The sequence below is a fragment of the Enterobacter cloacae complex sp. SHL021 genome (assembly GCF_049237765.1).
Taxonomy (GTDB): domain Bacteria; phylum Pseudomonadota; class Gammaproteobacteria; order Enterobacterales; family Enterobacteriaceae; genus Enterobacter; species Enterobacter cloacae.
Window position 1 is genome coordinate 1 of record NZ_JBMKJG010000004.1, and the last position, 56,584, is coordinate 56,584.

The 56,584-nt window shown below is 56.6% G+C and carries 53 protein-coding genes and 2 tRNA genes (1 of these 55 cut by a window edge); 31 read left to right on the forward strand and 24 right to left on the reverse strand.

Annotated features, from left to right (window positions below; translation table 11 throughout):
- Nucleotides 1-157 precede the first annotated feature (157 nt).
- From mnmH to ppiB, 7 genes are all read right to left on the reverse strand, one after another.
- Nucleotides 158-1,228, reverse strand: a complete 1,071-nt coding sequence (gene mnmH / locus ACOTZF_RS04785; protein ID WP_421636049.1) for a tRNA 2-selenouridine(34) synthase MnmH — start codon at nt 1,226-1,228, stop codon at nt 158-160.
- Between the two features lie 95 nt (nt 1,229-1,323).
- Nucleotides 1,324-2,391, reverse strand: coding sequence for a 5-(carboxyamino)imidazole ribonucleotide synthase (gene purK / locus ACOTZF_RS04790; protein WP_129253526.1), 1,068 nt, complete (start codon nt 2,389-2,391; stop codon nt 1,324-1,326).
- Nucleotides 2,388-2,897, reverse strand: coding sequence for a 5-(carboxyamino)imidazole ribonucleotide mutase (gene purE / locus ACOTZF_RS04795; RefSeq protein ID WP_013095919.1), 510 nt, complete (start codon nt 2,895-2,897; stop codon nt 2,388-2,390). Before purE ends, purK begins: the two co-directional genes overlap by 4 nt.
- A gap of 160 nt (nt 2,898-3,057) precedes the next feature.
- Nucleotides 3,058-3,243, reverse strand: coding sequence for a hypothetical protein (locus tag ACOTZF_RS04800; RefSeq protein ID WP_129317848.1), 186 nt, complete (start codon nt 3,241-3,243; stop codon nt 3,058-3,060).
- A 65-nt stretch (nt 3,244-3,308) separates the two neighbouring features.
- Nucleotides 3,309-3,518 (reverse strand): YdgH/BhsA/McbA-like domain containing protein, encoded by a 210-nt coding sequence (locus tag ACOTZF_RS04805; RefSeq protein WP_013095921.1) that lies wholly within the window; start codon nt 3,516-3,518, stop codon nt 3,309-3,311.
- A 140-nt stretch (nt 3,519-3,658) separates the two neighbouring features.
- Nucleotides 3,659-4,381: a UDP-2,3-diacylglucosamine diphosphatase gene (gene lpxH, locus ACOTZF_RS04810; RefSeq protein WP_129253528.1), complete on the reverse strand. Its 723-nt coding sequence runs from the start codon at nt 4,379-4,381 to the stop codon at nt 3,659-3,661.
- A 3-nt stretch (nt 4,382-4,384) separates the two neighbouring features.
- Nucleotides 4,385-4,879, reverse strand: a complete 495-nt coding sequence (gene ppiB / locus ACOTZF_RS04815) for a peptidylprolyl isomerase B (RefSeq protein ID WP_020685026.1) — start codon at nt 4,877-4,879, stop codon at nt 4,385-4,387.
- A 174-nt stretch (nt 4,880-5,053) separates the two neighbouring features.
- Here ppiB and cysS point away from each other — a divergent pair, with 174 nt between their 5' ends.
- The gene (cysS, locus tag ACOTZF_RS04820; protein WP_129253530.1) at nt 5,054-6,439 is read left to right on the forward strand and encodes a cysteine--tRNA ligase; all 1,386 of its coding nucleotides are present in this window, start codon (nt 5,054-5,056) and stop codon (nt 6,437-6,439) included.
- Between the two features lie 89 nt (nt 6,440-6,528).
- On the opposite strand, the gene ACOTZF_RS04825 is transcribed toward cysS, so the two are convergent.
- The 5 genes from ACOTZF_RS04825 to folD form a co-directional block, all read right to left on the reverse strand.
- Nucleotides 6,529-7,056 carry a metal-dependent hydrolase gene (locus tag ACOTZF_RS04825; protein WP_045902391.1) on the reverse strand — a complete coding sequence of 176 codons (528 nt, stop codon included), beginning with the start codon at nt 7,054-7,056 and terminating at the stop codon, nt 6,529-6,531.
- Between the two features lie 74 nt (nt 7,057-7,130).
- Nucleotides 7,131-8,147: a Mal regulon transcriptional regulator MalI gene (gene malI, locus ACOTZF_RS04830; protein ID WP_129317849.1), complete on the reverse strand. Its 1,017-nt coding sequence runs from the start codon at nt 8,145-8,147 to the stop codon at nt 7,131-7,133.
- Between the two features lie 83 nt (nt 8,148-8,230).
- Nucleotides 8,231-9,730 carry a PTS transporter subunit EIIC gene (locus tag ACOTZF_RS04835; RefSeq protein WP_014830936.1) on the reverse strand — a complete coding sequence of 500 codons (1,500 nt, stop codon included), beginning with the start codon at nt 9,728-9,730 and terminating at the stop codon, nt 8,231-8,233.
- 248 nt (nt 9,731-9,978) lie between these two features.
- Nucleotides 9,979-10,191: a ribosome-associated protein YbcJ gene (ybcJ, locus tag ACOTZF_RS04840; RefSeq protein ID WP_023621558.1), complete on the reverse strand. Its 213-nt coding sequence runs from the start codon at nt 10,189-10,191 to the stop codon at nt 9,979-9,981.
- Between the two features lies 1 nt (nt 10,192).
- Nucleotides 10,193-11,059: a bifunctional methylenetetrahydrofolate dehydrogenase/methenyltetrahydrofolate cyclohydrolase FolD gene (folD, locus tag ACOTZF_RS04845; protein WP_013095929.1), complete on the reverse strand. Its 867-nt coding sequence runs from the start codon at nt 11,057-11,059 to the stop codon at nt 10,193-10,195.
- A gap of 310 nt (nt 11,060-11,369) precedes the next feature.
- Here folD and fimA point away from each other — a divergent pair, with 310 nt between their 5' ends.
- The 6 genes from fimA to sfmF all read left to right on the forward strand — a co-directional run bounded on the left by fimA (nt 11,370) and on the right by sfmF (nt 17,405).
- Entirely contained in the window at nt 11,370-11,933 is a 564-nt protein-coding gene (gene fimA / locus ACOTZF_RS04850; protein WP_013095930.1) for a type 1 fimbrial major subunit FimA, read from the forward strand.
- A gap of 68 nt (nt 11,934-12,001) precedes the next feature.
- Entirely contained in the window at nt 12,002-12,547 is a 546-nt protein-coding gene (gene fimI / locus ACOTZF_RS04855; RefSeq protein ID WP_013095931.1) for a type 1 fimbrial protein subunit FimI, read from the forward strand.
- A gap of 34 nt (nt 12,548-12,581) precedes the next feature.
- On the forward strand, nt 12,582-13,274 hold the full coding sequence (gene fimC / locus ACOTZF_RS04860) for a type 1 fimbria chaperone FimC (RefSeq protein WP_013095932.1): 693 nt from the start codon (nt 12,582-12,584) through the stop codon (nt 13,272-13,274).
- A gap of 14 nt (nt 13,275-13,288) precedes the next feature.
- Nucleotides 13,289-15,853: a fimbrial biogenesis usher protein gene (locus tag ACOTZF_RS04865; protein WP_129317850.1), complete on the forward strand. Its 2,565-nt coding sequence runs from the start codon at nt 13,289-13,291 to the stop codon at nt 15,851-15,853.
- Nucleotides 15,854-15,866: 13 nt separating this feature from the next.
- Complete coding sequence (gene fimH / locus ACOTZF_RS04870; RefSeq protein ID WP_020685033.1) at nt 15,867-16,871, forward strand: type 1 fimbria D-mannose specific adhesin FimH; 1,005 nt, start codon at nt 15,867-15,869, stop codon at nt 16,869-16,871.
- A gap of 9 nt (nt 16,872-16,880) precedes the next feature.
- On the forward strand, nt 16,881-17,405 hold the full coding sequence (gene sfmF / locus ACOTZF_RS04875) for a fimbria assembly protein (protein WP_013095935.1): 525 nt from the start codon (nt 16,881-16,883) through the stop codon (nt 17,403-17,405).
- 51 nt (nt 17,406-17,456) lie between these two features.
- On the opposite strand, the gene fimZ is transcribed toward sfmF, so the two are convergent.
- The 3 genes from fimZ to ACOTZF_RS04890 all read right to left on the reverse strand — a co-directional run bounded on the left by fimZ (nt 17,457) and on the right by ACOTZF_RS04890 (nt 20,340).
- Entirely contained in the window at nt 17,457-18,089 is a 633-nt protein-coding gene (gene fimZ / locus ACOTZF_RS04880) for a fimbria biosynthesis transcriptional regulator FimZ (RefSeq protein ID WP_013095936.1), read from the reverse strand.
- 805 nt (nt 18,090-18,894) lie between these two features.
- Nucleotides 18,895-19,617 (reverse strand): helix-turn-helix transcriptional regulator, encoded by a 723-nt coding sequence (locus ACOTZF_RS04885; protein ID WP_129253491.1) that lies wholly within the window; start codon nt 19,615-19,617, stop codon nt 18,895-18,897.
- Nucleotides 19,618-19,641: 24 nt separating this feature from the next.
- On the reverse strand, nt 19,642-20,340 hold the full coding sequence (locus tag ACOTZF_RS04890; protein ID WP_029882622.1) for an EAL domain-containing protein: 699 nt from the start codon (nt 20,338-20,340) through the stop codon (nt 19,642-19,644).
- Nucleotides 20,341-20,618: 278 nt separating this feature from the next.
- Between ACOTZF_RS04890 and ACOTZF_RS04895 the strand changes: the two genes are divergently transcribed.
- From ACOTZF_RS04895 to pheP, 10 genes are all read left to right on the forward strand, one after another.
- A tRNA-Arg gene (locus tag ACOTZF_RS04895) sits at nt 20,619-20,695 on the forward strand.
- A gap of 283 nt (nt 20,696-20,978) precedes the next feature.
- Nucleotides 20,979-21,051 (forward strand) — tRNA-Thr (locus ACOTZF_RS04900).
- Between the two features lie 81 nt (nt 21,052-21,132).
- On the forward strand, nt 21,133-21,963 hold the full coding sequence (locus tag ACOTZF_RS04905) for a CPBP family intramembrane glutamic endopeptidase (RefSeq protein ID WP_038418833.1): 831 nt from the start codon (nt 21,133-21,135) through the stop codon (nt 21,961-21,963).
- A gap of 358 nt (nt 21,964-22,321) precedes the next feature.
- The gene (locus ACOTZF_RS04910) at nt 22,322-23,338 is read left to right on the forward strand and encodes an iron ABC transporter substrate-binding protein (RefSeq protein WP_038982837.1); all 1,017 of its coding nucleotides are present in this window, start codon (nt 22,322-22,324) and stop codon (nt 23,336-23,338) included.
- A 24-nt stretch (nt 23,339-23,362) separates the two neighbouring features.
- Nucleotides 23,363-24,937, forward strand: coding sequence for an ABC transporter permease (locus ACOTZF_RS04915; protein WP_013097699.1), 1,575 nt, complete (start codon nt 23,363-23,365; stop codon nt 24,935-24,937).
- A gap of 1 nt (nt 24,938) precedes the next feature.
- Nucleotides 24,939-25,970 (forward strand): ABC transporter ATP-binding protein, encoded by a 1,032-nt coding sequence (locus ACOTZF_RS04920; protein WP_129317851.1) that lies wholly within the window; start codon nt 24,939-24,941, stop codon nt 25,968-25,970.
- Between the two features lie 150 nt (nt 25,971-26,120).
- On the forward strand, nt 26,121-26,396 hold the full coding sequence (yahO, locus tag ACOTZF_RS04925; protein ID WP_013097697.1) for a DUF1471 family periplasmic protein YahO: 276 nt from the start codon (nt 26,121-26,123) through the stop codon (nt 26,394-26,396).
- 221 nt (nt 26,397-26,617) lie between these two features.
- Nucleotides 26,618-28,801 carry a TonB-dependent receptor gene (locus ACOTZF_RS04930; RefSeq protein ID WP_029882617.1) on the forward strand — a complete coding sequence of 728 codons (2,184 nt, stop codon included), beginning with the start codon at nt 26,618-26,620 and terminating at the stop codon, nt 28,799-28,801.
- A 125-nt stretch (nt 28,802-28,926) separates the two neighbouring features.
- Complete coding sequence (locus ACOTZF_RS04935; protein ID WP_045902386.1) at nt 28,927-30,900, forward strand: PhoX family protein; 1,974 nt, start codon at nt 28,927-28,929, stop codon at nt 30,898-30,900.
- 102 nt (nt 30,901-31,002) lie between these two features.
- Nucleotides 31,003-32,391: a phenylalanine transporter gene (pheP, locus tag ACOTZF_RS04940; protein ID WP_129253495.1), complete on the forward strand. Its 1,389-nt coding sequence runs from the start codon at nt 31,003-31,005 to the stop codon at nt 32,389-32,391.
- Nucleotides 32,392-32,521: 130 nt separating this feature from the next.
- Here pheP and ACOTZF_RS04945 read toward each other — a convergent pair whose 3' ends face one another.
- Nucleotides 32,522-32,821 (reverse strand): helix-turn-helix domain-containing protein, encoded by a 300-nt coding sequence (locus tag ACOTZF_RS04945; RefSeq protein WP_013097693.1) that lies wholly within the window; start codon nt 32,819-32,821, stop codon nt 32,522-32,524.
- The gene (locus ACOTZF_RS04950) at nt 32,809-33,171 is read right to left on the reverse strand and encodes a type II toxin-antitoxin system RelE/ParE family toxin (protein ID WP_013097692.1); all 363 of its coding nucleotides are present in this window, start codon (nt 33,169-33,171) and stop codon (nt 32,809-32,811) included. The genes ACOTZF_RS04945 and ACOTZF_RS04950 overlap by 13 nt, the downstream gene beginning before the upstream one ends.
- Before the next feature lie 205 nt (nt 33,172-33,376).
- Here ACOTZF_RS04950 and ACOTZF_RS04955 point away from each other — a divergent pair, with 205 nt between their 5' ends.
- The 4 genes from ACOTZF_RS04955 (at nt 33,377) to ACOTZF_RS04970 (ending at nt 37,838) form a co-directional block, all read left to right on the forward strand.
- Nucleotides 33,377-34,615 carry an MFS transporter gene (locus tag ACOTZF_RS04955; RefSeq protein WP_029882613.1) on the forward strand — a complete coding sequence of 413 codons (1,239 nt, stop codon included), beginning with the start codon at nt 33,377-33,379 and terminating at the stop codon, nt 34,613-34,615.
- Nucleotides 34,616-34,630: 15 nt separating this feature from the next.
- Nucleotides 34,631-35,656, forward strand: a complete 1,026-nt coding sequence (locus ACOTZF_RS04960; protein WP_038418842.1) for a sugar phosphate isomerase/epimerase family protein — start codon at nt 34,631-34,633, stop codon at nt 35,654-35,656.
- Nucleotides 35,649-36,791, forward strand: a complete 1,143-nt coding sequence (locus ACOTZF_RS04965; RefSeq protein WP_058651679.1) for a Gfo/Idh/MocA family protein — start codon at nt 35,649-35,651, stop codon at nt 36,789-36,791. The genes ACOTZF_RS04960 and ACOTZF_RS04965 overlap by 8 nt, the downstream gene beginning before the upstream one ends.
- A gap of 75 nt (nt 36,792-36,866) precedes the next feature.
- Nucleotides 36,867-37,838, forward strand: a complete 972-nt coding sequence (locus ACOTZF_RS04970) for a LacI family DNA-binding transcriptional regulator (protein ID WP_029882610.1) — start codon at nt 36,867-36,869, stop codon at nt 37,836-37,838.
- On the opposite strand, the gene ACOTZF_RS04975 is transcribed toward ACOTZF_RS04970, so the two are convergent.
- The gene (locus ACOTZF_RS04975) at nt 37,839-39,083 is read right to left on the reverse strand and encodes a mechanosensitive ion channel family protein (protein WP_020689363.1); all 1,245 of its coding nucleotides are present in this window, start codon (nt 39,081-39,083) and stop codon (nt 37,839-37,841) included.
- Nucleotides 39,084-39,147: 64 nt separating this feature from the next.
- The gene (locus ACOTZF_RS04980) at nt 39,148-40,584 is read right to left on the reverse strand and encodes an MFS transporter (protein ID WP_129253500.1); all 1,437 of its coding nucleotides are present in this window, start codon (nt 40,582-40,584) and stop codon (nt 39,148-39,150) included.
- A gap of 107 nt (nt 40,585-40,691) precedes the next feature.
- On the opposite strand from ACOTZF_RS04980, the gene ACOTZF_RS04985 reads away from it, so the two are divergent.
- The 4 genes from ACOTZF_RS04985 (at nt 40,692) to ACOTZF_RS05000 (ending at nt 43,329) form a co-directional block, all read left to right on the forward strand.
- Nucleotides 40,692-41,561, forward strand: a complete 870-nt coding sequence (locus tag ACOTZF_RS04985) for a helix-turn-helix transcriptional regulator (RefSeq protein ID WP_013097685.1) — start codon at nt 40,692-40,694, stop codon at nt 41,559-41,561.
- Nucleotides 41,558-42,592 (forward strand): hypothetical protein, encoded by a 1,035-nt coding sequence (locus ACOTZF_RS04990; RefSeq protein WP_044158814.1) that lies wholly within the window; start codon nt 41,558-41,560, stop codon nt 42,590-42,592. Before ACOTZF_RS04985 ends, ACOTZF_RS04990 begins: the two co-directional genes overlap by 4 nt.
- A gap of 139 nt (nt 42,593-42,731) precedes the next feature.
- Entirely contained in the window at nt 42,732-43,061 is a 330-nt protein-coding gene (locus ACOTZF_RS04995; RefSeq protein ID WP_044158813.1) for a type II toxin-antitoxin system RelE/ParE family toxin, read from the forward strand.
- Nucleotides 43,042-43,329 carry a helix-turn-helix domain-containing protein gene (locus ACOTZF_RS05000; protein ID WP_013097683.1) on the forward strand — a complete coding sequence of 96 codons (288 nt, stop codon included), beginning with the start codon at nt 43,042-43,044 and terminating at the stop codon, nt 43,327-43,329. The genes ACOTZF_RS04995 and ACOTZF_RS05000 overlap by 20 nt, the downstream gene beginning before the upstream one ends.
- Before the next feature lie 36 nt (nt 43,330-43,365).
- On the opposite strand, the gene nfsB is transcribed toward ACOTZF_RS05000, so the two are convergent.
- The 3 genes from nfsB to ACOTZF_RS05015 form a co-directional block, all read right to left on the reverse strand.
- Nucleotides 43,366-44,019, reverse strand: coding sequence for an oxygen-insensitive NAD(P)H nitroreductase (gene nfsB, locus ACOTZF_RS05005; protein WP_129253502.1), 654 nt, complete (start codon nt 44,017-44,019; stop codon nt 43,366-43,368).
- A gap of 120 nt (nt 44,020-44,139) precedes the next feature.
- Nucleotides 44,140-44,508: an MmcQ/YjbR family DNA-binding protein gene (locus ACOTZF_RS05010; protein WP_013097681.1), complete on the reverse strand. Its 369-nt coding sequence runs from the start codon at nt 44,506-44,508 to the stop codon at nt 44,140-44,142.
- A complete protein-coding gene (locus tag ACOTZF_RS05015) occupies nt 44,498-45,088 on the reverse strand; it encodes a TetR/AcrR family transcriptional regulator (RefSeq protein WP_013097680.1) in 591 nt (196 codons plus the stop codon). Before ACOTZF_RS05015 ends, ACOTZF_RS05010 begins: the two co-directional genes overlap by 11 nt.
- A gap of 190 nt (nt 45,089-45,278) precedes the next feature.
- On the opposite strand from ACOTZF_RS05015, the gene ACOTZF_RS05020 reads away from it, so the two are divergent.
- Nucleotides 45,279-46,382, forward strand: a complete 1,104-nt coding sequence (locus ACOTZF_RS05020) for an MBL fold metallo-hydrolase (RefSeq protein ID WP_129317852.1) — start codon at nt 45,279-45,281, stop codon at nt 46,380-46,382.
- Between the two features lie 32 nt (nt 46,383-46,414).
- A complete protein-coding gene (locus tag ACOTZF_RS05025) occupies nt 46,415-46,756 on the forward strand; it encodes a RamA family antibiotic efflux transcriptional regulator (protein WP_014830972.1) in 342 nt (113 codons plus the stop codon).
- Nucleotides 46,757-46,803: 47 nt separating this feature from the next.
- Here ACOTZF_RS05025 and ACOTZF_RS05030 read toward each other — a convergent pair whose 3' ends face one another.
- Entirely contained in the window at nt 46,804-47,052 is a 249-nt protein-coding gene (locus tag ACOTZF_RS05030) for a DUF1158 domain-containing protein (RefSeq protein ID WP_013097677.1), read from the reverse strand.
- A gap of 489 nt (nt 47,053-47,541) precedes the next feature.
- Here ACOTZF_RS05030 and ACOTZF_RS05035 point away from each other — a divergent pair, with 489 nt between their 5' ends.
- The 3 genes from ACOTZF_RS05035 (at nt 47,542) to ACOTZF_RS05045 (ending at nt 54,564) form a co-directional block, all read left to right on the forward strand.
- On the forward strand, nt 47,542-50,250 hold the full coding sequence (locus tag ACOTZF_RS05035) for a cation-transporting P-type ATPase (protein WP_129253508.1): 2,709 nt from the start codon (nt 47,542-47,544) through the stop codon (nt 50,248-50,250).
- Nucleotides 50,251-50,355: 105 nt separating this feature from the next.
- Nucleotides 50,356-51,420 (forward strand): efflux RND transporter periplasmic adaptor subunit, encoded by a 1,065-nt coding sequence (locus tag ACOTZF_RS05040; protein WP_129253510.1) that lies wholly within the window; start codon nt 50,356-50,358, stop codon nt 51,418-51,420.
- Between the two features lie 9 nt (nt 51,421-51,429).
- Nucleotides 51,430-54,564 carry an efflux RND transporter permease subunit gene (locus ACOTZF_RS05045; protein WP_129317853.1) on the forward strand — a complete coding sequence of 1,045 codons (3,135 nt, stop codon included), beginning with the start codon at nt 51,430-51,432 and terminating at the stop codon, nt 54,562-54,564.
- Here the strand turns inward: ACOTZF_RS05045 and ACOTZF_RS05050 are convergent.
- Nucleotides 54,515-55,636 (reverse strand): YbdK family carboxylate-amine ligase, encoded by a 1,122-nt coding sequence (locus ACOTZF_RS05050; RefSeq protein WP_013097673.1) that lies wholly within the window; start codon nt 55,634-55,636, stop codon nt 54,515-54,517. The two genes, ACOTZF_RS05045 and ACOTZF_RS05050, sit on opposite strands and share 50 nt — an antisense overlap.
- Before the next feature lie 105 nt (nt 55,637-55,741).
- Between ACOTZF_RS05050 and ACOTZF_RS05055 the strand changes: the two genes are divergently transcribed.
- A protein-coding gene (locus tag ACOTZF_RS05055) for an oxidoreductase (protein ID WP_129317854.1) crosses the window boundary here: on the forward strand, nt 55,742-56,584 show its 5' portion. It continues 48 nt past the right edge of the window; the window shows 843 of its 891 coding nt (coding positions 1-843); it begins with the start codon at nt 55,742-55,744; the stop codon falls past the right edge of the window.

Here is a 56,584-nt window from a genome sequence, read left to right on the forward strand (position 1 = left end):
TTAACGAGATGAAAAAGCTGGGAAAAGAGTACAGTAATATGGTCATGGTGGCATGACCATATTACTGGGGATCCCTCAGCCCACAGGGAGAGGGTACAAACATTAAAAACGGCAACCAGGTTGCCGTTTTGCTTTTACCTCGCCACCCGGCTTTCTTTTAGCGATCAAGCCACTCAGCAACTTCTTCGTACGTCCCGCGATACACAATCTTCTCCGCTTTCTTCTCCAGCTGATAGCCGTACATCGGGTCGTAATAATCTCTGAGCAGCGGCGCAAGCCAGTTAAAGTGTGCGTCAGTACTGCCAGAGCGTTGTTGTTCCAGCAGTGCGGAATCTAACAGCGCGGTGAATTCCGCATAACGCTGCAGCCCCAGACGGCGGCGAATGGCGAACAGGCCGTGGTGCAGATACTCGCTATACTCCTTCCAGCCCGCCTCTTCGCCGTAGGCGGCAGAAAAATCGGCCCACATATGGTCGAAATACTCTTCACGCAGGCGCTCAAGACGAATGTCAAACGGATCCTCTACCACCACGATAGGGGCTTCGGCCATCCGGTCGCGCAGGCATTCCGGCAGATGGTTAGAGCCAATCATCCTGCCCTCATCCTCCAGCACCCAACGTGCAGCATCTTTTTTCAACAGCTCGACGGCCAGATGATTTTCAAAGCTTGCCTGGGAAAGCTGTGGCGTCAGCGTGCGGCCAAACGATGAGCCGCGATGGTGGGCCAGCCCTTCCAGATCGATCCCCTGCGCGTGCTGCTTCACCAGCAACGTTTTACCGTTTCCGGTACAGCCGCCGATAAGCACCATCGGTTTTTGTGACTGCTTAATAGTGACCTGAATCGCCGTCTGACGCAGGGCTTTATAGCCGCCGCGGATCAGCGGGTAATCCACGCCAGCCTCTTTCAGCCAGGCCTGCGTGATATGCGAGCGCTGTCCGCCGCGCGCACAGCAGATAAAGCCCTCAGGTCGGGCAAGACAGGCTTCGCGCCAGGCGTTGATCCGGGCCTCCCGCGTGTCGCCGTTCACCAGACTATGGCCGAGCGCCAGCGCAGCGTCGGGCCCCTGGCGTTTGTAGCAGGTCCCCACGGCGGCGCGTTCGTCGTCGTTCATTAAAGGCAGGTTGATTGCCGCAGGCATCGCACCCTGCGCAAATTCGATCGGCGCGCGAACGTCAATCAAAGGGGGATCGGACGCGAGTATCGCGCGATAATCCGTTCCATCGTTCATGGTTATTCCAGAAATCAAAACAGCAATGGAGGGGGATTTTACGCGCGTGAGGAGAGGCCGGGGAAGGGGAAGATCAACTCCCCGGCAATTATCGCTTATTTGAGCTTTGATTGCGCCCAGACAATCCCGCTTGCGTATTCCGGCGGCAGGAGAGGGATCATCGCTTCCAGGGTAGCGCTCAGGCGGCCTGCGTCGCTGTCGTTCAGGTTCAGGTGACCCACTTTACGCCCCGGACGAACCTCTTTGTCGTACCAGTGCAGGTGCACCAGCGGCAGCTTCAGCCAGTCGTAGTTCAGATCGGTACCGATCAGGTTGATCATCACTGAAGGGCTGTTAACCACCGGCTGCGGCAGCGCCAGGTCAGTAATGGCGCGCAGGTGCAGCTCAAACTGGCTGATTGATGCGCCGTTTTGCGTCCAGTGACCGCTGTTGTGAACGCGCGGTGCCAGTTCGTTGATCAGCAGACCAGACGGCGTTACAAAACACTCCATCGCCATCACGCCCACATAACCCAGTTCATGCATAATGGCCGAGAGCATCTCTTCCGCCTGGGCCTGCTGTTCAGCATTGGCCTGCGGGAAGGCGACGCTGGTGCGTAAGATCCCGTCCTGATGCAGGTTATGGGTCAGAGGATAAAATACGGTACGCCCGTCGTGGCCGCGAGCGCCAACCAGCGACACTTCACCGCTGAAATTGATGCCCTGCTCAACGATGCACTCTCCGTAGCACTCTTCCGGCAGTTCGGCGATTTCGTGCGCGCGCAAACGCCACTGTCCGCGGCCGTCATAACCGCCGACGCGACGCTTTACAATCGCAAGTTCGCCCAGCATTGCGAAGACATCGTTCCACTCGCTTTTATCAGACAGCAACTGCCACGGCGCGGTGGCCAGTCCGAGCTTGTCGAACAGCTGTTTTTGCGTCAGACGGTCAGCAATGATTGGGAACACGTCGCGGTTTACAAAAGCGTTATGGCGCGCCAGTTCGCGGGTCAGCGCGGTTTCCGGCCAGCGTTCAATCTCAGCGGTAATGACGCTCTGGTGGAACGGCACGGCTTCGGGTTCGGCATCCAGACCGACCGGCCAGACGGCAATGCCCAGCGGTTCACCGGCCTGGCGCAGCATGCGGCCTAACTGACCGTTACCGAGGACGCAAACCTGCTTCATGCCGCACCCCGCGGGTCCGGGTTGTCCAGCACTTCGTCGGTCTGGGCTTTACGCCAGTCCGCCAGACGCTGATGTAAGGCTTTATCGTGCGTCGCCAGGATCTGCGCCGCCAGCAGAGCCGCGTTTGCTGCGCCTGCTTTGCCGATGGCCAGCGTACCCACAGGAATGCCACGCGGCATCTGCACGATGGAGTAAAGGCTGTCGACACCGCTCAGTGCGGCGCTCTGCACCGGAACACCCAGTACCGGCACCAGCGTTTTGGCGGCAATCATGCCCGGCAGATGTGCTGCGCCACCCGCACCAGCAATGATCACCTCGTAACCGTTCTCTTGCGCGCTTTCGGCAAAGCTGAACAGTTTATCCGGCGTGCGGTGTGCGGAAACCACTTCAACGTGGTGAGGAACATTCAGGATTTCAAAGATTTCGGCGGCGAACTGCATGGTAGCCCAGTCGCTTTTGGACCCCATCACGATGGCGACACGCGCCGGATTATTGCGGGAAGACATGCGTCTTAAAACTCCTGTGGTGCGAAACACACTGCTTTCGAGGGCACAGAGAATAGCATGTAATACGGGCAAGGAAAACGGTTGCGCGGTTAAAAACCGAGCCGTTGTGGTGCGCGGGAATAACAAAACAGACCGCATTCAGGCGGTCTGTTTTGAGAGGTTACTGAAGATCCCCTGCGGTCAGGTTCTCTTTGTCGAATGTGTGGCTGACATCGATATGATTCACCATGCTGGTGTCGATATTCGAGCCGGCTTCCGGTACACAGAAGCCATTCTCTGCTGCCATCGCGCCAGTGGACAGTCCAGCGGCCAGCAGCAGGGCACTTACGATGCTGATTTTTTTCATTCTCTTTCCTTCCTCATCGTCTTGTCGCTGTCGCGGATCTACTGGCGGCACGGCAAACGGCGATCTTATTTAGTCAGTTCTGCAGTCATGTGCACGCGGTTATTGAACTGTGCGCTGGTGATTTTGTAAGACGCGCCCTGTTCAGCAGCCTGAGCGGCAATTTTCGCTTCTGCACGATCCAGGGTTGAGGCTGTCGCGCTAACGCTTTGTGCGAAAGAACCGAAAGAGATCAGAGACAGAGCGGCAACTGCAACGAAAGTTTTGATAGATTTCATGGTCGTAATCCTTAAGTGTTTTGTTTGGGATAGGGCGTGTTGCCCTGATGTGATAAATGATAGGCCGACCACGGGCTGATTAAAATCGAAACAATTTGCCGATATCGTTCAAAAAAATAGAATGAGTTTTGCGGGGGAGATTAAAACGGGAAAGCGATCAGTTCCACACCTTCAGGCGTGACTTTCACCATCGATCCTTCGCTATGCCACGCGCCCAGTACCACACGGTGAGCCGGTTCGCCGTTGGCGACCAACGTATGCACGTCGGGACGGTGGGTATGACCGTGGATCAACCACTGGACGTGGTGTTTCTCCATCATGTTGACCACTGCCTGCGGGTTGACGTCCATGATGGTCATTGACTTGCTGCTGTTGGCGGCTTTACTGCCCGCGCGCATTCTGGCGGCGATACGGTTACGGACAAACAGCGGCAGGGCAAGGAACACCTTTTGGATCCACGGGGTGTGGACTTTCGCGCGAAACGCCTGATAGCCGGTATCGTCCGTACAGAGCGTGTCACCGTGCATGATCAGGACTTTTCGACCATAGAGGTCAAGCACCTGTTCTTCTGGCAGCAGCGTCATGCCGCTTTCGCGGGCGTAGCGAGGGCCGACCAGAAAATCGCGGTTGCCGTGAATGAAGTAGCAGGGAACGCCGGAGGTGACCAGCGCGTGAATGGCGGCAGCCATTTCACGGTGCAGCGGGTTAGGGTCGTCGTCGCCGATCCAGGCTTCAAACAGGTCGCCAAGGATGTAAAGCGCGTCGGCGTGTCTGGCTTCACCCGCTAAAAAACGCAGAAAACCGGCGGTGATCGCCGGTTCTTCTGTTTGCAGGTGCAAATCTGCAATAAAGAGTGTCGCCACGAATTACTCGCTGACGGTCACGCTGGTAATCACAACGTCTTCTTTTGGAACGTCCTGGTGCATGCCGCTGCGGCCGGTGGAAACGGCTTTGATCTTGTCGACCACGTCCATGCCTTCAACCACTTCTGCGAATACGCAGTAGCCCCAACCCTGCAGGCTTTCGCCGGAGAAGTTCAGGAAGTCGTTGTCAGCCACGTTGATGAAGAACTGCGCGGTGGCAGAGTGAGGTGCCTGAGTACGCGCCATCGCCAGCGTGCCGCGGGTGTTTTTCAGGCCGTTATTGGCTTCGTTTTTGATCGCTTCTTTTGTTTCTTTCTGCTTCATACCCGGTTCAAAACCGCCGCCCTGGATCATAAAGCCGTTGATCACACGGTGGAAAATGGTGTTGTTGTAGAAACCTTCGCGGCAGTAGTCCAGGAAGTTTTTAACTGTTTCAGGCGCTTTGTCATCAAAGGTTTTGATTACGATATCGCCATGATTAGTGTGGAAAGTAACCATTTTTGCATCCTGTTCCGTTATTGTGGTACGTCGACCCGCGTTCGGGCCAGATATAGGGGCCTGTTATAGCATAACCACAGGATGCGATCACCTTGCATTGTGTGCTGCTTCGGGTTTGAATTACGGGTAGAATACCCGGTTTTCGTCCACACACGTGTTTACATGGAATCTTCGATGTTAAAAATCTTTAATACAATGACGCGCCAGAAAGAGGAATTTAAACCTATCCATGCCGGGGAAGTCGGCATGTACGTGTGTGGTATTACGGTTTACGATCTCTGTCATATCGGCCATGGTCGTACCTTTGTCGCATTCGATGTCGTGTCGCGTTACCTGCGTTTCCTCGGGTATAACCTGAAGTACGTGCGTAACATCACCGATATTGACGACAAAATCATCAAGCGCGCTAATGAAAATGGCGAAAGCTTTGTCGCGCTGGTGGATCGTATGATCGTTGAGATGCACAAAGATTTCGACGCGTTAAACATTTTGCGCCCGGACAGCGAGCCGCGTGCGACCCACCATATTCATGAAATTATCGAGATCACGGAAAAGCTGATTGAACGCGGCCACGCATACGTTGCGGACAATGGCGACGTGATGTTCTCAGTGCCAACCGATCCTACCTACGGCTCGCTTTCCCGTCAGGATCTTGACCAACTGCAGGCTGGCGCCCGCGTTGACGTGGTTGACGTGAAGCGTAACCCAATGGACTTCGTGCTGTGGAAGATGTCCAAAGAGGGCGAACCAAGCTGGCCATCTCCATGGGGAGAAGGGCGTCCGGGCTGGCACATTGAGTGCTCGGCGATGAACTGCAAACAGCTGGGCAAACATTTTGACATTCACGGCGGCGGTTCAGACCTCATGTTCCCGCACCACGAAAACGAAATCGCGCAGTCCACCTGTGCGCACGGCGGCGAGTATGTGAACTACTGGATGCACTCCGGGATGGTGATGGTTGACCGCGAGAAGATGTCTAAATCGCTGGGCAACTTCTTCACCGTGCGTGACGTGCTGAAGTATTACGATGCGGAAACCGTACGTTACTTCCTGATGTCGGGCCACTACCGCAGCCAGCTGAACTACAGTGAAGAGAACCTGAAACAGGCACGCTCTGCGCTGGAGCGTCTGTACACTGCGTTGCGCGGTACCGACAAGTCCGTGGAGGCCGCGGGCGGCGAGGCGTTTGAGGCCCGCTTTGTTGAGGTGATGAACGATGATTTCAACACCCCGGAAGCCTACTCGGTGCTGTTCGATATGGCGCGTGAAGTCAACCGCCTGAAGACAGAAGATATGGCGGCGGCGAATGCGCTGGCTTCTCACCTGCGTAAACTCTCTTCCGTGCTTGGCCTGCTGGAACAGGAGCCGGATACCTTCCTGCAGAGCGGTGCGCAGGCGGATGACGGTGAAGTGGCAGAGATTGAAGCGCTGATTAACGCGCGTCTCGAAGCCCGTCAGGCGAAAGACTGGGCGGCAGCGGATGCGGCGCGCAATCGCCTGACCGAGATGGGGATCATCCTGGAAGATGGCCCACAGGGGACCACCTGGCGCCGTAAGTAATTTTCCCCTCACCCTAACCCTCTCCCACAGGGAGAGGGGATTGTTAGGTGTTCTCCCTGTCCCTATGGGAGAGGGCCGGGGTGAGGGCATCAGCGTGCACGCTTTCGCCACCACAACAACCCCATCAGCACCACTCCCGGCAGCCACACCCACAGCAGTTCAGAGATAATCACCTGATGCCCGTACGGCGTGGTATAGCGCGACAGGGCAAACGGGGCGACCTTAATCACCTGCCACGGCGCAAAGAAGCGTTCATCTGACCACGGCCACAGCCAGCCGACGCCCTTGCCGCCGGTGGTGACGGAATCGAGCAGGCTGTGCGACAGCAGCGACACGGTTAAAAACAGCCAGCAGCGCGTCAAACTTGCCCTGAACCATCGTCGCCCGACCAGTACGCAGAGTATCGGCACCACGAAGGCAAACAGCAGTGAATGGGTAAAGCCGCGATGGCCGAAAACATTGCCGTAAGCAACGCCGAACTTAAACGCCAGCACGTCGGCATCGGGCAGCATCGCGAGCACGACACCGGCGAAAAGCAGGCGGGGAGGAATAACCCGGGTTCCCAGGCCTAAGCCCAGGCAAAGCGGAACAGCAGCGTGAGTGATAACGGTAGGCATCGTAATTTTCCATGACAAATCATGGGAATATAGCAGCGATTTCGCTGAAACTGACCTGTGCTAAATTCCGATTTTTACGCCGATTCCCGCGCGATAAGCTGGCCGGAGAGGGTAATGCGCTGCGTCTGCAGCTCTGGCTCTTTCAGCTTACGGATGATAAGACCCGCCGCCTGGCGGCCTGTCTCGTCACTTGCGGAGGAGACATAGGTAAACGACGGCGAGGTCAGGTTGACGTGCAGCATATCTTCAAAGCCCACCAGCGCGACCTGCTGCGTCAGAAACACGTCTTTTCCCACGGTACGGCCCACCTGATGAATGCCGCTAATGCAGCCGATCATCGCATCCGGTGAATGGCAGAGCAGGGCGGTAATGGTGTTGTTTTTCTCAAGCAGCTGGCGGGTCGCCATTGCGGCGGCTTGCGTGTCATCGCTGCAGGCCGGGGAGCTTTCATCGCGCCACACCAGCCCGTTCTGGGTCATTGCGCTGCGAAATCCAAGCAGGCGCTGCTCGCGAATAAGGCAGCCTTCCCGTCCGCCAATGTAGGCGATGTTGCGGTGCCCGCGCTCGATAAGATAGCGCGCGGCCAGGTTTGCCGCCTGGCGGTTATCGCGCATCACCAGGTTGCATTTTTCATCCAGCAGAGACTGCGAGACCACCACCAGCGGCAGCGGGCACTGGCGGATCTGCTCCGGCAGGGTTGAGGAGCGCGTATCCGACGCGAGATAGAGCACGCCCGCCACGCCCTGTTGCTTAAAGGAGAGCAGGGTGCGCTCTAAATGCTCCCGATCGTTCAGCGGCTGGCCGAGAAAAACCATATAGCCCTGCTTCTCCAGCTCCTGGACGATACTCGCCATGACTTTGATGGAAAAACTGTCGCTGAAATCACGCAGGATCAGGCCGATCAGGTTGGAGGTGTTGGCGCGAAGGTTAGCAGCGGCAACGTTATGAACATAGCCCAGCGTCGTGATGGCGGCATTGACCTTCTCGATCGTTGCTTCGGAGATTTTCCCTTTCTGGCGCAGCACCAGCGATACGGTAGAGACCGACACACCCGCGTGCTTTGCGACATCAATGATGCTGACTTTCTTCAAAACCGCTCCCTGAAATTTACCGATTATCAGCCAGATACGACACGTCTCTCAGCCTACAGGAGACGTGTCGTTCCGGCATCTTATTATTTGCCAATCATGGTGGACATGGTCTGGGCGATAAACTGTGCTCTGGCACCGAAAATCACCTGAATTCCGTTATCACCCACGAAGACCACGCCGCGTGCGCCGAGTCCGTTCAGGCCATCTTTATCCACCGCATCACTTTTTGCCACTTCCAGGCGCAGACGGGTAATACAGGAGCCAACGGAGTCGATGTTGTGCGCACCGCCCAGCAGGGTAATGATTTCGGTGGCGAGTTCAGAATCGGATTTATCATCCGCGCTGGCGGTCACTTCGGTACGGCCCGGCGTTTTCACGTCAAAGCGACGGATCACGAAACGGAAGGTGAAGTAATAAATCAGGCCCATCGGAATACCAATGATAATGGCATTGAGGAAGTTGGTCTGATAGCCGTTGAATGAGGGCAGGATCCCGAACGACAGATAATCGATAAAGCCTGCCGAGAACGACTTGGCGATATGGGCGTGTAGCAGATACATGGTCATGTACGCCAGGCCCGCCATAATGGCGTTAAAGACGTAGAGGATCGGCGCGACGAAGATGAAAGTGAACTCCACCGGCTCGGTGATCCCCGTCAGGAAGCAGGTGAGTGCCGCAGAGAACAGAATACCGGCCGCGATTTTTTTATTTTTGGTATGCGCTTCATGATACATCGCCAGACACGCCGCAGGCAGGGCAAACAGCATCAGCGGGAATTCACCCTGCATGAACTTACCGGCGTTCTGGTAGGTGTCGCTGCTGAAGGATTTCACCCCTTCTTCCAGCATCTTGAACCAGATGGTCTGGTCGCCGTGGATCACCTGGCCCGCCTGAGTGGTGTAATCACCAAATGAATACCAGAAAGAGGGATACCAGATATGGTGCAGACCGAGCGGGATGAGGGCGCGTTCGACCAGACCGAAGATAAAGGTTGAGGCGGCCTGATTATCGCCGTTCACCACCACGGAGAGCGCGTCGATGCCTGCCTGAATGTGTTGCCAGACGTAGGGTAGCAGCAGGCCGAGCAGGAACGAGAGAAACGCCGTGGCAATCGCCACAAAGCGTTTGCCGGAGAAGAAGCCAAGGAACTCCGGCAGCTGCATGGTGTGGAAACGGTTATAGCACCACGCCGCCAGAATACCGCAGATAAGCCCGCCAAAGACGCCCATCTGCAGCGTCGGGATGCCGACCACCATAGCGTATTTGCCGCCCTGAGAGGCCATTTCCGGCGTAATGCTCAGCACGGTACTGATGGTGATATTGGTAACAAACACCGAGACGGCGGCAGACAGTGCGGCAATGCCGGATTCCGATGCCAGACCCACGGCGGAGCCAATGGCAAACAGCATGGGCAGGTTATCAAAGATAACCCCACCCGCGTTCATCATCAGCGGCAGGTGAAACTTATCGCCAAAGGCCAGCAGCAGGCCCGCAGCGGGAAGCAATGAAATTGGCAGCATTAAGGCGCGACCAATCATCGATAACTTAGACAGCGATTTAACAAACCCTGATATCAGACTCATGCTGATTTCCCCCGAGAAGCGCTTTTTTTGGCGCTGTTATTGTAAGTAGAACGTTTTAGTAGAACGTTTTAGTAGAACGTTCTACTTATCGTGGGCAAAGCGTGAAAAACGCGCAACACAATTTTCACTTTTCAACAGATGAAATAGTGATTATTTGAAGTTGATCGATAATTAACCGTGATAGGTGTGCGGGGATTGTTATCCCCTCTCCCGGCCGGGAGAGGGTTAGGGTGAGGGCATCAGACGGCTCAGGCCGTAACGGTCACGCTCTGGCCGTCAAAGCTGACGGTCTGACCGGCAACAATCTTGCAGCGCTTACGCGTTTCTACCACGCCGTCGACGAAAACCAGCCCGTCGGCAATGGCAATCTTGGCCTGCGCACCGCTCTCGCTCCAGCCTTCCAGCTTCAGCAGATCGCACAGCTCAACGTGTGGATGTTTACCTAATGAAAATGTCGCCATGTTACGCGTCCTCTACGTCGTGATACTCCTCGCATGCCTGCAAGGTATTCTGAATCAGGGTTGCTACGGTCATCGGGCCTACGCCGCCCGGTACCGGGGTGATGTAAGAGGCACGCGCTGCGGCATCTTCATAAACCACGTCGCCAACCACTTTGCCGTTTTCCAGACGGTTAATCCCGACGTCCACGACAATCGCCCCTTCCTTAATCCATTCCCCGGGAATGAAGCCCGGCTTACCGACCGCGACGATCAGCAGATCGGCATTCTCGACGTGATGACGCAGGTTTTTGGTGAAGCGGTGGGTCACGGTGGTGGTGCAACCGGCCAGCAGCAGCTCCATGCTCATCGGACGGCCCACGATGTTGGAGGCGCCAATCACTACGGCGTTCAGACCGTAGGTGTCGATGTTATAACGCTCCAGCAGCGTCACGATGCCGCGCGGGGTGCAGGGACGCAGGCGAGGCGCGCGCTGGCACAGACGGCCAACGTTATACGGGTGGAAACCGTCCACGTCTTTATCCGGCGCGATACGCTCCAGTACCTTCACGTTGTCGATGCCTGCCGGCAGCGGCAGCTGGACCAGAATACCGTCGATCTCTTTATCGGCATTCAGGGTGTCAATAAGTTCCAGCAGTTCTGCTTCGGTGGTGGTTTCTGGCAAATCGTAAGAGCGGGAGACGAACCCCACCTCTTCACACGCTTTGCGTTTGCTGCCGACATAAATCTGCGATGCCGGGTTGCTACCAACCAGCACAACGGCAAGCCCTGGTGCGCGAAAACCAGCCGCTTTACGCGCCTTCACTTTTTCCGCGACCTCAGAGCGCACCTGCTGCGCAATCGTTTTACCGTCAATAATCTTTGCTGCCATCAGAGAGAAGATTCCGTCTGTAACGTTTGAAAGGGGGGATGGCCTGTATTTTGTCAGAAGCGAGCGCCGCTGTCAGTCACCCTTTGCGAGTTTTCCTCCGGCGGGCGTAAAGACCCTTCTCGGGTGATGGTCAATTTCTTAGGCGGGATTAGGATGTGACCTGGTAAAATGGCAGCGTTTTGACATATTTAAAAATAGTTTCCTGAGCTACTTTGTCTCCTCCGAAATAAGCTTTCAATTTTTCAATTGAACATATTTCTTATTCCCGATAATTCGCGGGAAGGGTTATTTACATTTTAAAGGAATAGACATGAAACTCAGCAACATTGCTTCTACTGTTATTGCTTCACTGGCCCTGGTCGCGGGTGCCGCTCACGCTGCCGATCCGGTTACGCCAGTTTCCGTAAATGGCGGTACCGTGCATTTTAAAGGTGAACTGGTTAATGCTGCATGTTCAGTAAATACCGATTCTTCCGAGCAGACTGTTAATCTCGGTCAGTACCGTACCGCGAAATTCACCAAAGTGGGTGATACCACCACCAATATTCCATTCACCATCGAACTGAACGATTGCGATCCGCTGGTGGCGAAAACGGCTGCTGTGGCGTTCACCGGTCAGATCGACGCAACTGACAAAACCCTGCTGGCAGTGACTTCCGGTAGCAACGACAACACCGCGAAAGGTGTTGGTATCGAGATCCTCGACAGCAAATCCAGCGTTCTGACGCCAGACGGTGCCACCTTCTCTGCTGCGCAGAACCTGATCCAGGGCACCAACACCCTGAACTTCAGCGCGCGTTATAAAGCCACTGCTGCGACCACTGAACCAGGTCAGGCAAACGCTGACGCCACATTCGTTATGAAATACGAATAATTCCTCCGTACAGGGATGTTTTGGCCTCAGGGATGAGGCCCGTCATACGCTCAGGCCAGGAACGAAGGATGACAAGGACAGGAACACTACTGCTGTTAACCCTTGCGATGGCTTCCCAGGCATTCGCCCATACGGTGGTGATTGACGGCGGCAAAGTACACCTCCGGGGTGAACTGGTGAACGGTGGCTGCGCCGTGGCGCCAGACAGCCAGAATATGCGCATCGATATGGGACAATACCGGACCAACTCGTTTTCCGGGGTGGGCAGTTTTTCCACCGTAAATGTGCCTTTTACCGTGCGGCTGCTGGATTGCAGCGTGGATGTCTCACGCACCGTCGGGATCCAGTTCCAGGGCATCACGCCCGCGGAAGACCCGCAGGTTTTTCTGGCAACATCGCGCCCCGGTGAAACACCCATCAGCAGCGGGGTGGGGCTGGCTCTCTTTGACGAACAGCAGCGTCAGATAATCCCCAACGCTACCGCGGTCAGCTGGCTGCCCATTGATACCCGCGAGCTTGCGTTTCATTTTAGCGCCCGATATCGGGCTATTTCCGAACACCTTGTGCCAGGCAATATTCAGTCGGATGTCTGGTTTACGTTGATTTATCCATAACACCTGCGAACACATTATTAAAGGTACGGTTTTGATGAATACCCTAATTAAACCAGGACTGATTTTATCGTTTATTTTAATGATGGTTTCTGCAAGCGCGAATGCGTCCGGCGGTATTGCACTTGGTGCCACGCGCGTTATTTATCCGGCAGATGCTAAACAAACTTCACTGGCGATCACCAACAGTAACAAGCAAGAACGCTATTTAATTAACGCGTGGATCGAAAACGCAAACGGGCAAAAAGAAAAAACCTTTGCCGTCACGCCACCGCTGTTTGTCAGCGAGCCGGACAGCGAAAACACGCTGCGCATTATTTACGCCGGGCCTGCGTTGCCTGCCGATCGTGAATCGCTGTTTTACATGAACGTGAAAGCGATCCCGTCAGTGAACAAAGCCAAAACCGAAAACAACAACGTGCTGCAACTGGCCATCCTGTCGCGTATCAAGCTGTTTGTGCGCCCGAATAATCTGGCAATGCAGCCGGAAGAGGCGCTCTCTCAGCTGCGCTTTGAGCGCGTTGGCTCGCATCTGAAGATCAGCAACGCCTCACCGTATTACATCACGCTGGTCAATCTGAAGCTGGGCGGACAGACGCTGGATAACATCATGATTGCGCCAAAAAATTCGGCACAGCAGGCGCTGCCGGCTGGTGCGGGCGGTACGCTCTCCTGGCAGAGCGTCAATGACTACGGTGCCATTACTCCGGCGCGTAGCGTTAACCTGTGAGCAGAGTCAGGGCGATGAATAATCATCAATGGCGTTACTGCCCGGTTGCACTGGCGCTGATGGCAACGCTCTGGCCGCAGTCGGGCTGGAGCGAAAGCTACTTTAACCCGGCCTTTTTGTCCGACGATACCGCCAGCGTGGCGGATTTATCGCGTTTTGAACAAGGTCACCAGCAGGCACCCGGCGTGTATCGCGTGGATATCTGGCGTAACGATGAGTTTATCGCGACCCAGGACGTGCGCTTTGAGCAGGCCGACGATACGCCACCGGTGGCGGGCGGACTGGCGCCGTGCATCACACGTAAAATGCTGGAACGGTTTGGTGTTAACCTCGCCGTGTTTCCCGAGCTGGTAAAGGTGCAGGACGACACCTGTGTCCCGCTGGCGACAGCGATCCCCGGCAGTCTGGTCGCATTTAACTTCGCCTCGCAGCGTCTGAATATCAGCCTGCCGCAGGTGGCGATGCAGAACAGCGCCCGTGGCTATATCCCGCCTGAACAGTGGGATGAAGGGATCCCCGCCGCGCTGTTGAACTACAGCTTTACCGGCAACCGGGGAAGCGAGGATGACAGCTACTATCTGAACCTGCAGAGCGGGCTGAACTATGGCGCCTGGCGTTTACGCAATAACGGCGCCTGGCGTTATACGCAAAACAACGGTCAGCGGCACAGTAACTGGCAGAACATTGGCACCTGGGCGCAGCGCACCGTCATTCCGCTCAAAAGCGAGCTGGTGCTGGGCGACAGCAATACCGGCAATGATGTCTTTGACAGCGTCGGTTTCCGCGGCGGGCGGCTTTTCTCGTCCGACAGCATGTACCCGGACAGCCTGCAGGGCTATGCGCCAACCGTGCGCGGTATCGCCCGTACCCCGGCCAAAGTGGTTGTTCGCCAGAACGGCTATGTTATCTACCAGAGCTATGTCCAGCCTGGCGCGTTTGCCATTACCGATCTGAACCCTACCTCCTCAAGCGGCGATCTGGAAGTGACCGTAGAAGAGAAAGACGGCAGTCAGCAACGCTATACCGTGCCGTACTCCACCGTGCCGCTGTTGCAGCGTGAAGGTCGCTGGAAGTATGACCTCGTGGCCGGGGATTATCGCAGCGGTAACAGCGATCAGGACACGCCGTTCTTCACCCAGGGCACGCTGATTACCGGTCTGGCCAATGGTTACACGCTCTACGGCGGTACGCAGCTGGCGTCGCGCTATACCGCGGTGGCCATTGGCGCCGGGAAAAACCTCGGTGACTGGGGGGCGGTGTCGGTCGATATCACCCATGCCCGCAGCCAGCTGGCGGACGACAGCCGCCATGAAGGCCAGTCCCTGCGTTTCCTGTATGCAAAATCACTCAACGGATTCGGCACCAACTTCCAGCTGCTGGGCTATCGCTACTCCACGAAAGGGTTTTACACCCTGGATGATGTGGCCTGGCGTTCGATGGAAGGCTATCAGTATGCCGACAGCAAGGATGATGACGGCGTGCCGGACGTGCAGAGCTATCACAACCTGACGTGGAACAAAAAAGGGCGCTTCCAGCTCAATATCTCTCAGTCGCTGGGTGATTACGGCTCAGTCTATGTCTCCGGCAGCGAGCAGACCTACTGGGGCACCAGCCAGTCGAACCTCTGGTATCAGCTCGGCTATGCCGGAGGTGTAAAAGGGATCAACTACTCCCTGTCATGGTCGTGGAACAAGTCCGTCGGGATAGAGGGCACGGACCGGATCGCGTCCTTTAACGTCTCGGTGCCGTTCAGCCTCTTTACCCGTCAGGGATATCGCCGGGACAGCGCCATCGACCGCGCTTACGCCACGGCCTCAGCCAGCCGCAACAGCGACGGTGATACCAGCTGGCAAACCGGGGTCAGCGGCACCCTGCTGGAAGATCGCAACCTGAACTACAGCGTTACGCAGGGGCACACCAGCACCAACGGCTCAAGCGGTAGCGCCAGCGCAAACTGGCAGGCGACCTACGGCACGCTGGGGGTGGGCTACAACTACGCGCGCGATCAGCACGATCTCAACTGGCAGCTCTCCGGTGGGGTGGTGGGCCATGCCGACGGCGTCACCTTCAGCCAGCCGCTGGGCGACACTAACGTCCTGATCAAAGCGCCGGGAGCCTCGGGCGTCAGCGTGGAAAACCAGACCGGGGTGAAAACCGACTGGCGAGGCTACGCGGTCATGCCGTATGCCACCGTCTACCGCTATAACCGCGTGGCGCTGGATACCAACTCCATGAGTAACAACACCGACATCGAAAATAACGTCAGCAGCGTAGTACCGACCAAAGGTGCGCTGGTGCGCGCCAGCTTCGATACCCGTATCGGCGTGCGTGCCCTGCTGACCGTGACCCGCGGCAACCAGCCTGTGCCGTTTGGTGCCGTGGTCCGTGAAACCCAGAGCGGGGTCACCAGTATGGTGGGCGATGACGGGCAGATTTACCTGAGCGGGCTGCCGCTGGAAGGGGAGCTGCTTATTCAGTGGGGCAATGGGATGCAGTCCCAGTGTCGTGCGCACTATCGTTTATCGCCTGAAAGCCAAAACCAGGCCATTACCATGGCGGGGGCAAGCTGTGACCGTTAACAGGAACCCAAAGATGCGCAGTTTACGCAATGTGTTTAGCTTAGCGCTGCTCTGCAGCACGATGCCCGCGTGGGCGACGGTTTGCCAGAACGCCACGGGTGTGCCGAAGGATATCTCATACGATCTTTCAAACGTCTTTAACAGCTCCAATAACAAACCGGGGCAGATTGTGACCCTTGCGCAAAAATCCGGGCTGGTGGGCGTGAACGCCATTTGCCCTAAAGGAACAACCGGAAAGTCCACGATGCGTAGTTATGTCACCAGCCTGCCGATAACGACGGTAATTGATGGCTATAAGTATGTGAAGCTGAATGACTACCTTGATGGCGCAATGCAGATCCACGATGACTACGCGGGCACCTTCTATCCACCGTCAGACTACATTCAGATGGGGCAGCACCCTAACGTTCCGAACAACAAAGCGTTTCCTGTCACCGATTCGAAGCTGGTCTTTCGTCTGCGGGTCACACGGCGGTTTATCAACATGGTGGTGATCCCCCAGCAGACCATGTTCACCGTCTATGTCACCACCACGTCATCCGATCCGCTGAATACGCCGGTCTATACCATCAGCTACAGCGGCACCATTCAGGTACCACAAAGCTGTGCGATTAACGCCGGGCAGGTGGTGGAGTTTGATTTTGGTGATATTGGCGCGTCGTTGTTCAGCCAGGCGGGGGCCGGCAATCGTCCTCAGAACGTCTCACCACAAAGCAAAACCATTGCCATTAAGTGCACCAATGTGGAGGCCAATGCGTATCTGACGATGCGCATCGAGGCGGAAAAAATCTCGGGCAATGCGCTGGTTTCCGATAACCCGGATTTAGGGTTTGTCGTGGCGAACGATAGCGGTACGCCTCTGACGCCTAACAACCTGAACAGCAAAATTCCGTTCCGTCTGGATGACAGCGCGCAGGCGCAGGTGGGGATCCGGGTCTGGCCGGTGAGCATTACGGGGAATAAGCCAGCAGAAGGCCGGTTCACCTCTCGCGGCTATCTGCGCGTGGATTACGATTAAGGGGAAGAGATGGGGAACTGGAAATGGCCTTTCGCTGCGCTGGCCCTGACGATGTGTCAGGCAAACGCGTGGTCAGCCACAGCGCTGGGCGAGATCAATATTCAGATGTACGGCAATATCGTTGATTTTACCTGCGTGGCAGAGGGCAGCGACAGTGACAAGACCGTCACTCTGGGCACCTGGCCGACGAAGCAGCTCAGCACCACGGGGAGCCGCACGCAGCCCATGCCCTTCACGCTGAAGCTGACAGGCTGTCCGCCAGGCTCGGCATCAATTACGTTTTCCGGGAAAACTGACGGGAGTGACAGCGGATTGCTGGCGTTGAATGACGCCAGTACGGCGAATAACGTCGCGGTGGAGATCAGGGATGCGGATAAAACACGTCTTGCGTTACAGCAGGCCAGCCAGCCGGTGGCGGTAGATGCGCAGGGTAATGCCGTGTTGTCATTTTATGCTAATTATATTGCCACAGCGGATAACCCCCGGCCCGGACGCGCCGATGCGGATGCCACATTTATGATTAATTATAATTAGCGCTGACCGCACTCCCTGCAACTCAGATAAACTGCAGGGAGTGAATTCAGGTTATAGCAGCTCGTGTGCCTTGGCGTAATCAATTAATTCCACAATGCTTTGCACACCGAGCTTGGAATAAATATTGGATTTGTGCGCGCTAATGGTTTTGTTGCTTAATAGCAGCTGTTCGGCAATTTCCTTATTCGATAAGCCATTCGCCAGATACCGCAGTACGGTGACCTCACGGTTCGATAATGGCATATCGGATGCCATCCCTTTCCCTGAGCCCAGATGATTAATAAAGTTCAACGTTTCCGACGGGAAAAAAGAATAGCCCATCAGAATCATTTCCACGGCGTTGTAGATCTCACCTAAATCTTTTCGTTTACTGACAAACCCATTTGCCCCGGCGCGGATGGCGCGGCCCGCGTAAAAGGACTCCGATTTGGAAGAGAGGAACAGGACCTTTATGTCTTTGTTTAAGTTTCTGATTCTTTTCAATAAAGCGAAGCCATCGGTGCCCGTAAGTTCAATGTCCAGGATCACCAGATCGATGGCGTGATTGCGGATACAGTCGAGAACTTCATGGCTGTCGCCAGACTTCAGTTTGACTGTGATATTTTTATTTTTCTGTAGCAGGACTTCTATCGACATTCTGACGATAGGATGTTCGTCCATAATGATAACGGATGCCGGTTTCATTTTTTATGCCTCAGATTGTTAAAAGCGTTATGCTGAGTTTGGTTCAAACTCTCGAAATGCCGGAAGGATAAATTTGCAGATCCTTATAGGGTGGTATTTCCCTGGAAAGAGCGAAAGCATCCTTGTTAACGTAGTGGTAATGTCATTGCCTCAGCGCGGTCATCTCATTTGGCTGGTGGCGGCAAAAAGGTTTTTCTTATTCATAATTGGTACGCGTCTTATTATACCGTGTAAGTTTTCTCCGAAAAGCCTGCAGATTAATTCATGATTATTGATTTGTATTATCTTCTGGATCTGAATGGCTATTTTTTTAAATTTAGCGGAAATGTCCTGTTATTCCATTTACCGCATCTTTTCATCTTTATGTAATAACAAAAAATAACAGATACCACTATATGTTGCAAAGTTGTTAATGAAATGACGGGGCAGTAAAACATCTCACCTGCTGCTGAAGTGGCGTGAATTTGCACAGATAGCGCGTCTCATCCTCATCCTGATAGCTCTCCCCGATATCAGAAAAATACTATGCCGGAAGAGCAAAATCTTCTGCGGCCTTCGCTTTAAGCGCCAGGGGCGTGCAACCAAATTGCTTGTTTTTACATCATTATCATCCTGTTAACGGAACCATCAATCCCTTAACGCATGGATGAAAGTGCTGCACTTTACTTATTCTTTAATATTTCACGTGGTTCAGAGTCAGAAATTAGGAATAGTTGTAATTTCGAGATTTATGTTAACGGTTAACATAAAATTAACATTTTCAGTAAGTAACTTCCTAAAGATCTTTAGGAAATAAGGGGTTAGGTTAAGAGTAAAACGGGCAGTCGGAGAGATTATTGAGAAGATGCAGCAGTTCCTGGCGATGGCTAAGCCCGAGCTTCACCAGAATGCAGCTCAGGCGATAGATAATGCGGCTGTAGGGGCGATTCTGCAGCAGGGCGATCTGGCGTAGTGATTTCCCCCGCGAAAGCTCCTGTAAAATGGGCCACTCGCCGTGAGAGAACCACTCTTTACTGGAGCCCTGTGGAGGGCTAATGTCCATCAGGCTGTGCTGGAGTGCCGCCGCCGTTGACTGGCGTTCAAGGACATGAAACGGCCCCGCCGCTTTACAGAACAGACGGGTGTCGTAATTATCCGCCCTGACCAACAGATACGGCGTGAGAAAGGGCGGATACAGGCTGTGTCTTCTCAGCTGATCCAGCTTTTCTATAAGCGCCGTGGTACGGCTTTCAATATCTACCACCAGACGGGCTGCAGGCCACTGGTTGAGCGCCTGAAAGGCTTCGTCCAGCGTCGGGTAGTCGCTACAGCTGCTCAGGGGAAACTGGCCGTTCAGAAAACCGGTGCGCAGGAAATGATCTTCCGTGACCAGAATAATAAAGGGCGCGTCTGTTCTGCGATGTTGGTGGATGGACTGGCTCAAAAATTCGAGCCGGTCGAAAAAGGGGGGAGCAAAAGGCGAGTGCGTAAATCCCAGTGCATCACTTCCTGTACGCCGCCGCCGGTAACGGCGCACTGTCATTCGCATGGCTTCCCTCCTGGAAATGGCTTTTTATTCCTCCGGCCATGTCCAGGACGGCCAGTAGTACCCCTGGCCGAGTCCTGCTCCTGCCTGTCGTGCCCGGCTATGATCCTTTTCAGTCTCAATACCTTCAATAAGCACGTTGTCGGCAAGCTGAAAGCAACGTGTCACCAGTTGCCCGAGCGCAGGGGTGGCGCGTAAACGCCAGAATGCTTCCTTGTCGATTTTTATGCCGGTTAACGGCAGCCGGCAGGACAAAAACGGTTGGACGATCGCTTCATCAATATCATCCAGCCAGATACCGTGGCCTTGTCTTCTGAGCTGCAGCAGGCGCTGGTGAACGTCCTGCCGTTTTGTGTCAGACAGCGCCAGAAAGCGTGCCGGGTCGACAATTTCTATATTCAGCGGTGCGGCAGGCAGCCGGAGAAGCCGCTGAAAGGCGTCCGGCTGCGTTAATACGGTTATCGGCAGATTGACGTAAAGATTATGACAGTGCGGGGTATTTTTTAGCGCGACAAGTTGCGCTTCAAGCAGCGTAAGTGACCACTCCGCAGACCGATCGTTGAAAAATGCTTCGCTTTGCTCTCTTGCTGACAGAACGCTCAGCACTTCCACCCCAACCTGGCGCTGCGAGGAGAGGGCGATGATAGGCTCAAGTTTGATGCCCGCGATATCGTGAGAGAGGTGCTGTAAGCTGGGGGACGTATCGATCAGGTTTTGCGCTGTCACTCCATTGTCCTGTTGTCTGTCAGCCTCCAGGCGGCCGGGATACCTCACACTAGTGTGACGAGCTGACGCTCAGGAAAACAGCAGGCGTTACTTAAATGCAGCTAAGCCTTTTCGCAGCGCTAAATTCTACGAAAGAAAGGCCGGGAATGTTGAAAAAACAGCCATATTTACAATCAGCTAGCCCTAATCGGAGGTGAAAACGGAAAAGGCATTGACTCACCTGCCATTGACCGTATAATTCTTCGCGTTTCACCACCGCGAAGTTCACTCTTCTCAGTGCGCCCTTAGCTCAGTTGGATAGAGCAACGGCCTTCTAAGCCGTAGGTCGTAGGTTCGAATCCTACAGGGCGTGCCATTTAGTCTCAGCGCTTAATCCAGCCCACTCTTCCCCAGACCGACCAACCGCTACCGATCCTACACTCTGTGCCTGCTTTTAACCGTCTGATTTGCGTGGTTAATTCCAGATGTGTATCATTCTGAACCCGGCTCTGTAGCCTGTCGGTCAGAACGTTTGTTCCGCCATCGACCGGTCATTGGCGTAGTTCCAGTCAGGGCCACCATACCGCCACTAGCTCATCGGGAAGAGCGACAACCAGGATGTTGTAGTACGGAGTTCGAGGCTCCGGTGGCGGACCAACGCCGACTTAGCTCAGTAGGTAGAGCAACTGACGTGTAATCCGTAGGTCACCCGTTCGATTCCGGTAGTCGGCACCCTATTTATGGCTTCCCCGCGGGATGCCTCCGGCACGACATTCGTTTCATTGTTGTACATGCCAATCATGAAGGACATTTATGTGGTATCTACTCGCAACTTCGCTTGCCGCACTTTCCCTGAATAAAAGCCTGGCTTACCTGATGCTGGGGTTAACGGCATTTCTCGGCTGGAAACAGAGCATTCTTGACGCCCCGGCGCTGCTGGTGATTGCATTAATCGTTATTGGCTGGTCTGTTGTTGAATGGCTACGTAATAAAAATAATAAATATACTTATCTGGTCGAAGGCCTGTGCGTAGTCATCGCCGTTGCCCTGGTTTTGCATGCGATCCCTGGCTTCCATAATCCCAAAGTACTGGACGCTGTCGTTGTTGGTCCGCAAAGCATGCCGTTCAGTATGTACTTTAATATGGACAAGGCAGTGGTGCCGTTCTTTTTAATTACGTGCATGCCAACGTTATTCGTAGCAAAACCCCTTTATAAAGCTGGCAAGGTCGGCTGGGGAATATTGGTATTGGCGATACCCGCACTGTTACTTCTGGCTGTTGCGTTGGGCGGGCTGAGAATTGAGCCGCATGCGCCAGAATGGTTTGCTCAATTTGCCCTTGCGAATATTTTCTTCGTCTCTTTGGCCGAGGAAGCCTTGTTCAGAGGCTATCTGCAGCAGCGCTTGTCCCGGGTTGTGCATCCTGTTGTAGCGCTATTGATTGCCTCACTCATTTTTGGGCTAATGCATTATAGCGGCGGTTTACTGCTGATTATTTTTGCCAGCCTCTCCGGTATTATTTACGGCCTGGCGTGGATGTGGAGCGGCAGGCTCTGGGTTGCAACGTTCTTCCATTTTGGGCTGAACTGCGTGCATTTATTGTTCTTCACCTATCCGATGTATGCCCCTCACGCGTCTGTGTGATGCTTTTTAAAATAGTGGCCTTATAAATTTGGCTGCCTCCGGATAAGCATAAAAAGCCCCGAAGCATCGGGGCTTTTTTTATATATGCCGGGGGCATGAATAACACATTTACCTTCGCGTCAGAATAAATAGAAGGCTAATGAATTTCATTGTTGGCAGGCTTAAGGTTTTCTTAATCTAAAAATTATCTCGCATTAAAATTTGGGTTTTTATCATTCTAAAATCTGCTAAAAACGAATTTTACACTTTTACGCCTAAACTCGATTGATAGTAATTATCATTAGCGTTGTTGTATGCTTTAATCCTGTCCCACACAGCCCTTTGTTGTTTATCACGTTGGTCTATTAAGGATATGTTCATGAATTCTCGCCTGCTGTCATGCTTCTCGCTTGCCCTGTTGTCTTCATCACTTTTCCTTTCAACTCAATCGGTTGCCGCTGATAACAACGAAGGTATCGTTGTTTATAACGCGCAGCATGAAAATCTGGTGAAGTCGTGGGTAGACGGTTTTACCAAAGAAACGGGTATTAAGGTCACTCTGCGTAATGGCGATGACAGCGAGCTGGGCAACCAGCTGGTGCAGGAAGGCAGCGCATCGCCTGCGGATGTATTTTTAACTGAAAACTCGCCGTCAATGGTGCTGGTTGATAACGCCAAACTGTTTGCGCCATTAGATGCAGAGACATTAAAGCAGGTACCGGTGGAGTATCGTCCGGCACACGGTCGCTGGATCGGGATTGCCGCTCGCAGCACGGTGTTTGTCTATAACCCGGAAAAACTGAGCGAGCAGCAGCTGCCAAAATCGCTGATGGATCTGGCTAAACCCGAGTGGAAAGGCCGCTGGGCTGCCTCTCCATCAGGAGCCGATTTCCAGGCGATCGTCAGCGCAATGCTGGCTCTGAAAGGCGAGCAGGCCACCCTTGAGTGGCTCAAAGCGATGAAAGCCAATTTCGTTGCCTATAAAGGCAACAGCACGGTGATGAAAGCCGTTAACGCCGGTCAGATTGATGGCGGGGTGATTTATCACTACTACCGTTTTGTCGATCAGTCCAAAACGGGTGAAAACAGCAAAAACACTAAGCTCTACTACTTCAAACACCAGGATCCGGGCGCCTTTGTTAGCCTCTCCGGCGGCGGCGTGCTGGCGTCCAGCAAACACAAAGCGCAGGCACAGGCCTTCATTAAATACATCACCGGCAAAGAAGGGCAGGATAGCCTGCGCACCAATAACGCCTTTGAATATGCGGTGGGCGTGAATGCGGCCTCTAACCCGAAACTGGTGCCGCTGAACGAGCTGGATGCACCGAAAGTGGAACCTTCCACGCTTAACAGTAAAAAAGTCATCGCGCTGATGACGCAAGCTGGCCTGCTGTGATCCTGAGAGTAAAGTGAACGTCCTATGTCTGGTCTGAGTCTCGACATCGGCAAAAACAGAGTGCGGGAGCCTGCCCGCAGGCGTCCTGCGCTGCCGATGGTTGCGTTAGCTGTCCTGTTTTCATTAATGGCGCTTCTGCCTTTGGGCTTTATCATTGCCATAGGCATTGAGACGGGCTGGGAAACCATTAAGGCGTTGGTGTTTCGCCCGCGTGTTGCTGAGCTGCTCAGCAACACGCTGTGGCTGACGGCCTTAGCGGTGCCACTCTGTATCGTCACCGGCGTGGCGATAGCCTGGCTGACGGAACGTACTCAGCTCGCCGGGCGGGGGATCTGGTCTGCGCTGGCGGTGGCCCCGTTGGCCATCCCTGCGTTCGTGCAAAGCTACGCCTGGGTGAGCGTGGTGCCTTCCATGCATGGGCTTTCTGCGGGCGTGTTTCTCTCCGTGCTAGCCTACTACCCGTTTATCTATATGCCCGTGGCGGCGGTGCTGCGTCGTCTGGATCCAACGCTTGAAGATGTTGCCGCTTCGCTCGGCACGCCGCCGTGGCGGGTCTTTTTTCGCGTGGTGTTACCGCAGCTTAAGCTCGCGATTTGCGGCGGCGCGCTGCTGGTGGCGCTGCATCTGCTGGCGGAATATGGCCTGTACGTGATGATCCGCTTTGATACCTTCACCACCGCCATTTACGACCAGTTCCAGTCGACATTCAGTGGCCCGGCGGCAAACATGCTGGCGGGGGTGCTGGCGCTATGCTGTCTGGCCATCTTGCTGCTGGAAGGGGTCACCCGCGGGAAAGCCCGTTATGCGCGCATCGGCGCTGGGGCGGCACGTGAACAGACGCGCTGGCCGCTAAAGCCTGTTGCTGCGGCGTTGGGCCAGCTGTTTTTCCTCATGCTGATTGTGCTGGCGCTGGGCGTACCGCTCATTGTGCTGTGTCGCTGGATATGGCTTGGCGGCGTACAGAACTGGATGAGCGCCGATCTCTGGCACTCGCTGCGCCAGACGCTGATGCTCGGTGTGGGCGGCGCGCTGCTGACCACCGCCTGTGTCATTCCCATCGCCTGGCTCGGTATCCGTTATCCGCACCGCATCTTCCGGATGCTGGAAGGGTGCATTTACATCACCAGCTCTCTGCCGGGGATCGTCACCGCCCTCGCGCTGGTCACGGTCACCATTCACTATGCACGCCCGATTTATCAGACCGAAATTACGCTGTTCCTGGCTTATCTGCTGATGTTTATGCCCCGTGCGCTCATTAACCTGCGGGCCGGGATTGCCCAGGCGCCGGTGGAGCTCGAAAACGTGGCGCGCAGTCTGGGCAGCACGCCCGCGAAGGCATTGTGGAGCGTCACCATGCGATTGGCCGCGCCCGGTGCGGCGGCAGGGGCGGCGCTGGTCTTCCTTGGCGTCAGTAACGAACTGACGGCGACGCTGCTGCTCTCCCCGCTGGGAACGCGCACGCTGTCCACCGGTTTCTGGGCGCTGACCAGCGAGATCGATTATGTTGCCGCTGCGCCTTACGCCATGCTGATGATTTTGATTTCACTTCCGCTGACCGCCATTCTTTATATGCAGTCCAAAAAAATTGCAGGGCTATGAGATGCTTGAATTAACGTCCATTTCTAAATCGTTTTCCGATGCGCAGGTGCTCGACAGCTTAAACCTGAGCGTCGCGCCGGGAAGCCGGACGGCGATTGTCGGGCCGTCAGGGTCGGGTAAAACCACGCTGCTGCGTATCCTTGCCGGGTTCGAAACGCCGGATAGCGGACGGATCGTGATGCAGGGCCGAACCCTGTTCGATCAGAACAACTTTATTCCCGCGCATCTGCGTAAAATTGGCTTTGTTCCTCAGGAGGGGGCGCTCTTCCCGCATCTTAATGTGGCAGACAACATTGCCTGGGGATTAGACGGTACCCGCCACGAGAAGCGCCAGCGCGTGGAAGCACTGATGGAGATGGTCTCGCTTGACAGACAACTCGCCACGCACTGGCCGCATGAGATTTCCGGCGGCCAGCAGCAGCGCGTGGCGCTTGCCCGCGCGCTGGCGCAGCGTCCTTCCCTGATGCTGCTGGATGAACCCTTCTCGGCGCTGGATACCGGCCTGCGCGCCATGACGCGTAAGGCCACGGCTGACCTGCTGGCGGAAGCGGGCGTGGCCTCGATCCTGGTTACTCACGATCAAAACGAAGCGTTGTCCTTTGCCACGCAGGTGGCGGTCATGCGATCCGGGCGTTTCACTCAGGTCGGTACCCCTTATCAGGTCTATAGCCAGCCCGTGGATGAAGAGACGGCGCTTTTCCTGGGGGATGCGGTGATCCTGCCTGCTCAGCTCACCAGCGGCTATGCGCTCTGCGCGCTGGGTGAGGTGCCCACGGATAACGCCCAGGCGACGGGGCAGGGCAGAGTGATGTTGCGCCCTGAGCAACTGCGCGTGACGGCATGCGCGGCGCACGAAAGCCCGGTGTCGATTGTTGATGTGGATTTCACCGGCCAGCTCTCCACGCTGACGCTGGCGTTAGCCGGACAAACGGAGCCGATTACCCTGAAAACCGTCAGTCAGCCTGGATGGCACCCGGGGGCGGCGGTGCGTATTGATATTGCTGGTACGGCGCGCGTTTTTGAATATTCTTAATGTTCGTTAGTAATTTAATCCAACGGGTTGTTATAAAAGAATTTTCCTTAACGTGTGGCATTTCCTGAGATTCTCTACCATGCTCATAAAACCTCACCATCATGTGTGAGGTTTTTCGTAGTTGCTGATTAATCTCAAGGAAAAAAGGTTATGAAAAAGACGACTGCTATTTTGCTGGGAACGGCGTTTCTGTTTACCACCAATACCTTTGCGGCTGAACTGCTGACGAAAAATGAATTCGAGAAAGTCGAATCGCAGTATGAAAAAATCGGTACGGTAAGCACTTCAAATGAAGTCTCTATTGATGATGCAAAGAAAGAATTGATTGAAAAAGCAGATAAAGAAGGTGCCGACGTACTGGTGCTCACGTCAGGTAATACCAACAACAAAATTCACGGCACGGCCGATATTTACAAGAAAAAATAATGTTCTGCAGCCATCCCGGATCCGGGGTGGCTGTGCGTCACGCTTTCCCTCTGTAACATCTCTCTTCCCCGGCTTCATTTAACCCCCTGTCCTCAGGCCGAAACGCGCGGTTACACTTGCTAATGCAGATATAATGCGTATAGTTCTCATTTGCATTACACATAAGCTTTTCTAAGGCCCGACAACGGGCCATTTTTGCGCGCACATTTAATGAGTCCATTATGAACAACACCAGAATGCATAAAACACTGCTGGCGCTCGCCGTTGGCGCAGTGACCCACGCTGCCCTGGCGGCAGAGGCAAAGCCAGAAGACACCATGGTCGTCCAGTCTGCCACCGGGCCTGATTTCACTCCCGGCGGCGACCAGCTGGTGCCCGCCTTCCTGGATGGACAGGTGGCAAACGGCGGCCGTCTGGGGATGCTCGGCCAGCAGAATGCCATGGACGTGCCGTTTAATATCATCAGCTACACCTCGAAGCTGGTGGAAGATCAGCAGGCGAAAACCATTGCTGATGTGGTTGCCAACGATGCGGGCGTGCAGTTTGTTCAGGGTTACGGTAACAGCGCCGAAACCTTCCGTATTCGTGGCCTGAAGTTTGACGGCGATGACATGACCTTTGGCGGCCTGTCCGGCGTGCTGCCGCGTCAGGTTGTGGATGCCCAGATGGTCGATCGCATTGAAATTTTCAAAGGGGCAAACTCGCTGATGAACGGCGCGGCAAGCTCCGGCGTGGGCGGGATGATTAACCTTGAGCCAAAACATGCGGGCGACGTCCCGCAGGCGAAAGTGGGCGTGGACTACACCTCCGACTCACAGATTGGCACCACGCTCGATGCTGGCCGACGCTTTGGCGACAACGATCAGTTCGGCGCGCGCGTGAACCTGGTTCACCGGGAAGGGGAAACCGGTGTGCCGAACGACCGCCGCCGCACCACGCTGCTCTCCACCGGTCTGGATTACAAAGGCGACAATTTCCGTACCTCGCTGGATCTGGGCTATCAGAAGAAAACCTTCCACGGCAGCCCGACCAGCGTCAACATTTCCGCCGTGGACTTTGTGCCAGAGCCGCCGAAAAACGATCGTAACTTCTCGCAGAAATGGGCCTACAGTGACATTGAAAACGAGTTCGGGATGTGGCGCAGCGAGTACGACATCACTGACAACTGGACGGCCTATACCGGCCTCGGCGCGCAGCACGCGCACGAAGAGGGGATCTACAGCGCGCCGAAGCTGGTGGACAAGAGCGGTAAGGCCACGGTCAGCCGTCTTGATACCAACCGTATCAGCGATTCCGTCAGCGGTATGGCGGGGATACGCGGTCACTTCACTACCGGCTTTGTCTCGCACAAGGTCAACGTGGGGTATTCCGCGATGACCAAAAACGAAAAAATCGCCTGGAAAATGTCGGCGACGGCGGATAACCCAACCACCAACATTTACCACAACACCGGCGTCGCGATGCCGGACAGCTCCAATTTCAACGGCTCTGGCGGCAAATACAGCGATCCGCTGACCAGCGGGCGCACCCGCACTCAGGGCTGGCTGCTGAGCGATACCCTGGGCGTGCTGGACGACAAGCTGCTGTTTACCGCTGGTGCACGTCATCAGAAAGTGGTCATTCGCGGGTACAACAAAATTACCGGCGCGGAAAACGACGCGGACGGTTTTGACGGCAGCCGCTGGATGCCAACCTACGGTGTGGTTTATAAACCGTGGGAGGAAATTTCGCTCTACGCTAACCACACCGAAGCGCTGCAGCCGGGTAAAACCGCGCCCAACACGGCCACCAACTACGGCCAGAGCACCGGTATCGTTCACTCTAAGCAGAATGAAGTGGGCGTGAAGGCGGACTTTGGCCGCGTGGGCGGCTCCCTGGCGCTGTTTGAGATCAAAATGCCGTCGGCGATCCTCGACGACAGCGGTCACTACGGCCTGGACGCTGAGCAGCGTAACCGTGGCGTAGAGCTGAACGTCTTCGGCGAGCCAATGCTCGGGATGCGTCTGAACGCCAGCGCCACCTGGCTGCAGGCCGAGCTGACCAAAACCAAAAACGGCGTGAATCAGGGTAACGATGCCATTGGTGTCCCGAACTTCTACGCCGTGCTGGGCGCAGAGTACGACATCAAACCGATTGAGGGCCTGACGGCTACCGCCCGCGTCAACCACTCCGGCACGCAGTACGCCGACCTCGCGAACAGCAAAAAGCTCGACAGCTATACCACGCTGGATCTGGGCATGCGCTATCGCTTCGCGGTGAACCACAATGAAAACCAGATGACGGTGCGCGCGGGCATCGACAACGTGACCAACGAAAACTACTGGTCCAGCGTTGACGATTCCGGCACCTACATCACGCAGGGCGAACCGCGTACCTTTAAGGTCTCGGTTGGCTACGAGTTCTAAGCGTTCCACCTCGTTATCCGGGGCAGGGATGCCCCATCCTTCCGTATCGTGTTATAAAATTGTAATAAAAGCTTCTTACACTGGCCTCCAGACCTTTACCTCTTGGCCAATGACAGGAAGCCGCTATGGGCAGACCCCTCAAATCCGTATTTAAAAAAGAACATCGCGACGATATCACTAACCGCAGCGCTAACCCGGTATTCTCCGAGGTTGCGGAGGTATTCCTCTCCCGCCGCCGTTTTTTACAGATGGGCGCCGTGGCGGGTGCTGCCGCTTCATTCCCTTTTCTGATCAAACCTGAAAGCGCCATTGCCGCAGTATCAAAGCCTTCTGCACTGGCAAAAGCGGTTTCCCTGGGCTTTACCAGCATCGACGTATCCACGGAAGATACGGTCAGGGTGCCGGAAGGCTATATCGCCCGTCCGTTTTATCGCTGGGGTGACCCGACGGGGATCAAGAACAACATGCCGGCGTTTAAACAGGATGCCAGCAACACCACCGACGAACAGGCCGTGCAGGCGGGCATGCACCACGACGGGATGGCGTGGTTTAGCCTGCCGCAAGGGAAACAAAACCCGGAACATGGCCTGCTGGCGCTGAATCATGAGTACATCGATAACGGGATGCTGTTTACCGACGGCACGGCCAACTGGAATCTCGACAAGGCCCGCAAGGGGCAGAACGCGATGGGCGTGTCGGTGGTGGAAGTGAAAAAATCGGGCAGCGACTGGCAGGTGGTTCGCCCGTCTTCGTATGCCCGCCGCATTACCGTCAATACGCCGATGCAGCTTACCGGCCCGGCGCGGCATCAGGACTTAATGAAAACCGCCGCTGACCCGCAGGGGGAACGCGTGCTGGGCACCATGCAAAACTGCGCCAACGGCCATACGCCGTGGGGCACCTATCTCACCTGCGAGGAGAACTGGTCGGATATTTTTGTCAAAAAAGCCGATCTTAATCCGCTGGAAAAACGCTACGGCATCAGCGACAGCGATGAATCCTACCGCTGGAACGAGGTGGATGACCGCTTCAGCGTCGATAAAACCCCTAACGAACCCAACCGTTTCGGCTGGGTGGTGGAGATTGATCCCTACGATCCCACCTCCACGCCGCGCAAGCACACCGCTCTGGGCCGCTTCAAGCATGAAGGCGCCGCCGTCACGCTCGCCGCCGATAACCGCGTGGTGGTCTATATGGGGGACGACCAGAAGTTTGAGTACATCTATAAATTCGTCTCGGACAAAAAATACGATCCTGCCAACCGTGAAGCCAATATGCAGTTGCTGACGTCCGGCACGCTGTACGTTGCCCGGTTCAACGAGGAGGGGAGCGGCGACTGGCTGCCGCTGATCTTCGGGCAGAATGGCCTGGATAAAAGCAACGGTTTCGAAAGCCAGGGCGATCTGCTGATCAAAACCCGTCTGGCGGCCGACGTGGTGGGGGCGACGAAAATGGATCGTCCAGAGTGGATTGCGGTCGATCCGCACGCCAGCGGCAGCGTCTACTGTACGCTCACCAACAACAGCGATCGCGGGAAGGAGGGCAAGGCGCCGGTCGATGCCGCCAACCCGCGTGCCAACAACGTGTTTGGTCATATTATGCACTGGCACGAAGAGGGAGCCGATCCGGCCGCCGCTCGCTTTAAGTGGGATATTCTGGTGATGGCCGGGCGTACCGACAGCGACGATCCGAAGGCCAAAGGCTCCATGCAGGGTGCAGCATTCGGCAGCCCGGATGGCCTGTCGTTCGATCACCAGGGCGTGCTGTGGATCCAGACCGATGTCTCTTCCAGCACCATTAATAAGAAAGCGTACGAAGGGATGGGCAATAACCAGATGGTGGCTACCATTCCGGGCACCAATGAGTATCGCCGTTTCCTGACCGGCCCACGCGGGTGTGAAATCACCGGGATTGCATTTACGCCGGACAACCGCACGCTGTTTATTAACATTCAGCATCCGGGAGAGGGCGGGGATGATATTACCGACCCGGCCAATCCGCGTGCTGTTTCCAACTGGCCAGACGCGAACCCGAACGGACGTCCGCGTTCGTCGACGGTGGTGATCACCAAAGCGGACGGTGGGATCATCGGTTCGTGACGTTTATCCGCCGGGTGCACGCAGTGGCCCGGCGTTAAACTTGCTACCACCAGCATGAAGTGTTAAAACGTGCCCCTTCTAAAAAAGAGACAGGGGTAGGACGTGAAAGACGCGTCATCCGCTTCAGGCAACGGTAGCGCTGAAGCTTCGTCGGAACAGAACCCGACGCTGCAACGTGGTTTGCAAAATCGACATATTCAGTTAATTGCCCTTGGCGGCGCGATCGGTACCGGGCTGTTCCTGGGTATCGGCCCCGCCATTCAGATGGCTGGCCCGGCGGTCCTGCTGGGGTACGGTATCGCCGGGGTTATCGCCTTCCTGATCATGCGCCAGCTCGGCGAGATGGTCGTCGAAGAGCCGGTGTCAGGCTCGTTCGCTCACTTTGCCTATAAATACTGGGGCCCGTTCGCAGGCTTCCTCTCCGGCTGGAACTACTGGGTGATGTTTGTGCTGGTGGGAATGGCCGAACTGACCGCCGCAGGCATCTATATGCAGTACTGGCTGCCCGAGGTGCCAACGTGGGTCTGGGCTGCGGCCTTCTTTATTATCATCAACGCCGTTAACCTCGTGAACGTGCGCCTGTATGGTGAAACCGAGTTCTGGTTCGCGCTGATCAAGGTGCTGGCGATTATCGGCATGATCGGCTTTGGCCTGTGGCTGCTGTTCTCCGGCCACGGCGGCGAGCGGGCCACTCTCGACAACCTCTGGCAGCACGGCGGCTTCCTGGCGACGGGCTGGAAGGGGCTGATCCTGTCGCTGGCAGTGATTATGTTCTCGTTCGGCGGGCTGGAGCTGATTGGGATCACCGCGGCCGAAGCGCGCGATCCGCATAAAAGCATTCCAAAAGCGGTTAACCAGGTGGTGTACCGTATTCTGCTGTTCTACATCGGCTCGCTGGTGGTACTGCTGGCGCTCTACCCGTGGGTGGAAGTGAAGTCCGACAGCAGTCCGTTTGTGATGATTTTCCACGATCTGAACAGCAACGTGGTGGCCTCGGCGCTGAACTTCGTCATTCTGGTGGCGTCGCTGTCGGTCTATAACAGCGGGGTTTACTCCAACAGCCGCATGCTGTTTGGCCTTTCGGTGCAGGGGAATGCGCCGAAATTCCTCACCCGCGTCAGCCGCCGCGGCGTGCCGGTCAACTCTCTGCTGCTTTCCGGGGCCATTACGTCGCTGGTGGTGCTGATCAACTACCTGCTGCCGAAATCCGCCTTTGGTCTGTTGATGGCGCTGGTTGTCGCCACGCTGCTGCTGAACTGGATCATGATCTGCCTGGCGCACCTGCGTTTTCGCGCCGCGATGCGCCGCAAGGGGCGTGAGACGCAGTTTAAGGCGCTGCTCTATCCGGCGGGGAACTATATCTGTATCGCGTTCCTGGCGATGATCCTGGTGCTGATGTGCACCGTCGACGACATGCGTCTGTCCGCGATGCTGCTGCCGGTGTGGGTGGTGTTCCTGTTTATCGCGTTTAAACTCTCACGCAAAAATTAGCCCGTTTTTCTCCCTCTCCCTCTCCCTGTGGGTTGAGGGCCGGGGTGAGGGCAACAGACCGCACCAAACCAGACCGCACCTGACTTCACGCTCGGTGGCGCTGCGCTTACCGGGCCTACATGTTGCACTATTAAATCTCAAACGCTATCCGTTTCCCGTTTGGTAACGTCACATCGATGCTTAGCTCCCCTCCAAGCGCACTCACATAGCGTTTGAGCGTTGAAAGTCGGGGGTCGTTTCCCGGCTGTTCGATTTTCGCCACCGTGGGTTGTTTTACCCCCATTGCCGCGGCCAGTTCTGTCTGCGAAATATTGAGCTCTTCCCGCAGTTGGTTCAGCGCAACAATTCTGCGCATCACTTCAACTTTCGCCGCAATGCGCTCCTGACTTTCCGCGCTCTGTTGTGCCATAAGTTCTTTTAGCGTTGCCATATGGCCTCCTTATTCGCCAGATGTCTGTGATACTCAACGTCAGCCAGCGCTATCATCTCTTTATAAAACCGTTTTTGGTTGCAACCGGTTTTGTCCCCGGCACAGAGCACAATTGCTTTGCGGTCAGGATCAAAAGCAAAAAAGGCCCTGATGGGATTTCCTCTGTGCTGAATTCGTAACTCTTTCATGTTCCCAAAGGCTGAAGCCTTCACGGTGTCTACAAACGGCCGCCCAAGTTGCGGACCAAACTCAGAAAGAATATGCATTGCTGCCAGCACATCTTCTTTTAACGCTGTTGTTTGTTCAAAGAACCATTCATCAAATCTGTCTGTTGTCTCGACGTTCCACATCGTTTCTCCTGTAGCTTCCTCGCCTTATTATCTTATAGCCTATTGGCTATAATTCCAATCAGAACACATCTGTTTATCAGGCAAGCCTCTTTATCGTGACCCCCCTCCCAAATCTTCTACGATCCACAGGATCTTTGTTTTGTAATCGATTACTTTTTTGTTTGAACTATTTTGTAATCGATTACTTTTGAGGGTGAGGCTTATCATGGTGTCAACAACTGAAAGTAGTGGAAAGGCGATAGCACCGCACCGGCTGCTGGTGCCGCGTCTGTCGCTGATGATGTTTCTGCAGTTTTTTATCTGGGGAAGCTGGTCGGTCACGCTGGGTCTGGTGATGACCCAGCACAACATGTCGTTGCTGATTGGCGATGCGTTCTCCGCCGGGCCTATCGCCTCTATTCTGTCGCCGTTTGTGCTCGGCATGCTGGTGGATCGCTTCTTCGCCTCGCAAAAGGTGATGGCGGTGATGCATCTGGCCGGGGCAGCAATCCTCTGGTTCGTGCCGGGCGCGCTGATTGCGGAAAACGGTGCGCTGCTGATCGGCCTGCTGTTTGGTTACACGCTCTGCTATATGCCGACGCTGGCGCTGACCAACAATATCGCCTTTCACAGCCTGGCGAACGTGGATAAAACCTTCCCGGTGGTGCGCGTGTTTGGCACTATCGGCTGGATTGTGGCGGGCATTTTCATCGGCGTCACCGGCGTGGCGGCAAGCGTCACCATCTTCCAGGTGGCGGCAGTCAGCTCCGTGCTGCTGGCTCTCTACAGCCTGACGCTACCGCACACGCCTGCTCCCGCGAAAGGGCTGCCGGTGCAGGTTCGCGATCTCTTCTGCGCGGATGCCTTTGCGCTGCTTAAAACCCGCCACTTTTTCGTCTTTTCCGTCTGCGCGATGCTGATCTCCGTCCCGCTGGGGACCTACTACGCCTACACCGCTTCGTATCTGGCGGATGCGGGTATTGCGGATGTCAGTACCGCCATGTCGTTCGGGCAGATGTCTGAGATCTTCTTCATGCTGGTCATTCCGCTGCTGTTCCGCCGCCTGGGCGTGAAAATCATGTTGCTGATCGGCATGCTGGCGTGGTTTGTGCGCTACGCCATGTTTGCGCTGGGCGTGAGTGAAGAGGGGCGCATCCTGCTCTATCTCGGCATTCTGTTGCACGGCGTCTGCTACGATTTCTTCTTTGTCGTCGGCTTTATCTATACCGACCGGGTCGCAGGCGAAAAGGTCAAAGGTCAGGCGCAGAGCATGATCGTGATGTTCACCTACGGCATCGGCATGCTGCTTGGCTCGCAGATATCCGGCGCGCTCTATAACCGCCTGGTGGCCGGGCAGGCCGTTCCGCAGGCGTGGGTCACGTTCTGGTGGATCCCGGCGGTGGCTGCCGCGGCGATCGCGCTGATTTTCCTTCTCACGTTTAAGTATGACGATGACAAGGCGTAATGTTCTGGAGGTGGTATGAGAACGATTAAGGGACCGGGTATTTTTCTGTCGCAATTTATTGGTGTGAATGCACCGTTCAACACGCTCGACGGGCTGGCGGGCTGGGCGGCAGCGATGGGCTATAAGGCGGTGCAGATCCCCTGTAACCATCCGGCTATTTTTGATGTGCAGAAAGCGGCTGAAAGCCAGACCTATTGTGATGACATCACCGGCACGCTGGCGGAGCACGGGCTGGTGATCAGCGAGCTGTCGACCCATCTGGAAGGCCAGCTTGTGGCGGTGAACCCGGTGTACAGTGACGCGTTTGACCACTTCGCCCCTGCAGCCGTGCGCGGCAATGAGGCCGCCCGGCAGGCATGGGCCACAGAAAAACTGAAACAGGCCGCCGTGGCCTCGGCGAGATTAGGCCTGAAGGCGCACGCCACCTTCTCCGGCTCGCTTGCATGGCCGTTTTTCTACCCGTGGCCGCCGCACAATGAGCAGCGTTTTCAGGCGGCGTTCCTGGAACTGGCAACCCGCTGGCGCCCGATTCTGGACGCCTTTGACGAGCAGGGCGTGAACGTCTGCTTTGAGCTGCATCCGGGGGAAGATCTGCACGATGGAGTGACCTTTGAGCGTTTTCTGGCGCTTGTTGATAACCACCCGCGCTGCAACATTCTCTACGACCCAAGCCATATGCTGCTCCAGCAGATGGACTACCTGACCTTTATCGACATCTACCATGCGCGTATTAAAGCGTTTCACGTGAAGGATGCCGAGTTTCGCCCCAACGGGCGCAGCGGCGTCTACGGTGGCTACCAGCCGTGGCTCAACCGGGCCGGGCGGTTCCGCTCACTGGGGGACGGGCAGATCGACTTCAAAGGCATCTTCAGCAAGCTGACCCAGTACGACTACGACGGCTGGGCGGTGCTGGAGTGGGAGTGCTGCCTGAAGGATGGCGATACCGGCGCGAGGGAAGGCAGCGAGTTTATCCGCTGTCACATCATTCCGGTCTCCGGGCGTGCGTTTGATGATTTTGCCGCAGGGGGTAACGATGATTAACGTCGGCATTATCGGCAGCGGGTTTATCGGCCCGGCGCATATCGAGGCGCTTCGGCGTCTCGGGTTTGTGCAGGTGGTGGCGCTCTGCGACGGTACGTTTGCCGAGGCGCAGGCAAAAGCGCGTCAGCTTAACGTGCCGCACGCCTTCGACAGCGTGGAGGCGTTGCTTGCACATCCGGATTTACACGTGGTGCACAACTGCACGCCAAACCATCTGCACGCGGAGATTAATCGCCAGATCCTGCGCGCGGGAAAACACGTCTTTTCCGAGAAGCCGCTGTGCATGACCCCGGACGAAGCGCGTGAGCTGGTAGCGCTGGCGGAGCAGGCAGGGGTGATCCACGGCGTCAGCTTTGTCTATCGCCAGTTTGCCATGGTGCGCCAGGCCGCAAGCATGATGAGGGCGGGTAGCATCGGGCGGATCTTCGCCGCGCACGGCAGCTATTTGCAGGACTGGATGCTGCTGGAAACGGACTACAACTGGCGGGTGGATGCGGCCCTGGGCGGTGCGTCGCGCGCGGTGGCGGATATCGGCTCGCACTGGTGCGACACGGTGCAGTTTGTTACCGGGCGGCGCATCACCGAGGTGATGGCCGATTTATCCATCGTCTGGCCGACGCGCAAGGCAAACGTGGCAGGCAATCACACCTTCACTCATGACGAAAATGCGCAGTATGAAGACAAGCGGGTCACCACCGAAGACGTTGGCTCCGTCCTGTTCCGCTTTGACGACGGCAGCAAAGGCTGCTTTAGCGTTTCGCAGGTGAGCGCCGGGCGCAAAAACCGTCTGACGTTTGAAATCAACGGCAGCGAACGGTCGGTGGCATGGGATCAGGAGGTGCCGCAACAGCTGTGGATTGGCCACCGCGCGCAGGCCAATCAGACGCTCAGTGACGATCCGGGTCTGATGAACCGCGATGTGGCCGACAGCGCTCACTTCCCCGGCGGGCACATCGAAGGCTGGCCCGATGCGTTTAAAAACATGATGGCGCAGTTTTACCGTGCCGTGCAGGCCGGCGTGATGCCCGAACGGCCGGCGTTTGCGACGTTCCACGACGGGGCGAACGTGATGTATATCATTGATGCCATTGTGAAAAGCCATCAGCAGCAGCGCTGGGTTCGTGTGCAAGCGTAACGCGTTGCCCGGTTCGCCGGGCAACGAATTTATGGTAGCCTGCATAAAACATTAACCGCAGGAAGTGCCGTCGCTATGTCAATTCAGAAAATCGCTCAGCTTGCCGGGGTGTCCGTGGCAACGGTCTCGCGCGTGCTTAACAACAGCGATACCGTGAAGGCGAAAAACCGCGAGCGCGTCCTGCAGGCCATTAAAGAGAGCAATTACCAGCCCAACCTGCTGGCACGCCAGCTACGCACCGCGCGCAGCTATATGATCCTGGTGATGGTCTCGAATATCGCCAACCCGTTCTGTGCCGAAGTGGTGAAGGGCATTGAAGAGGAAGCCGAGAAGAACGGCTACCGTATTTTGCTGTGCAATTCCGGGTCTGATATCGAACGCTCCCGCTCGGGGTTAAGCCTGCTGTCGGGCAAAATCGTCGACGGCATTATCACCATGGATGCCTTCTCAAAATTGCCTGAACTTGCCGCCCTGATCGGCTCCGCGCCGTGGGTGCAGTGCGCCGAATATGCCGATGCCGGAACGGTCTCCTGCGTGGGCATCAATGATGTGGACGCGTCACAACATGCCATCAGCCAGCTTGTCGACGGCGGACGCAAACGTATCGCGATGATCAATCACGATCTCAGCTACAAATATGCCCGCCTGCGCGAACGCGGTTACAAAAGCGTGCTCCACCTGCGGGATCTGGATTATCAGGCGGTGGAATATGCCCGCGATCTCAGCTCCAGCGCGGGCATGGCGGCGATGCAAAATCTGCTGAAGGACAACCCTCCGGACGCGGTATTTGCGGTGTCCGATACCCTTGCGGCAGGGGCGCTGCGGGCCATACAGCAGGCGGGGCTGCGCGTGCCGGAGGATATCGCGGTGGTAGGGTTTGACGGTACGGAGCTGGCGGAGATGATCTCGCTGACCACCATTGAACAGCCTTCGCGGGATATCGGGCGCAAGGCAGTCGATCTGCTGTTGAATAAAATCGACAACCCGGATGCGCCCACGGAGAGGGTGATGCTGGACTGGCGCTTTATTTCCCGCGCCAGTACCTGATTATTGTGCGATGCCGCCCGCCAGGGAGCGAATATCGTTCCCGGTGGGGGACTGATGAATACGCAGACCAAATTCATCCACCACGGCAAAAATATGGTCGAAGATGTCAGCCTGAATCTCTTCATATTCCGCCCAGACCACCGTGTTGGTGAAGGCATATATTTCAATCGGCAGACCATTTGCGTCAGGCGCCAGCTGGCGCACCATCAGCGTCATATCTTTACGAATACGCGGGTGGTTACGCAGATATTCATTCAGATAGGCGCGGAAGGTGCCGATATTGGTCATCTTGCGCAGGTTTAATACCGATTCCCCTTCACCGTTTTGCTGATTCCACAGGTTTATTTCCTCATGACGCGCGGCCAGATAAGGCTTAAGCAGTTTCGCCTGAATCAGCTTCTGCTGCTCCTGCTCGTCGAGGAAGTGAATGCTGGTGGTGTCGATATTCAGGCTGCGCTTAATGCGTCGCCCGCCGGAGGCAGACATGCCGCTCCAGTTGATGAACGCGTCGGAGACCAGCGCCCACGTCGGAATGGTGGTGATGGTGTTATCGAAGTTGCGGACTTTAACCGTGGTGAGACCAATGTCCGTCACCGTGCCGTTAGCGCCGTATTTCGGCATCTCCAGCCAGTCGCCGAGCTTGAGCATATCGTTAGCGGAGAGCTGAATACCGGCGACCAGCCCCAGAATAGGGTCCTTAAACACCAGCATGAGTACCGCTGCCATGGCCCCCAGGCCGCTTATCAGAATGGCGGGTGACTGGCCGATCAGCAGGGAGATGATTAAGATCCCCACCAGAATGGCGCTCACCAGCTTGATACCCTGGAAGATCCCCTTCAGCGGCAGCTGTGAGGCGGTCGCCATTTTCTGCGACAGATTAAAAATCACGTCCAGCAGCGAGAAGAAAGAGAGCAGGGCATACACCATCACCCACAGCTTCGCGCAGGTGGTGAGCATTTCCGCTGCTTCGCTGCCTTTTTGCAGCCACAGTACCGCCTGAACGTTGACGATTATCCCCTGAAGGGTAAACGCCAGGCGGTGAAATAACTTGTTCTGCGTAATGATCTGCAACCATAAATGGCTGCTGGCCTGCGCGCGTTTCTCGAAAGCGCGAAGCACCACTTTGTGCAGAATAAAATGAACAATGATGGCGGTAAGAAAAATAATACCAAAGATAATCACTAACGAGGTGGTGTGATTAATTTCAATCCCTAACTCTTCAACCTGAGCAATTAATTCCTGCATAACGTCTCCTGTATTGATGCAGCCCCATAATGGCGGCTGCGGATCTATTATGCAAATTCGCGGCTTATTTGGTGGCGTGGCAGGTTTTCACCACCGGCAGGCACAGACGATGGCGCATACGTAACGTTGCCAGCCCCAGCACGATCATCATGCCGGTTTCCACGGCGAGGAAGACGTTAATCGCCTGGGTGTAATCGCCGTGGTGGTTTTGCAGCGCGTGTAGCAGGATCGCACCAAAAATCGCCGGGCCAAGCCCCAGGGCGGCCTGCTGCAGCGTACTTAAAATCGCGCTGGCCGCCCCGGCATCGTCAGGCTGAATGTCGCGCATCCCGATGCGGTAGAAGCTGTTGACGATCAGCGCCTGCCCATAGCCAACCAGCCCGGTTGCCGGTGCCAGCGTCAGCGCCGTGTTGTCCATGCCCCAGAGACGGAAGGTGGCAATCAGCGCCAGCAGGCCGATAATCTGAATCGCCAGCCCGGTCAGCAGAATCGAGCTGGTGCTGTAGCGGGCAATCAGACGCGGGGCAAACCATGCCGATATAAAGTAGGTCACCCCCAGGGCGATAAAACTGTTCCCCGACTGCCACGGTGCCATTCCCAGACCGGTTTGCATGGTCAGCGCCATACAGAACATAAACCCGGACCAGACGCTGAAAAAGAGCAGCGCAATCAGCACGCCAAAGCGGATGCTGCGAAGCTGCATCAGACGCGGCGGGATCAGCGGATGGGCATCCTCACGCTCTTTTTTACGGGCATTTAAGACCATCAAATACCCCAGCGGGATAATCGCCATCAGTGCGGCCTTCAGCGGCCAGGACCAGTGCCACTGCGGGCCGAGGGCCATCGGAAACAGCAGGCAGCAGAGAATGATGGCCAGCAGGACGGTGCCCGTCCAGTCAATGCGCGACGGGGTTTCGCGACGGGTTTCCGGCACATAGCGACGGCTCAGCCCCAGAACCACCAGACAGATGGGCACGTTGATAAAGAAGGCGTTACGCCAGCCCAGCCCGGCGATATCCGCCGACACCAGCCAGCCGCCGCCCATCTGCCCGACGATAAACGCAATGCCGCCGATACCGCCAAACAGGCTGATCGCTTTCGCATGGGCCGTGCCTTTTAGCGTCACGTGCAGCGTGGCGAGGATTTGCGGCACGATCAGCGCCGCTCCTGCGCCCTGAATGATGCGCGCGGCAAGCAGTTGCTCAATGGTTCCCGCCATTCCGCACAGCAGCGACGCCAGGCCAAAACTTGCCACGCCCCACATAAACAGACGACGGCGCCCGAGGTTATCCCCGAGCTTGCTGCCAAGGGCAAGGCAGACGGCGAAGGCCACGCCGTAGAGCGCGACAATCAGCTCCAGTTCGGTGGCGGTGGCGTGCAAGGAGTGGGTGATAGCGTCCAGCGCTACGTTGGTGATCGAGGTATCAATCAGCGGCAGCATCTGGCCGGTTAACAGCAATATCAGGCCTGCGCGACCCGGTGAAACAACTGACGTATTCATGGTAACTCCATTGCGTCATTCAACAGATGGTCGTAGCATCAACGATCTGATAAACGGGTACCAGTTCTTGCTTATACTGGTACTGGCACTACCATGCAGGGGGAGTTATGGCGCTGATGTCTGAACCTGTTGTCTCACTCAAGGACGACACGCGAAAACAGCTGGGGGCATTTTTACGCGCCCGGCGTGAGAGCCTTGATCCACAGCGTCTTGGATTGCCGCGCAGCGGCCGCCGTCGCACGCCGGGGCTGCGCCGTGAAGAGGTGGCTTTGCTGGCTGACGTGGGTGTGACCTGGTACACGTGGCTGGAGCAGGGCAGAGATGTTAATCCCTCCAGCACCGTGATGGCGGCAGTGGCAAAAGCGCTGCAATGCACCCCGACCGAGACGCGCCATCTGTTTGTGCTGGCCGGATTGCCGCCGGGTGAAGCGCCACAGGCGACGGGCTGCGAGGGGATCAGCGAGGGCACGCGTCGCCTGCTTGATACCCTCATGCCGAAACCCGCCAGCATCCAGAAACCCAACTTCGATATCGTGGCGTGGAACGACAGCTTCGGGCACTTAATGGGCGTCGATTTCAATGCGATCCCGCCGGAAGATCGCAACTGTATTTATCTTTTCCTCACCCATCCCGCATGGCGTGCGCGGCTTGGCAAGCGTGACGACGTGCTGCCGATCTTTGTCTCCTATTTCCGCGCGGCGATGGCCGAGCATCGGGGCGATCCGCTGTGGGAAGCGAAACTGGCGCGTTTCTTTGCGGTGTCTGAAGAATTTAAAACCCTGTGGCATCAGCGCAACGACGTGCGCGGAGTGGAGAACCAGCTCAAGCTGTTTACCCATCCTGAGCTGGGCGAGTTTACCCTGCAGCAGATGTACTGGTACTCTGCACCGCGTAATGGATCGCGGCTACTGGTCTATCTGCCGGTGGATGACGCGGGGGAGCGGGCGATGGAATGGCTGGCGGAGCAGGCAAAATGAAGGTAACCCGAAAACAGGAGCGGCTTTTGCGCCGCGCGCTCAACGAGTGGCAGCAGGAAGGCACATTAAGCGCTGACGAGCATCAGCGTCTGGCGGGCACCTTGACACGCGTCACCATGGACTGGCAGCGGCTCAGCCGCTATGCCTTCTGGACGGCGCTGGCCTGCGTGATCATCGCTATCGGCAGCCTGTTCTCCGACAGTGAACTGATGGCGCGCATTATTGCATTCTTCTCTTTCTCCTCCATCGCACGCATCGGGCTGCCTGCGCTGGTTGCCGTGCTGTTTTATCTGTGGGGCTTCAGCCGACAGCGTCGGGAAACGCAGTGGCATTACAGCACTGAAGCCATGCTTTTTCTCGGCGTGCTCTTTACCGCCATCGCACTCTGGCAACTCGGGGAGCGGCTGGATAACGGCAGCGGCCATATCGCACCGCTGTTCCTGGCGGGATGTGCGGTTTACGGGCTGGTGGGCTTCTTTGGTCGCTCTGGCCTGGTGTGGCTGTTTTTCCTGCTCTCACTCGGTAACTGGTTTGGCGCGGAGACGGGCTATATGTCGGGCTGGGGCGCCTACTGGCTGGGAATGAACTACCCGGTACGCTTTATCTTCTTCGGCGGTGCGCTGCTGGCACTGTGCTGGCTGCTGCGCGGAAGGCTGCAGGCGCGCCATCTATACACGACCAGCAAAGCGATGGGGCTCACGTATCTGTTTGTCGCCCTGTGGATCATGTCGATTTTCGGCAACTACGATATCGACAACTGGTATGGCGTTACGCAGGCTTCGCTGCTGCCGTGGGCGCTGCTGTTCGCCGTGGCGGCGGTGCTCTGCATTTACATCAGCCTTAAAACCGACGACGGCATGCTGCGCGGTTTTGGCCTGACCTTCCTCGCCATTAACCTCTACACCCGCTATTTCGAATACTTCTGGGACGGCATGAACAAAGTGGTGTTCTTCCTGCTCCTCGCGGCGTCGCTGGCGGTGATTGGGCGCTATGCAGAACGAATCTGGCACGCGGGTAACCCGGCCAGGTAAGTTTTTTGCGAGAAGGATTCAGGGAATCGACGTGGACTCGGTTGATCCTGGCGCAAACGTGTAAGGTAAATCACGAAAGGTGAAATTAGCCTTTAATGCAAATTGCCTTATATGTTAATATCGTCAGGGATGAATAACCATGTTCAGACTTATCGTTCATCATGCGGTTCGGGAGGAGATCCTCGCATTGCCTGCGGTGGTACAGGCGAAGTTGATTCGCCAGCTAGATAAATTGCGTACTCATCCAACCGCATTGAGGGAGCCTGATAGCAAGCCGTTGCCACATGGCTTGTTTGAAATAAGAACAATTGGGCTGCTCCATAGTCGCGGAATTTATGTCTATCAACGGGAGAAGACCATTTTTCTGTTGCGGGTCTTTATTAAGAAGACGCAAAAAACCCCCTCCGCTGAAATCCGTCTGGCACTGAAGAGACAACAGGAGATGTTGGATGAGCAAGAAGATTATTAACTGGGACGAATTAAGAGCAGAGTTATTAAGTGATTCCGAGGTACAGGCATCTTTTGATGCGGAAGAGCGTAAAGCGCGTCTTCGTGACATGCTGGCGCAATGGCGAAACCAGGCCGGACTGACGCGTGCGCAGGTGGCAGAGAGGATGGGGGTTAGCGCGCCAACGGTTTCACGAATGGAAGCAAATATCACACGAGCCAGTCTGGATACCTTAACGCGTTATGCGCTGGTGTGTGGGGTAAAGCATCCGCAGATCACGCTTTATTAACAGCTGGCACGCCGGGATCCAGCGTGCCAGTACTGATTAGCACTCGGTCACAATCGTGCTCAGCGGCAGGCGAGATTTTGGCAGCGTGGCGTTGAAATCTTCCACACTGTGATGCCCAACCGGCACCACCACCTGGCTGGTGAAACCTTTCTCTTTCAGGCCGAACTCTTCGTCGAGGATCGCGGCGTCGAAGCCTTCAATCGGTACCGCATCCAGGCCCAGGGCTGCCACGCCCAGCAGGAAGTTACCCACGTTCAGATAAACCTGTTTCGCCATCCACTGGTCGTCATCTTTCAGATCCACACGGTGCATGTCAGCGAAGTAGGTACGACCTTTATGGTTCGCCGCTTTGGCTTCTGGCGTGTTGAAACGGCCATCGGCCTCTTCCTGATCCACCACGCGTTCCAGCCAGGCATCATCCATCGCGGTTTTTGCGCAGAACACCACCACGTGAGAAGCGTCCAGCATTTTGCGCTCGTTGAAGACGTAAGTGCCTGCGGCAGATTTCGCCACGCGAGCTTTACCTTCCTCGGTGCTGGCGACAATAAAGTGCCACGGCTGAGAGTTGGTGCTGGACGGGCTGTATTGCAGCAGGGTTTTGATCTTTTCCGCTTCGTCTGCGGTCAGTTTTTTAGCGGGGTCGAACGCCTTGGTGGAGTGGCGTTTCAGGGCGACAGAAATAATATCCATAACAACTCCTGGTAATGAAATTCGCCCGCACGCGGGCGCGAAAGGAGAGCAGATTACAGCGAGACGCGGAAAAAGATAAGTGCGATTCGAGCGCTTATACTGTTCGTCTCAGACGAACAATCAAACCGGTCTGATCCACTTCTGGTCTTTTTTCGGCAGCTTATCCACCACCAGATTCCACGAGTCATTGATGAGATCGGTCACCAGCTCTGGCGTAACGTCGTCGGTACCGTAGAGGGAAATCCAGTGTTTTTTATTGAGGTGATAGCCCGGTTCCACTCCACGATAAATCTGCTGGTTTAACAGCGATTTTTCCGGGTCTGACTTCAGGCTGACGTGGGGCCGTCCATGTACGGTGCCCATCAGCATAAAAATTTTTCCGCCTATCTTAAACACATCGTATTCCGGTCCAAACGGCCAGCAGTGTTCGGTGAAAGGCAGCTCCAGCGCCACGCGTTTGGCGTGCTCCTGCAGGGATTTACTGTCCATCGCTCTCTTCCTGGGCAAGCCCGCGCCACATAACCTCAAACCCGAGCGCTTTAAAATCGACGGCGCGAGAAGGATCGCGGGTGGCAAATTCCATTGTGGATTCGGCAAGCGATAAGAAAAGCGCATCGCCAAAGGTTTTAAACTCATCGGACATAAATACCTGGCGCACCGAGCGGCGGCAGAGTTCATGCAGCTCCGGGAACATCTCTTTCACCGCCAGTTCCGTTTCGGCGCTCAGCTTTTCACTCACGCCTATCTGGCGGATTGCCGCATGCGCAACGGGGTTACGAATCCCCCAGTCCACATAGCTGTTCCAGATGTTTCGCGTATGCTCTTTCGGTGTGGTAAGGCTGCGGTCCAGATTAGAGAGCATTGACTGACAGAGGTCCTGCTTGAGGTGCAGGTAGAGGGCATTCAGCAGATCGTCTTTGGTAGCAAAGTAGCGGAACAGGGTACCTTCGGCGACGCCCGCTTTACGGGCAATTAACGCCGTTGAGGCGGCAATACCTGACTGCGCAAATGCCGCGGTTGCGGCGTCCAGTAAGGCCTGTTTTTTATCTTCACTCTTCGGACGTGCCACTAAATTTTTCCTCCTGTCAATTGTAAAAACCCTGATTGAAACACGTGCTTTGACCCGCTGCAACGCGGAATGTCAAAGATCGAAAACGTCTTGACGACTTTATCATCATATCTATAATGAATGCTTACTCACTCATAATCAAGTTCAGCCCGCGCAAACCATCGGATGGGGCGCGTTTTCGGGTCAGGATATGAAAAAGTTCCTCTTCATCTGCGTGGTGTTTGTCATGATTATTGCTTCAGCCGCGAGTTTACCGTTTGTTCTGAATGCCGGATTTGGCCAGCCACCGCAGGGTGCGCAGCTCACGGAAGTGGAGGCCTCGCCGCAGTATCGCGACGGCAAATTCCACAATACGTTGCCCACGCCAGGCTATAACGGCGACAAAAATATGCTGGTGGCGATGTGGGAGTTCCTGACCAAAAAGACCGAAAACGCCCGTCCTGCACAGCCGCTGCCGCTGGTGAAAACCGATCTCGCAAGCCTGCCGCGGGAGCAGGAGACGCTGGTGTGGCTCGGTCACTCCTCCTGGTATATGCAGCTGGCGGGGAAACGGATCCTTATCGACCCCGTTCTCGGGAATTACGCCGCGCCGTTTTCATTCCTCAACAAAGCCTTCGCCGGGGAGTATCCCTGGCAGGCGAGCAGCATGCCGGAGATCGACCTGCTGATCATTTCGCACGATCACTACGATCACCTGGATTACGCCACCATCACGGCGCTGCTGCCAAAGGTGAAACGCGTGGTCACCCCGCTGGGCGTGGGATCGCACCTGCGTTACTGGGGAATGAAGCCGGAGATTATTGAAGAGCGCGACTGGAACCAGTCGGTGCGCATCAGCGAGGCGCTGACGGTGCATGTGCTGCCCGCGCGTCACTTCTCCGGGCGCGGCATCAAGCGCAATCAAACCCTGTGGGGCAGTTTTATGTTCGTTACGCCCGAACAGAAGATTTATTACAGCGGCGATTCAGGTTACGGGCCGCATTTTAAGGCCATCGGCGAGCAGTTTGGCGAGGTGGATTTAGCCATTATGGAAAATGGTCAGTACGACCAGGACTGGAAGTACATCCATATGCTGCCGGAAGAGACGGCGCAGGCCTCGGTGGATCTGAACGCGAAAGCCGTGGTGCCGGGACATAACGGGCGCTTCGTGCTGGCGAAACATACCTGGAACGATCCGCTGATCCAACTGGCAAAAGCCAGCAAGGACAAAAATTATCGGCTGTTGACACCCGCGCTGGGCGAGCCTGTCCGGGTGAGTGATCCCACGCAAACATTTCGTGAGTGGTGGGAATAATGATCAATCAGGAAGCTGAAGGGGAGAGCAGTATGACCATTTCCGCTCAAGTCATCGACACTATCGTCGAGTGGATCGACGATAACCTGCACCAGCCATTACGTATCGAAGAGATTGCCCGCCATGCGGGTTACTCGAAATGGCACCTGCAGCGGCTGTTTATGCAATACAAAGGGGAGAGTCTGGGGCGCTATATCCGTGAACGCAAGCTGCTGCTGGCGGCGCGGGATCTGCGCGAATCAGATGCCCGGGTGTACGACATCTGCCTGCGTTACGGGTTTGACTCGCAGCAGACCTTCACCCGCATCTTCACCCGCACGTTCAACCAGCCGCCTGGGGCGTATCGTAAAGAGAACCACAGCAGGGCACACTGAGCTGTTTTACCCGGTGGCGGTTTCGCCTGACCGGGCCTGCATCACGCTTACGACGCCAGTGAAAACCAGCGGCGCCAGACGAAACGCAGCACGAAGAATTCGATGGCGCCGAGCAGTAAGAACCACACGCAGAACAGAATGGTGTAGAGCTGGTTAAGGTCGACCATGTGGAAGGTCTGAACCAGCTTCTGCGCCAGCACCAGCCCGAGAGAGGGTGCCGGTAGCAGCAGGCACGAAAGCAGGGCCAGCAATAAAATGCCGCCCGCAGTGAGCAGCGATTCTAACGGGTGTTTCATCGTAATGTTAATCGTCAGTTAAAAATGTCATTGTCCGGCATCCCGGAACGTAAAGCAATATAAACCCATCCACCCGGTTTCACTGAAATAATAACCGCTTATCAGCTTCTTATTCGTAAAATAAAAATAAATCCTCACGTGCGATTAAAAGAATATCGCGTTATGTCAATTAATGTCTGGATTACGAAAATAATTTTACAAAGGAATAGGTGCTATATCCAATTAACGTTGCAATAACAATGGCTGCGATAATGTATAACGCCAGACGGCGTCCGCGATAAATACCAAACATGGTTCCTCCTCGTTTAAAGTTGGTTTAGAAATATTTTGTAAAAATTGGTTCATCGAAATAGTTTTATGCAGTTTTGAATAACCGAGAAGTCATTATATTGCGGTAGATCAATTTTACTCGCAAGACTTTAAAATGAATTTATTTTAGCCCGAAAGGAATTCAGGCTTCAGTTCACCGGATATTGAAGGAAAAATACGATGACCGAAAAAAAATTGTCCCCGAACGTGCCGCCTTCCGGCGGGCTGGCATACCAGCAGACCGTAGAGCAGGTGCTTGCGCACACCCAGAGCCAGGCCAGTGGTCTGGAGCGTGCAGAGGCGCAGGCGCGTTTGCAAAAACATGGCCCGAATGCGCTGCCGGAGAAAAAAGGTAAACCTGCCTGGCTGCGTTTTTTAGCCCATTTTAATGATGTTCTGATTTATGTCCTGCTGGCCGCAGCCGTATTAACGGCAATAATGGGCCACTGGGTCGATACGCTGGTTATTTTAGGCGTGGCGGTGATCAATGCGTTAATTGGTCATATTCAGGAAAGCAACGCGGAAAAATCGTTGAAGAGTATTCGTAATATGCTCTCCAGCGAGGCGCGTGTTATTCGCGATGGCAACCATGAAACAATACCCACAACTGAAATAGTTCCGGGCGATATTATTGTTTTACGTGCGGGGGATCGTATTCCCGCAGATATGCGCTTAATCGAAGCACATAATTTACGCGTGGAAGAGGCGATTCTCACCGGCGAATCAACGGTGGTAGATAAACACACCAACCCGCTGAACGGTGAACTGCCGCTGGGCGATCGCACTAACCTGGTCTTCTCGGGCACCACCGTAAGCGCGGGTGGGGGGATCGGCGTGGTGATTGCCACCGGGCAGGAGACCGAGCTTGGCCACATCAACCAGATGATGGATGGGATTGAAAAACACCGCACGCCGTTGCTGGTACAAATGGACAAGCTGGGCAAGGCTATCTTCGCCATTATTCTGGCGATGATGGCGGCGCTGTTTATCTTCAGCCTGGTGTTCCGCGAGATCCCAATGGGCGAGCTGCTGCTCTCGCTGATTAGCCTGGCGGTGGCGTCCGTACCGGAAGGTCTGCCGGCGATTATCTCCATTATCCTCTCGCTGGGTGTGCAGGCGATGGCGCGCAAGCGGGCGATTATCCGCAAGCTGCCAACGGTTGAAACCCTGGGGGCGATGACCGTGGTCTGCTCGGATAAAACCGGCACCCTGACCATGAACGAAATGACGGTGAAGGCCATCATCACCGCTGACGCCTGCTATCGCGTGGACGGCAACAGCTACGAGCCGGTGGGCAACATTTACCTGGAAGGCAGCGACGAGCCGATGCAGATCCAGCCGGACACCGTGCTGGAGCAGTACCTGCGCACCATCGACCTGTGCAACGACAGCCAGCTGATTCAGGACGAGCGTGGCCTGTGGGGCATCACCGGTGGGCCGACCGAAGGCGCGCTGAAGGTGCTGGCGGCGAAAGCCCACCTCGCGCCGGTGATGACCACGTTGATTAACAAAATCCCGTTCGACTCGCAGTACAAGTACATGAGCACCCACTACCAGATTGGCAGTGAGGAGCAGATCCTGATCACCGGCGCGCCGGATGTGATTTTCGCCCTCTGCGCACAGCAGCAGACCCGCAACGGTGCGCAGACGTTTGACCGCGCGTACTGGGAAAGCGAGATGGAGCGCTATGCGCGCCAGGGACTGCGTATGGTGGCCGCGGCGTTCAAACCGGCAAACGGCGAGCAGGCGCTGACGCATGACGATCTCAGCCACGGTCTGATCTTCCTCGGTATCGCCGGGATGATGGATCCACCGCGCCCGGAAGCCATTGACGCCATTAACGCCTGCCAGCAGGCGGGGATCCGCGTGAAGATGATCACCGGCGATCACCCGCAGACGGCAATGAGCATTGGCCAGATGCTGGGGATCACCAACAGCGAGCAGGCGGTGACCGGCTACCAGCTGGAGAAGATGGATGACACCGAGCTGGCGGACGCGGCGGTGAAGTATGACATCTTCGCCCGTACCAGCCCGGAGCATAAGCTGCGCCTGGTGAAAGCGCTGCAGGATAAAGGCGAAATCGTCGGCATGACCGGCGACGGCGTGAACGATGCCCCGGCGCTGCGTCAGGCGGACGTGGGTATTGCGATGGGCATCAAAGGCACGGAAGTGACCAAAGAGGCGGCGGACATGGTCCTGACGGACGATAACTTCGCCACCATTGCCAGCGCGGTAAAAGAGGGGCGTCGTGTCTACGACAACCTGAAGAAAACCATTCTGTTCATCATGCCAACTAACCTGGCGCAGGGGCTGTTGATTGTGATTGCGCTGCTGGCGGGGAACATCATTCCGCTCACGCCGGTACTGATTCTGTGGATGAACATGGCAACCTCCGCCACGCTCTCCTTCGGCCTGGCGTTTGAAGCCGCCGAGCGCAACATCATGCGCCGTCCGCCGCGTCAGACCGGGCAGCACGTGATGGACGCGTATGCCGTGTGGCGCGTGGCCTTTGTGGGCACCATGATTGCTATCGCCGCCTTTGCGCTGGAAGCCCTGCTGGCCCCGCGCGGTCACAGCGCGGAGTTCATCCGCACCGTGCTGCTGCAGATGCTGGTCTGCGCCCAGTGGGTGTACATGATTAACTGCCGCAACACCGAAGGGTTCTCCCTGAACCGTGGCCTGCTGGCAAACAAAGGGATCTGGCTGGTTACCGGCGTGCTGTTCCTGCTTCAGGCGGCCATTATCTACCTGCCGTTTATGCAGATGCTGTTCGGGACGGAAGCGCTGCCGCTGCGCTACTGGTTCGTAACGCTTGCGGTAGCGGGCGTGATGTTCTTCGTCGTCGAAATCGAGAAGCGACTCACCCGCAGGTTCCGTAAGGCTGCATAACCTTTTGCCCTCACCCTAACCCTCTCCCACCGGGAGAGGGGACCCTGACCTCCCTCTCCCGGTGGGAGAGGGCCGGGGTGAGGGTAATAACCCTGAGGTACTCCCATGAAATTCCCACTCCTGTTCGCACTGTTTACCTTCACCCTGCCACCTGCTTTTGCCGCCGCCATTCCTGTTCGCGTTGCCACCGTGGAACAAACTACCCACGCTGCTGAGCGCCAGATCCCGGGCCGCATCGAGGCGATTCACACCGTTGAGTTGCGAGCACGCACGGAAGGCGTGATAACCAAAATCAACTTCCGCGACGGGCAATATGTGAAAAAAGGCGACGTGCTGTTCGAACTGGATGATGCCGAGCCGCGTGCTGCCGTGCGTCTGGCCCAGGCCGAGGTGACGAGCGCCGAAGCGACGCTGCGGCAGGCGCAGCAGCAGCTCTCCCGTTTTGAAAGCCTGGGCAACAACAACGCCATCAGCCGCCACGATGTGGATAACGCCCGTATGCAGCGCGATGTTGCCCGCGCCGCGCTGGAGCAGGCGAAAGCCCGGCTTGAAACCCGCAACGTGACGCTGGGGTACACGCGCATCACATCACCGATTGCCGGGCGCGTGGGGCACAGCAACTTCCACGTCGGCAGCCTGGTCAACCCCGCAAGCGGTGTACTGGTGGATGTGGTGCAGCTGGATCCGATCCGCATCGCTTTTGCGCTGGAAGAGGGCGCGTTTGCCGCTAAAGTCGGCAAGCATAACGATCTCCGCGCCATGAAGCAGGCCTGGCAGGCGTTAATTGACAACAACGGCCAGCGTATCGTCGGCGAGTTGACGTCGGTGGACAACCGCATCGACCCGCGCACCGCCAGCGTGATGCTGCGCGCCGAATTCGCCAATCCACGCCATCAGCTGCTGCCCGGCGGCAATGTGAATGTTTTTCTGCGGCCCGCCAGCGCAACGCCTGTTATGACGCTGCCCGCCGCTGCCGTACAGCAGAATGACGACGGTTTCTTCGCCTGGGTGGTCAACGCCGACGGCAGGGCGGAAAAACGTCCGCTGACGGTCGCCGGACAGATCGGGCAGCAGTTCCAGATCGCCTCTGGCGTACAGCCTGGTGAGCGAGCAATCGCTGACGGCGTGCAGCGTGTTCAGCCCGGCGCTGCCGTCCAGATACTCAATTAAGGAGCCATCATGCTGACGTTTTTCATCAAACGCCCGCGCTTTGCGATGGTGATTGCGCTGGTCATTACCCTGTTGGGGGCTATCGCGCTGAAGCTGATCCCGGTGGAGCAGTATCCGCAGATCACGCCGCCGGTCGTGAATGTGTCAGCGTCATGGCCGGGGGCCAGCGCGGCTGACGTGGCCGAGGCCATCGCCACGCCGCTGGAGACCCAGCTTAACGGCGTGGACCACATGCTGTATATGGAGTCCACCAGTTCGGATGAAGGCACTTACAGTCTGAACATCACGTTTGCTGCCGGGACAGACCCGGATCTGGCCGCCATCGACGTGCAAAACCGCGTGTCGCAGGCCACGGCACAGCTACCGGCCGAGGCACAGCAAAACGGCGTGCAGGTGCGCAAGCGCGCCACCAACCTGATGATGGGGGTAAGTCTTTACTCACCGGAAAACACCCACACGCCGCTGTTTGTCAGCAACTACGCCAGCACTCAGGTGCGCGAGGCGCTGTCCCGTTTGCCCGGCGTCGGGCAGGTGCAGATGTTTGGCGCGCGCGACTACAGCATGCGCATCTGGCTGCGGCCCGATCGCATGAACGCGCTCAACGTCACCACCGACGACGTGGCGCAGGCGCTGCGCGAGCAGAACGTGCAGGGCGCGGCAGGCCAGGTCGGTACACCACCGGTCTTTAACGGCCAGCAGCAGACCCTGACCATCAACGGGCTGGGGCGCTTAAACCAGGCAGAAGAGTTTGCCAACATCATCATCCGCGCGGGCGAGATGGGGCAACTGGTACGCCTGCAGGACGTTGCCACCATCGAACTTGGCTCGCGCAGCTACAGCTCCGGCGCGCAGTTGAACGGACATGACTCCGCCTACCTTGGTATTTACCCCACTCCGTCTGCTAACGCCCTGCGCGTTGCCGGGGCGGTGCGTGCAGAGCTGGAGCGTCTCTCGACGCGCTTCCCGGACGACCTGGTTTATGAGGTGAAATTCGACACCACCACCTTCGTGGCTGCCACCATTAAAGAGATTGGCGTCTCCCTGGCGCTGACGATGCTGGCGGTGGTGGTGGTCGTTTCCCTGTTCCTGCAGAGCTGGCGCGCCACGCTGATTGTCGCCCTTGCCATTCCGGTGTCGCTGGTGGGCACCTTTGCGGTGCTCTATACGCTTGGCTATTCCGCCAACACGCTTAGCCTGTTCGCCATTATTCTGGCGCTGACCATGGTGGTGGATGACGCCATCGTGGTGGTGGAGAGTGTTGAAACGCTGATGGCGGAAGGGCAGAGCCGGACGGCGGCGACCGCGCTGGCGCTGCGCCAGATTGCCGGGCCGGTGATCGCGACGACGCTGGTGCTGCTGGCGGTATTCGTGCCGGTGGCGCTGCTGCCGGGGATTGTCGGCGAGCTGTACCGCCAGTTTGCGGTCACGCTCTCCACCGCCGTAACGCTCTCAAGTCTGGTGGCGCTGACGCTGACACCCGCGCTGTGTGCGCTGCTGCTGCGTCCGCGTCCGGCGCAGCCCGCGGCGATTTTCCGCGGCTTCAACCGGGGGCTGGAGGCCACGCGTAACCTCTACTCCCGCATGGTGAGTATATTCACCCTTCGTCCGTGGCTGGCGCTGCTGGCCACCGCAGGCGCGGCGGCTGTAGTGGTGTTCAGCTTTATGTCGATGCCTAAAGATTTCCTGCCGCAGGAAGATCAGGGCTACTTCTTCGCCAGCGTTCAGCTGCCGGAAGCGGCCTCGCTGGAGCGCACCGAGGCGGTGATGGCTACGGCACGCGAATTAATTGCTAAACATCCGGCGGTGGAAGACGTGATTCAGGTCTCCGGGTTTAACATCCTCAACGGCACCAGCGCCTCCAACGGCGGGTTTATCTCCATCATGCTGAAGGACTGGAGCGAGCGTCCGCCGCTGGATGACGTGATGGGTACCCTTCAGCGCCAGCTGCTGGCGCTGCCGGAAGCAACCATCATGACCTTTGCCCCGCCGACGCTGCCGGGGCTGGGCAATGCTTCCGGCTTCGACCTGCGTATTCAGGCGCAGGCGGGGCAGAGCCCGGCGGAGCTGGAGCGCATCACCCGCGAGGTGCTGGTGAAAGCCAACCAGCATCCGCAACTGAGCCGCGTATTCACCACCTGGAGCAGCAACGTGCCGCAGCTGACGCTGACCGTTGACCGCGAGCGCGCGGCGCGTCTCGACGTACCGGTGTCACGCATCTTCAGCAGCCTGCAGACCGCATTTGGCGGCACGCGTGCCGGCGATTTCAGCGTCAACAACCGCGTCTACCACGTGGTGATGCAAAATGAGATGCAGTGGCGCGAGCGCGCCGGGCAAATCAGCGAGCTGTTTGTGCGCAGCAACAACGGCGAGCGGGTGCGCCTGAGTAATCTCGTGACCATCACGCCCACCGTTGGCGCGCCGTTCCTGCAGCAGTACAACCAGTTTCCGTCGGTGTCGGTGAGCGGTTCCGCGGCGGAAGGGGTAAGCAGCAGCACTGCGATGGCGGCGATGGGCGACATTCTGGCGCAGAGCCTGCCCGCCGGGTACGACTACGCCTGGAGCGGCATGTCATACCAGGAGCAGCAGACCGGCAATCAGGCGATCTGGATCGTGCTGGCGGCGGTGGTGATGGCGTGGCTGTTCCTCGTCGCCCAGTACGAGAGCTGGACGCTACCGGCGAGCGTGATGCTCTCGGTGCTGTTCGCCATCGGCGGGGCGCTGGTCTGGCTGTGGATTGCCGGCTACGCCAACGACGTGTATGTGCAGATTGGCCTGGTGTTGCTGATAGCCCTTGCTGCCAAGAACGCGATCCTTATCGTCGAGTTTGCCCGCGCGCGGCGCATGGAGGGGATAGCAATTGTCGATGCGGCTCGCGAGGGGGCATCACGCCGCTTCCGTGCGGTAATGATGACGGCGGTATCGTTCATCATTGGCGTCCTGCCGATGATGCTGGCGACCGGGGCGGGTGCCCAAAGCCGTCGCATCATTGGTACTACGGTATTCAGCGGTATGCTGGTGGCGACCGTAGTGGGGATCCTGTTCATCCCCGCACTGTTTGTGCTGTTCCAGCGCCTGCGCGAGTGGGGGCACGGCCTTACGGACTCGTCGCCCACAGCTCGCAGTGCTTCTGAACCAGAGAAATAAGCGAGCCGCCGTCGGCGATAAAGTCCCGCATGCGCTGCGCCTCGCTCTTGCCCTGCTTTAACAGCAGGGCAAGTTCCTTAATCGCGCTCGTCGCGCCGAGTTTCTCGGCCGATGGCGCAACCTGCTCCAGCAACCAGGCAAGATCTTCCGCCACCGTCTTATGCTCGCCGGTATGCACGTCCGTCAATATGCCCTCAAGCCCGTAGCGACACGCCTGAAAACGGTTAAAGCGATACAGCAGAAAATCCCTCTCCTGATGCTTATACGGCCGGGTGGTCAGCAGCCAGTGGGATGTCGCCTGGATCAGCCCGGCGATATTGATCGCATGGCCGAGCGTCAGCGGCGTATCCATCACCCGCACCTCAACGGTGCCAAAATGTGGGCTGGGGCGAATGTCCCAGTGCAGATCTTTAATGCTGTCGATCATGCTGGTTGAGCTCAGGCGGCGAAACAGCCCCTCGAACTCCTGCCAGTTGTTGACCCACGGCATCTGCCCGTTATCCGGGAACCCGGAAAAGATATTGAGTCGCGAGGAGGCGAACTTCGTGTCTGTGCCCTGCATGTAGGGTGATGCGGCGGCCAGGGCGATAAAGTGCGGGACAAAGCGTGACAGGCCATGCAGCAGATAAATCGCGTCATCGCCGGTCCGGCACCCGACATGCACGTGCTGGCCAAACACCGTCGCCTGTAAAATCAGATAGCCAAAGCGCTCCAGCGTGATGTTGTAGCGCTCGTCATCGCACACCTCCTGCCGCTGCCACTTCTGGAACGGATGCGTCCCGCCGCCGCAGATCTGAATATGCTGCTCCGCCGCCGCCCGCAAAATGCTCTGCTGCATCATGGAGAACTGTGCCGCCGCCTGATCGATGTTCTGGCACACGCCGGTGGCAATCTCAAGCATGCTTTCGGTGATATCGTGTTTAACTTCACCGCCTTTGATGTCGTCTTTAACGGCGGCGATAAGCGCGGAAGAGTCCTGGCTCAGATCGTATCCCGGTGGGTTAACCACCTGCAGCTCGAGTTCGATGCCAAGGGTATAGGGTTCAGAGGATTTGAAATCGGGTAAAGGCATGGCGCACTCCGTTGTCTGTCGTGTGTTGAGTATAGACAACGACGTGGCGCTCACTTTTTACAGTGGTATAACTGTTAGCAGGCTTAGCGAAAAGGGGAGTTAACCATGTCTGACAATCCAGTGATTGCGCTGATTGGTCCTGGTGCAATTGGTACCACTATCGCCGCGGTGCTACATGACGCTGGCCGCACGCCGCAGTTGTGCGGACGCACCGCACATCCTGAACTGCGTCTGCGCGACGACGAAGGTGAAACGGTCGTGCCGGGTCCGGTATTAACCGACCCGTCCGTCGTTACGCGTCCCGCCGATCTGGTTTTTGTGGCGGTAAAAACGACGCAGAACGCCGACAGCGCCGGGTGGCTGCGCGCCCTGTGCGATGAAAACACAGTGGTCTGCGCCCTGCAAAACGGCGTGGAGCAGAAAGCCCAGTGGGAGCCGTGGGTTAATGGCGCAACGGTGCTGCCGTCGGTGGTCTGGTTCCCGGCGCAGCGTGAGCCGGATGCCTCCGTCTGGCTGCGCGCCAAACCGCGCCTGACGCTGCCGGACGTTCCGCAGGCAAAACGGGTGGTAGACGCGTTGCAGGGCACACGCTGTGCGGTTGAGCTGTCGGCTGATTTCGCCACTGTCGCCTGGCGCAAGCTGCTGCAAAACGCGGTGGCCGGGCTGATGGTGCTGGCCAACCGTCGTGCCGGGATGTTTTCGCGCGAGGATATCAGCGCGCTGGGGCTGGCGTATCTGCGCGAAGGCCTTGCTGTCGCCCGTGCCGAGGGGGCAGCGCTCAATGATGACGTTGCGCAGGAGATCCTGGCGAACTTCCAGCGCGCACCGGCCGATTTAGGCACCTCGATCCTTGCCGACCGCCAGGCCAACCGCCCACTGGAGTGGGATATCCGCAACGGCGTGATCCAGCGCTATGGCCGCGCGCACAGTATTCCGGTGCCCATCAGC

Excerpts from the sequence above, each read along its gene's own strand:
- purK (WP_129253526.1), bottom strand. The coding sequence starts at position 2,391 with ATGAAGCAGGTTTGCGTCCTCGGTAACGGTCAGTTAGGCCGCATGCTG.
- ACOTZF_RS04885 (WP_129253491.1), bottom strand. The coding sequence starts at position 19,617 with ATGCGAATGACAGTGCGCCGTTACCGGCGGCGGCGTACAGGAAGTGAT.
- ACOTZF_RS05045 (WP_129317853.1), top strand. The coding sequence starts at position 51,430 with ATGCTGACGTTTTTCATCAAACGCCCGCGCTTTGCGATGGTGATTGCG.
- ACOTZF_RS04865 (WP_129317850.1), top strand. The coding sequence starts at position 13,289 with ATGAATAATCATCAATGGCGTTACTGCCCGGTTGCACTGGCGCTGATG.
- ACOTZF_RS05020 (WP_129317852.1), top strand. The coding sequence starts at position 45,279 with ATGAAAAAGTTCCTCTTCATCTGCGTGGTGTTTGTCATGATTATTGCT.
- ACOTZF_RS05035 (WP_129253508.1), top strand. The coding sequence starts at position 47,542 with ATGACCGAAAAAAAATTGTCCCCGAACGTGCCGCCTTCCGGCGGGCTG.
- ACOTZF_RS05010 (WP_013097681.1), bottom strand. The coding sequence starts at position 44,508 with ATGGACAGTAAATCCCTGCAGGAGCACGCCAAACGCGTGGCGCTGGAG.
- ACOTZF_RS04960 (WP_038418842.1), top strand. The coding sequence starts at position 34,631 with ATGAGAACGATTAAGGGACCGGGTATTTTTCTGTCGCAATTTATTGGT.
- fimC (WP_013095932.1), top strand. The coding sequence starts at position 12,582 with ATGAATACCCTAATTAAACCAGGACTGATTTTATCGTTTATTTTAATG.
- ACOTZF_RS04910 (WP_038982837.1), top strand. The coding sequence starts at position 22,322 with ATGAATTCTCGCCTGCTGTCATGCTTCTCGCTTGCCCTGTTGTCTTCA.
- fimA (WP_013095930.1), top strand. The coding sequence starts at position 11,370 with ATGAAACTCAGCAACATTGCTTCTACTGTTATTGCTTCACTGGCCCTG.
- ACOTZF_RS04930 (WP_029882617.1), top strand. The coding sequence starts at position 26,618 with ATGAACAACACCAGAATGCATAAAACACTGCTGGCGCTCGCCGTTGGC.
- ACOTZF_RS04800 (WP_129317848.1), bottom strand. The coding sequence starts at position 3,243 with ATGAAAAAAATCAGCATCGTAAGTGCCCTGCTGCTGGCCGCTGGACTG.
- ACOTZF_RS05040 (WP_129253510.1), top strand. The coding sequence starts at position 50,356 with ATGAAATTCCCACTCCTGTTCGCACTGTTTACCTTCACCCTGCCACCT.
- ACOTZF_RS04990 (WP_044158814.1), top strand. The coding sequence starts at position 41,558 with ATGAAGGTAACCCGAAAACAGGAGCGGCTTTTGCGCCGCGCGCTCAAC.
- ACOTZF_RS04950 (WP_013097692.1), bottom strand. The coding sequence starts at position 33,171 with ATGTGGAACGTCGAGACAACAGACAGATTTGATGAATGGTTCTTTGAA.
- ACOTZF_RS04920 (WP_129317851.1), top strand. The coding sequence starts at position 24,939 with ATGCTTGAATTAACGTCCATTTCTAAATCGTTTTCCGATGCGCAGGTG.
- folD (WP_013095929.1), bottom strand. The coding sequence starts at position 11,059 with ATGGCAGCAAAGATTATTGACGGTAAAACGATTGCGCAGCAGGTGCGC.
- ACOTZF_RS04915 (WP_013097699.1), top strand. The coding sequence starts at position 23,363 with ATGTCTGGTCTGAGTCTCGACATCGGCAAAAACAGAGTGCGGGAGCCT.
- ybcJ (WP_023621558.1), bottom strand. The coding sequence starts at position 10,191 with ATGGCGACATTTTCATTAGGTAAACATCCACACGTTGAGCTGTGCGAT.
- ACOTZF_RS04805 (WP_013095921.1), bottom strand. The coding sequence starts at position 3,518 with ATGAAATCTATCAAAACTTTCGTTGCAGTTGCCGCTCTGTCTCTGATC.
- fimH (WP_020685033.1), top strand. The coding sequence starts at position 15,867 with ATGCGCAGTTTACGCAATGTGTTTAGCTTAGCGCTGCTCTGCAGCACG.
- ACOTZF_RS04980 (WP_129253500.1), bottom strand. The coding sequence starts at position 40,584 with ATGAATACGTCAGTTGTTTCACCGGGTCGCGCAGGCCTGATATTGCTG.
- ACOTZF_RS04825 (WP_045902391.1), bottom strand. The coding sequence starts at position 7,056 with ATGCCTACCGTTATCACTCACGCTGCTGTTCCGCTTTGCCTGGGCTTA.
- ACOTZF_RS04975 (WP_020689363.1), bottom strand. The coding sequence starts at position 39,083 with ATGCAGGAATTAATTGCTCAGGTTGAAGAGTTAGGGATTGAAATTAAT.
- cysS (WP_129253530.1), top strand. The coding sequence starts at position 5,054 with ATGTTAAAAATCTTTAATACAATGACGCGCCAGAAAGAGGAATTTAAA.
- ACOTZF_RS05000 (WP_013097683.1), top strand. The coding sequence starts at position 43,042 with ATGAGCAAGAAGATTATTAACTGGGACGAATTAAGAGCAGAGTTATTA.
- sfmF (WP_013095935.1), top strand. The coding sequence starts at position 16,881 with ATGGGGAACTGGAAATGGCCTTTCGCTGCGCTGGCCCTGACGATGTGT.
- fimZ (WP_013095936.1), bottom strand. The coding sequence starts at position 18,089 with ATGAAACCGGCATCCGTTATCATTATGGACGAACATCCTATCGTCAGA.
- ACOTZF_RS04935 (WP_045902386.1), top strand. The coding sequence starts at position 28,927 with ATGGGCAGACCCCTCAAATCCGTATTTAAAAAAGAACATCGCGACGAT.
- ACOTZF_RS04955 (WP_029882613.1), top strand. The coding sequence starts at position 33,377 with ATGGTGTCAACAACTGAAAGTAGTGGAAAGGCGATAGCACCGCACCGG.
- ACOTZF_RS04905 (WP_038418833.1), top strand. The coding sequence starts at position 21,133 with ATGTGGTATCTACTCGCAACTTCGCTTGCCGCACTTTCCCTGAATAAA.
- ACOTZF_RS04995 (WP_044158813.1), top strand. The coding sequence starts at position 42,732 with ATGTTCAGACTTATCGTTCATCATGCGGTTCGGGAGGAGATCCTCGCA.
- mnmH (WP_421636049.1), bottom strand. The coding sequence starts at position 1,228 with ATGAACGATGGAACGGATTATCGCGCGATACTCGCGTCCGATCCCCCT.
- ACOTZF_RS04970 (WP_029882610.1), top strand. The coding sequence starts at position 36,867 with ATGTCAATTCAGAAAATCGCTCAGCTTGCCGGGGTGTCCGTGGCAACG.
- purE (WP_013095919.1), bottom strand. The coding sequence starts at position 2,897 with ATGTCTTCCCGCAATAATCCGGCGCGTGTCGCCATCGTGATGGGGTCC.
- ppiB (WP_020685026.1), bottom strand. The coding sequence starts at position 4,879 with ATGGTTACTTTCCACACTAATCATGGCGATATCGTAATCAAAACCTTT.
- yahO (WP_013097697.1), top strand. The coding sequence starts at position 26,121 with ATGAAAAAGACGACTGCTATTTTGCTGGGAACGGCGTTTCTGTTTACC.
- ACOTZF_RS05025 (WP_014830972.1), top strand. The coding sequence starts at position 46,415 with ATGACCATTTCCGCTCAAGTCATCGACACTATCGTCGAGTGGATCGAC.
- ACOTZF_RS04945 (WP_013097693.1), bottom strand. The coding sequence starts at position 32,821 with ATGGCAACGCTAAAAGAACTTATGGCACAACAGAGCGCGGAAAGTCAG.
- ACOTZF_RS04985 (WP_013097685.1), top strand. The coding sequence starts at position 40,692 with ATGGCGCTGATGTCTGAACCTGTTGTCTCACTCAAGGACGACACGCGA.
- ACOTZF_RS05050 (WP_013097673.1), bottom strand. The coding sequence starts at position 55,636 with ATGCCTTTACCCGATTTCAAATCCTCTGAACCCTATACCCTTGGCATC.
- ACOTZF_RS04965 (WP_058651679.1), top strand. The coding sequence starts at position 35,649 with ATGATTAACGTCGGCATTATCGGCAGCGGGTTTATCGGCCCGGCGCAT.
- nfsB (WP_129253502.1), bottom strand. The coding sequence starts at position 44,019 with ATGGATATTATTTCTGTCGCCCTGAAACGCCACTCCACCAAGGCGTTC.
- ACOTZF_RS04835 (WP_014830936.1), bottom strand. The coding sequence starts at position 9,730 with ATGAGTCTGATATCAGGGTTTGTTAAATCGCTGTCTAAGTTATCGATG.
- fimI (WP_013095931.1), top strand. The coding sequence starts at position 12,002 with ATGACAAGGACAGGAACACTACTGCTGTTAACCCTTGCGATGGCTTCC.
- ACOTZF_RS05030 (WP_013097677.1), bottom strand. The coding sequence starts at position 47,052 with ATGAAACACCCGTTAGAATCGCTGCTCACTGCGGGCGGCATTTTATTG.